Origin of the sequence: Aquipseudomonas ullengensis, from assembly GCF_014174475.1 — a bacterium.
Taxonomy (GTDB): Bacteria; Pseudomonadota; Gammaproteobacteria; order Pseudomonadales; family Pseudomonadaceae; genus Aquipseudomonas; species Aquipseudomonas ullengensis.
In genome coordinates this window covers 795,295-849,270 of record NZ_JACJUD010000001.1, presented here as the reverse complement: position 1 = coordinate 849,270, position 53,976 = coordinate 795,295, and the positions used below count along the sequence as shown (strand labels likewise).

The window sequence follows — 53,976 nt, the reverse complement described above, 5'->3', positions numbered from 1 at the left end:
CTCGCCGTGGGCGCCGCCGCTAGCGCCCAGGCTGGCAGCCTGACCATCGGCCACACCACCTGGGTCGGCTACGGCACCCTGTACCTGGCCCGCGACCTCGGCTACTTCAAGGAACAGGGCCTGGATGTCGACTTCACCGTGATCGAGGAGTCGGCCATGTACATGGCGGCGCAAGCCTCCGGCAAGCTGTCCGGCTCGGCGTCGACCATCGATGAAATCCTCAAGTACCGCTCCAAGGACTTCTGCTTCAAGGCCGTTGCCGCACTGGACGAAAGCCACGGTGGCGACGGCGTGCTGGTGGGCAAGGACGTCACCAGCCTGGAGCAGCTCAAGGGCCAGTCGGTCGCGGTCAACGAAGGCTCGGTGTCGCAGTTCTGGCTGTCCTACCTGCTCAAGCAGAAAGGCATGAGCATGAGCGACCTGGAAATCCAGAACATGACCGCCGACGACGCGGCCACCGCCTTCATCGCCGGCCGTGTACCGGCGGCCGTGACCTGGGAACCGCACCTGTCGCTGGTCAAGGCCAAGGGCCAGGGCAAGGTGCTGATCGACAGCAGCGAAACCCCCGGCGTGATCGTCGACGTGGTGGCGCTGTCCTGCGACGTGATCGACAAGCAGCCGGAGGATGTGAAGGCGCTGGTCAGCGGCCTGTACAAGGCAGTCGAGTACACCAAGACCCATCCGCAGGAGGCCTACGCGATCATGGCCAAGGGCGTCGGCGGCTACCTGTCCGACCCCAAGGATCTGGCCGAAGCGGCCAAGGGCGTGAAGTTCTACGACCAGGCCATGAGCGAGAAGCTGCTGGGCACGCCGGGTAAAGAGGGTGACATCGCCGGCATCATCAAGCTGGCCAACGACACCTGGACCAGCCTGCAGGGCAAGCCCTACAACGTCAGCTATGACGACCTGGTCGACACCCGTTTCGTTACGCCCAAGTGATTGGCGGCGCGGCCTTCGGGCCGGCTTCCGGCTGTTAGGAAAACGCTGAAAAACCGTCATTCCCGCGAAGGCGGGAATCCAGAAGGCCCGCGGCACCTGGGCTCCCGCCTGCGCGGGAGCGACGGTAGATGGAGAGTTCGGCGTTTCCCTGGTTCGCGAAATCACGAAATACCTGCGCCGCCGCACCCCCAGGGTGTGCGGCGGACATTCCTGCTGTTGATGTGGAGGTGGTCATGGCCACACAGAAATCCTGGCTGCAACGCTGCCTGACCCCCAAGGTCGAGCTGCCTGGCCAACTCATTCTGGGTGCCAGCACCCTGTGCTGGTTACTGGTGATCGGTCTGTGGGCCGGTCTGTCCTACGGCGGCGTGGTGCCGTCGATGTTCCTGCCGACGCCCGGTGATGTCGTCGCCGCCGCCGTGCGCCTGGGGGGCGATGGCACCCTGGGCAAGCATGTGTGGGCGAGCATCGAAGTGGTGATGATCGGCTTCATCGTCTCGTCCCTGGTGGCGGTGCCGCTGGGCCTGCTGATGGGCAGCTTCCGTATCGTCCAGGCGCTGATCGAGCCGCTGGTCAACTTCATCCGCTACCTGCCGGTGACCTCCTTCGTACCGCTGTTCATCCTGTGGATCGGCATCGGCCTGGAGCAGCGCGTGGCGGTGATCATCTTCGGCGTGTTCTTCCAGCAACTGGTGATGATCGCCGACGTGTCGAAAGGCGTGTCCAAGGACCTGATCAACGCCAGCTACACCCTCGGCGCCAACCGCCGCGACGTGATCTTCCATGTGCTTGGCCCAGCGGCGCTGCCCGGCGTGCTGGACACCCTGCGCGTGACCATGGGCTGGGCCTGGACCTACCTGGTGGTGGCCGAACTGGTCGCGGCCAGCAGCGGCCTCGGCTACATCAGCCTCAAGGCCATGCGTGGCTTCCAGGTCGACGTGATCTTCCTCGCCATCGCCATCATCGGCCTGCTCGGGCTGATCACCGACCAATTGTTCCGTCTGCTTCGACTGAGGATTGCCGCATGGGCGCACTAGCCGTGACCAAGCCATACACCATGCCCGCGCTGAGCGAATACGCTGACGTGCCGGCCCGTCTGCGGGTGGATAAAGTCAGCCTGCGCTACCAGTCGCCCAAAGGCGAGACCTTCACCGCCCTGGACCAGGTGTCCTTCGAGGTGCCGGACCAGCAGTTCGCGGTGATCGTCGGGCCTTCCGGCTGCGGCAAGTCGAGCCTGCTGTACCTCACCGCCGGCCTGGCCGAACCCAGCGAAGGCGAGATCTACGTGGGCGGGCAGAAGGTCGAAGGGCCGGGCGCCGACCGTGGCATGGTGTTCCAGAGCTACACCCTGTTCCCCTGGCTGACCGTACGCCAGAACGTCGAGTTCGGCCTCAAGCGCCGTGGCCTGCCGTCGAACGAGATCAACACCATCGTCGAGCACTACCTGGGCGAAGTCGGCCTGAAGAACTTCGCCGGGCATTTTCCCAAGCAGCTCTCCGGCGGCATGATGCAGCGCGTGGCGATTGCCCGCGCGCTGGCCAACGACCCGCAGATCCTGCTGATGGACGAACCCTTCGGCGCCCTCGACAGCCAGACTCGCCTGCAGATGCAGCAGCTCTTGCTGCGCGTGTGGGGCCACAGCAAGAAGACCGTGGTGTTCGTCACCCACGACATCGACGAAGCGGTGCTGCTCGGTGACCGCGTCTACGTGATGGGCGCGCGACCGGGGCGGATCAAGCAGATCCTCGATGTGCCGATCGCCCGTCCGCGCACCCTCGACGTGGTCATGGAGCCAGAATTCATCGACATGAAGCGGCAGATCCTCGGCCTGCTGCACGACGACCTGGCTGAAGTGCACTGAGGCTTTTGGTGATGGATCCCACGCGGAGCGTGGGAACGATCATTTTGAGTGAAGCTGCCCGGTAGCTGGCAGGGGGGGAAGGTCAGTTACCGGAACAGCGAGACAGTCAGGGCTTGACCACCTCGATAGGCGGGAATTTATAGCTGCCTTTCTGCACATCTTTGCTTGGGCCATACATGCGCAAGATGATGTAGGCGTCCTTTTCCGGGATCGGCAGGAAGTGAGGATTGCTGGCGTCGCCTTTAGCGGCCAGTTCGATGGTGTACATCCCGTCAGCGTCAGGCTTCAGTGTCCGGTCGCCGCGACTGTGGCGATTAAGATCGTTATGGGCCATGAGTCGGTTGTCGGACGCATACACAGTGAATGACCAGAACTGACTGACATCCGGCGCCTTGAGGTGGATGCGGTACTTCTTGCCGTTGGAACCATTCAGAGGTTTACCGTCGCTGCCGGTTTCTGCCTTGAGGTAGACACTTTCCTCTGGTGGCAGGCCCCACTGTCCGATGTAAGTCCCTTCCGCGAACAGTTCGCGAGCGCCATCGCCGAGTTGTTCACGGGTGCCCAGCAACTTTCCGGAGTCGTTCATCTTCGGCGCCAGTTCCTTGATGTGCGCCATACCCAGTTCTTCGCCTTTCTTCGCGGCGGCGAGCTGATCCTTGGTGAAGTCTTCCTTGCACGGTTTCAGCCCCACCGAAGTGAACTGATCCAGCCACTTTTTATCAGCCTTGCCCATGCTGCCGTCGCAGAGGACGAAGTTAACCCGTTGTAGCCAGTTGGTCTTTTCCGGGTCGGGGTAGGTGCGCTGCTTTTCTTTCGGCCCCGGCAAGCCCAGGTAGGCTGAGAGTGTGCGCACGTTCCACTCATCCATGTAGTTGAGCGCTGCTTTTTCATCTTCAGGCCCGGTAGCCATGATCCTGCCCATGAGCTTGATCAGGTTGGAGTCGACCCGAACCACTTCGTCAACACTCGCCGGTACATCTCCTTTCCAGTCGGTGGCCGCGAACATGAATTGGCCGCCTTTTGTACCGTGGGTGCGCGAGCCGATCATCGACGTTGTGTAGTGGCCCATGTCCATCGTGTGCAGAATCCAGTAACGCCCTTTGTCCATGTCTGGAACGCTGACAATCACTGGCTCGGCAGCCACATCCAGCCAGCCCATGAGGTGCAGGGTATCGTTGTTGATGGTCGGGTGATCACTGTAAGTGTCATCGGCCAGATGCCGGATGTTTTGGAAGCGGTTCAGGGGCGTGTCGGTCTTGACCGCCGTTTCATAGAAAAACTTGTAGGCCTCGTCGATCGAGTAGGCATAGATGTAGGCGTCTTCTGCGACTTTGTCCGGTATCTGGGCAAAAGCTGGAATCGCTAGTGAAAGCAGAGACGCGGCAAATATGGTTCTCCTCATGAGAACTCCCTCTACGTTTTTGAATGAAGTTGAAAGTGTAGTCAGGAATCTGAGGCATAAGGGAGAGGCGTTCCCGTCAGCAGCAACACCAACGCGCCGTGCATCATGATCGGTGAGAAGGCGCGGAGTTGATCCTGGCCGGTAAGGTCGCGCAGGCGGTGGCGGCGTAGGGGGCGGTCCGACGCCGGTTCGCGTTGGGCTTCGCCGCTGCGCTCCGCGCCCTAACCTATTTGAGGCTCCGGCTTCTGTGCTGACCCCACTGGGTCCCCGCCTGCGCGAGGACGACGGGCTGGGGAGTGAAGGGTGCAGGAATAGCCCTCTAGCGGCCTACATGCCCGCTACAACGCCATGGCAGAGCCAGCAAATCTCAAAGCCCCGTCGTCCTCGCGCAGGCGGGGACCCAGGGCCGGCAGCGCCAAGCTATCCCCCTGCGTCAGCCCAACCTACTGCGCCGACCAACCCGCCTGGCGCAGCCCTTCGAGCATCGCTTCAGCGGTCAGCGCCTTGACCTGATGGCCGTTGCCGCTGGTGTCACTGGCGGCCAGCAGGGCGTTGATGATGGCCTCTTCCACGGCCTCGGTGGCGGCCAGGAACAGTTCGCTGAGGTGGTCGTTGTTGACCATCTGCAGCGTCTGGGTGAAGGCGCCCTTGCGCGCATAGTCGGTCGGGGTCAGTGCATTGCCGGTGGCGAAGGCGATGAACAGGTCGCCGCTGCAATCCTCGTTGCCGCCGCCGGTGCGGGCGATGCCGAGGCTGGCGCGTTGGGCCAGGCGCGTGCACTGGTGCGGCAGCAACGGCGCATCGGTGGCCAGGCAGACCACGATCGAACCCATGCCTGGATGCGGCAGGGCGGCCTGGGCAAAGGGCGAAGGCGTCTCGGCCAGGTAGCGGCCCACCGGATAACCGTCGACCCGCAGCTCGCGGCGCTTGCCGTGGTTGGCCTGGACGATGGCGCCGACGGTCCAGCCGCCCTGTTCGGCGCTCAGGCGCCGCGAGGCGGTGCCGCTGCCGCCCTTGAGTTCATGGCAGATCATCCCGGTGCCGCCACCGATGGCCCCTTCTGTGACCGGCCCGCTTTTGGCGGCCTGCTGGGCGGCGGCGACGTGCTCGATCTGCACATGGAAGCCGTTGATGTCGTTGAGCAGGCCGTCGAAGGTTTCCAGCACCACCGGCATGTTCCAGTACAGGCGCTGCTCGTCGCTGTTTTCGGCGCGCTCCAGGGCGATCAGCGCGTCACGCACGGTGCCCACGCTGTGGGTGTTGGTGAAGGCCACCGGGCTGCTCAGCAGGCCGGCCTCGCGGATCCATTCCAGGCCACTGGCGTCGCCGTTGCCATTGAGCACGTGCACGCCGGCGAAACAGGGGTGCAGGTGAGCGGCCGCCGGGCGTGGCTCGATCAGGGTGACGCCGGTGTTGATGGTCTTGCCGTTGGCGGCCAGGCCTTGCACGGTGGCATGGCCGACGCGCACGCCGGGTACGTCGGTGATGGCATTGAACGGGCCGGGTTGCAGCTGGCCGATGGTGATTCCCAGATCGCGGGCACGTGGTTTCATACAAACAGTCTCTGGCAGTTGGGGCTTGAAAGCGCAGGCCGGATGGGCGCTGCGCGGGCATGACGGGCGATCTCAATGGCCGCTTTTGATGTTGCTCCAGGCGCGGGTACGCACTCGCTCGATGGCGTGGCTTTGCGGTTGCAGGATGAACAGCTTGGCCATCACCTCCGGCGGCGGGTAGATGCCCGGGTTGTCGCGCACGGCGGCGGTGACCAGCGCAGTGGCGTCGCGGTTGGCGTTGGCGGTCATGATCCAGTCGGTGGCCGGGGCGACCACTTCGGGGCGCAGCAGGTAGTTGATGAAGGCCAGGCCGTTGGCGGGACGTGGGCTGTCGTTGACCAGCACCAGGTTGTCGATCCACAGCGGCGCGCCCTCCACCGGGATGCTGTATTCCACCCGCACGCCCTTGCCGGCTTCCTCGGCGGCCTGCTTGGCGCTGTGCACCGTGCCGGACCAGGTCAGGGCCAGGCAGATGTCGCCGTTGCTCAGGTCGCTCTGGATCTTCGACGAGTCGAAATAGGTGATGTAGGGCCGCAGCTTGAGCAGTAGCGCCTGGGCCTTCTTGTAGTCCTCGGGGTTGCTGCTGTTGGGCGGCAGGCCGAGGTAGTGCAGGGCGATCGGCATGATCTCGGCGGGCGCATCGAGCAGCGCCACGCCGCACTGGCTGAGCTTGGCCAGGTTGTCTTCCTTGAACAGCAGGTCCCAGGAGTTCACCGGGGCGTCCTCGCCGAGGGCCGCCTTGATCTTGTCGACGTTGTAGCCGAGGCCGTCGGTGCCCCACAGGTAGGGCACGGCGTAGAGGTTGTCAGGGTCGTTGGCGCGCAGCTTTTCCAGCAGCACGGGGTTGAGGTGCGGCAGGTTGGGCAACTGGCTGCGGTCGAGCTTCTGGATGGCACCGGCCTTGATCAGCCCCGGCAGGATGAAGTTGCTGGCGACCACCACGTCATAACCGCTGTGCCCGGTGAGCATCTTGGCTTCCAGCACCTCGCCACTGTCGAACGTGTCGTAGACCGGCAGGATGCCGCTGTCGCGCTGGAAGTCCTTGAGGGTGGTCGGGCCTATGTAGTCGTACCAGTTGTAGACATGCACGCTGGGTACGTCGCTGGCGGCGCTGGCCAGGCCGCTGCACAGGCTGGTGACCAGGCCGAGGTTGAGCAAGGTGGAGCGGCGAAGCATGATGGAGTACTCCTGCGGTGGGACGCGAGTCGTCCGGGCAGGCTCAGACTAGGGCGCGGTGGCGCCGTCACCAATTCCCACCAAGGGTTACTCGAAAGGGGTAGGTCGTGCAGGCGTTGCTCAAGGAATTACCCATGCACCAGGGCCTGGCCGGGGTGTTCGCGGCCATCGGTAGTGAGGGTTTCTGGCGCAGCCTGGTGGATACCCTGCGGCTGTTGCTGCCGGCGGACAATGCGCTGGTGGTGCTGATGGCCCGCGAGCGGGTGCCGCAGGTGCTGGCCGATTTCGACTTCAGCGGTCCGGCCGATGGCGATGAGCTGCGCGACTACTGCAACGGCATGTACCTGCTCGATCCGTTCTACCAGGCGGCCTGCGCCGGCATCGCCGATGGCCTGCACTGGCTGGAGCACATCGCCCCGGACCAGTTCCGCCAGAGCGAGTACTACCAGAGCTATTTCCAGCGGGTGGTCGGGCGTGACGAGCTGCAGTTCATCCTCAACCACGAGGGCGTGGTGTTCGGCCTGTCCCTCGGCAGCCATCAGCCATTACGCGCGGAACAGTTGGGGGCGCTGCTGTGCGTGCGCGACTGGGTGCTGGCGGCGATGCGCCGGCATCTGCAGTTGCAGGGTGGTGCCGTGGCGCAGGCCCAGGCGCAGGAGACGCAACTTGCGGCGCGGGTGGAGCACTTCACGGCGGGGCTGTCGGAACGCGAGAGCGAGACGGCGCGGCTGATCCTGCAGGGCTTCTCGAGCAAGGCCATCGCCCAGCGCCTGGGCATCTCGCCGGAGACGGTGAAAGTGCACCGGCGCAACCTCTACCACAAGCTCAAGGTGGCCAGCCACGCCGAGCTGTTCGCCCTGTTTCTGCAGCAGGGCGCGGAGCGAGCGGGCTAGGGGGGAGAGGGGCTTGAGCGAGGTGGTATAGGGGCTCGGTGCTCTGCAGCACTTCGGACTGGCTCCCCCTCCCGTCGGGAGAGGGCTGGGGTGAGGGGAAGAAGCCAACCGCTGCTCAGTCCAGCTTGAGCACCTTGGCCAGCACGATCTTCGGTCCTTTCATCTTCTTCACGATGATGCGCAGGCCTTCGGTCTCCAGCACTTCTTCCTCTTCCGGCACGCGGTTGAGGCTCTCGTAGACCAGCCCGGCCAGGGTCTCGGCCTCGATGTGGTCAAGGTCGATGCCGAGCAGGCGTTCGATCTTGAACAGCGGCGTGTCGCCACGCACCAGCAGCTTGCCCGGCTGGTAGGCGAGGATGCCGCGCTCGGCCTTGTGGTGTTCGTCCTGAATGTCGCCCACCAGGGCTTCTAGCACGTCTTCCATGGTCAGGAAGCCGATCACCTTGGCATCGGCTTCTTCGACCAGGGCGAAGTGCGCGCCGCCTTGGCGGAACTGCTCCAGCAGCGAAGACAGCGGCATGTGCTTGGTCACGCGTTCCAGCGGGTGCAGCAGCTCGGTCAGTTTGAACTTGGACGGCAGCATTTCCAGCAGCGACAGCTGCAGCAGCAGGTCCTTGATGTGCAGCAGGCCGATGAAGCTGCCGGCTTCCTCGTCGTACACCGGGAAGCGGCTGTACTTGTGGCGGCGGAACAGGCTGAACACTTCGTCCAGCTTGGCGTCGCTGTTGAGGTAGACCAGGTCTTCGCGGGAGTTGGCCCAGTCGACCACTTCCAGCTCGCCCATTTCCACGGCCGAGGCCAGTACGCGCATGTCCTGGTCACTGGGGTCGCTGGCGCGGCTGGAGTGCAGGATCAGCTTGAGTTCGTCGCGGCTGTAGTGGTGCTCGTGGTGCGGCCCTGGCTCGCCCTGGCCGGCGAAGCGCAGGATGGCGTTGGCGCTGGCGTTGAGCAGGAAGATTGCCGGGTACATGGCCCAGTAGAACAGGTACAGCGGCGCGGCCGTCCACAGCGACAGCAGCTCGGGTTTGCGGATCGCCCAGGACTTGGGTGCCAGCTCGCCGACCACGATGTGCAGGTAGGAAATGATGAAGAAGGCGAAGAAGAAGGCGATGCCGTGGATCAGCTTCTCCGACTCCATGCCGATGGCGCTCAGCAGTGGTGTCAGCAACTCGGCGAAGGCTGGCTCGCCGACCCAGCCGAGGCCGAGGGAGGCCAGGGTGATACCCAGCTGGCAGGCCGAGAGGTAGGCGTCGAGCTGGCTGTGTACGGTACGCAGGATGTGTCCGCGCCAGCCGTTTTTCTCGGCAATGGCTTCAACCTTGGTCGAGCGCAGCTTGACCATGGCGAACTCGGCCGCCACGAAGAAACCGTTGAGCAGGACGAGGAACAGGGCGAACAGCATGAGGCCGATATCGGCGAAATAAGTAGCGGCGGTGTGACTAGAGGAAGGGTCCATTGGGGGGGAGGGGTGACCAAAGATGGCTAAAGGGTGGCGGCTGACGCCGGCGATTGCAAGTCGCAAAGGCCGGCGGGGTGTTTTCGCAGGTTAGAGCGGCTGGGCGCCGGCGATCTGCTGGGGCGGGAAGTGGCAGGTGAAGGTGCTGCCCTTGCCCGGCACGCTGGCGATATCCAGGCGGGCGCGGTGGCGCAGCAGCACGTGCTTGACGATGGCCAGGCCGAGGCCGGTGCCGCCGGTGTTGGCGGCGCGGCTGGAGTCGACCCGGTAGAAGCGTTCGGTCAGGCGCGGCAGGTGCTTGGCCTCGATGCCGATGCCGCTGTCGGAAACGCTGAAGTGCGCGCCCTGCTCGTCGCGCCACCAGCGGATGCGGATCTCGCCGTCGTCCGGCGAGTACTTCACCGCGTTGAACACCAGGTTGGAGAAGGCGCTGCGCAGCTCGGCCTCGCTGCCCTTGAGCTTGAGGCTGGCATCGGCCTCCAGGCTGATGCCGTGGTTGTGCGCGGCGGACAGCGCCTGGGCGTCGTTCTTGATGCTCAGCAACAGCAGGTCGACCGCCACCGGCAGGTTGTCGGAGGGATAGTCGGTGGCTTCCAGCTTGGCCAGCAGGAGCAGGTCATTCAGCAGGTTCTGCATGCGCGCGCCTTGCTGCTGCATCTGCTGCAGGGCACGTAGCCAGCGCGGATTGACGCTTTCGACGTTGTCCAGGAGGGTTTCCAGGTAGCCGCTGATCACCGTCAGCGGCGTGCGCAGCTCATGGGAGACGTTGGCGACGAAGTCTTTGCGCATCTGCTCCAGCTGGTGCAAGCGGGTGACGTCGCGCACCAGCATCAGGTGCTCGCGGTTGCCGTACTGGGTGATCTGGAACTGCAGGCGCTTGCGGTCGTTGATCGGCGAGGGCAGCTCCAGCGCATCGTGGAACTTGCCTTGGTCGAAGTATTCCTTGAAGCGCGGATGGCGCACCAAGTTGGCGATCGACTGGCCGCTGTCCTGCGGGGTTTTCAGGCCGAGCAGGGTTTCTGCGGCGAGGTTCCACCACTCCAGGTTGCCATCGCTGTCGAGCATGATCACCGCATCACGCAGGGCTGCGGTGGACTCCTGCACGCGGTCGATCACCGCCTGCAGGCGGCCGCGCACGCGCTGGTCGCGGCGTTGCAGGTGGTAGATGTTGTCGAATATCTCGCCCCACAGGCCGTAGCCTTCGGGCGGCGCTTCGTCCGGTTGGCGCTCGCGCAGCCAGCGGTGCAGGCGCAGCAACTGTTTGACGTGCCAGGCCAGGTACGCGCCGAGGCCGAGCACCAGGGCCCAGGCGTACTGGCCGCTGATCAGGCCCAGCAGCCCGCAGCCGGCGAGGAGCAACAACAGGTGGCGCACCACGGCACCACGCCAGTTTGGATTCACCTATCGCTTCCTTTCAGTCACTGCAGTGCAGCAGGCTCAGCTCTTGGTGGAGAAACGGTAGCCCGTACCACGCACGGTTTGCACGAGATTCTCGTAGACCTCGCCCAGTGCCTTGCGCAGGCGGCGGATGTGCACGTCGACCGTGCGTTCCTCGACATAGACGTTGCCGCCCCACACCTGATCGAGCAGCTGGCCACGGGTGTAGGCGCGCTCCTGGTGGGTCATGAAGAACTGCAGCAGGCGGTATTCGGTGGGGCCCATTTCGGCAGGCTTGCCGTCGATGGTCACGCGGTGGCTGATCGGGTCGAGCAGCAGGCCGCCGATCTCGATCGGCGACTCACCGTCATTCGGCGCGGCGCGGCGCAGCACGGCCTTGAGCCGGGCCACCAGTTCGCGCGGCGAGAACGGCTTGGTGATGTAGTCGTCGGCGCCGACTTCCAGGCCCTGGATCTTGTTGTCCTCTTCACCCTTGGCCGTGAGCATGATGATCGGGATGTCGTCGGTCAGCTCGTCGCGCTTGAGGCGGCGGGCCAGCTCGATGCCGCTGGTGCCCGGCAGCATCCAGTCGAGCAGGATCAGGTCGGGCTTGCGGTCGACGATCATCGCATGCGCCTGCTGGGTGTTCTCGGCTTCCATGCAGTCGTAGCCGGCCATTTCCAGCGCCACTGCGATCATTTCGCGGATCGGCGCTTCGTCGTCAACGATCAGGATGTTCTTGCCAACCATGGGGTCCTGCCTCGGTTTATCTGTCTTGCGCCGCATTAGATAACGGAATTATTGCAGCGATGTGACAGCGTGGCGGCATCTCTGTAGCCGCACTGCCATCGACCTAGCGCAGCGCGTAGTCGAGGGCGATGCCGGCGAGGATCGCCAACCCGGCCCAGTGGTTGTGCAGGAAGGCGGCGAAGCAGGCCTGGGGCTCACGGTTGCGCGTGCTCCAGAACTCCCAGGCGAAGCAGGCGGCGGCGCCGAACAGGCCGAGCAGGAACCAGATGCCCAGGCTGAAACGCGCGCCCGCCATGGCCAGGCACAGCAGTGCCAGGCCCTGCAGGCAGAGGATGATGATGCGGTCGGCATCGCCGAACAGGATGGCGGTGGATTTCAGGCCGATCTTCAGGTCGTCCTCGCGGTCGGTCATCGCGTAGTAGGTGTCGTAGGCCACGGTCCACAGCAGGTTGGCCAGGTACAGCAGCCAGGCTTCGGGCGGCGGCAGCTCGCCGGTTACCGCGCTGAACGCCATCGGCATGCCCCAGGAAAACGCCGCGCCGAGCACCACCTGCGGGTAGAAGGTGTAGCGTTTCATGAACGGGTAGCTGGCGGCCAGGGCCAGGCCGCCGAACGACAGGAGGATGGTGGTCAGGTTGGTGAACAGCACCAGGATGAAGCTCAGGGCGATCAGCACGGCGAACAGGATTAGCGCCTCGCGCACACTGATCTTGCCGCTGGCCAGCGGGCGGGCCTGGGTGCGGGCGACATGGCCGTCGAAGTGGCGGTCGGCGTAGTCGTTGATCACGCAGCCGGCGGCACGCATCAGCAGTACGCCGGCAACGAAGATGAACAGCAGCTTGGCGTCCGGCACACCCTTGCTCGCCACCCACAGCGCCCACAGGGTCGGCCACAGCAGCAGGTAGATACCGATCGGCTTGTCCAGGCGCATCAGCTGGATGAAGTCCCAGGTGCGCGGGTGCAGGCGATTCAGCGATTGCAGCAGGGTGGTGTACATCGACGGTTCTCCGGGCGAGGTGCGGCGATTATACGGGGCCGGGCGCCGCAGACTATCGAACGCTACGTTGGCTCGATCACGCTTTGCTGTTCGGGAGCTGCGGCCTGCTCCCAGAACGCCGGCAGGAACACCTCGGCCACCAGCACACCGAGCCCGTCGCGCCAGAAGCACGAACGCCGGCCCCACAGGCGCTCTTCGCGCGCCTCGGCTGGCAGCCAGGCCGCGGGGTAGCGGCAGGTTTGCAGCTCGCCGCGGGCGAAGGCCCGGTCGCTGAACAGCAACTCGCCCAGCGAGCGACTGCCCAGCTTGCCCAGGTCGAAACCCGAGCCTTCCAGGGCGCTACGCGCCGCCACGCTGCGGGCGAACACCCAGGCCTCGCCGGCGCCGCGCAGGAACACTTCACGCACCCAGCCCTGGCTGCCATTCGGCACCTGCAGCGCCGCGCATTCATCGCTGCGCAGCACCTGCCAGCCCTGCTGCAGCGGCAGTACACTGAACTGCTGGCGGCTGAGGGCCGAGAGGCGGCGGGTCAGCGAGCCCTGATCGAATAGCCAGTCGCGCAGCAGCGGCGCGGGCGCCGGGTGCAGTTGCGCGCAAGTGAGCCAGCGGGGCGGGTGGGGGAGTGCGGCGGGAGGCAAGGCAACGGCTTCGACAATGACGGGAAGGCGCGAGCTTAACATGTCGATTTGGCAGCGTAGAGCGTCGACTGGGGCTTGCGCCGCGGCGCGCAGGCCAGTACAAAGCCTGCTGATTTTTTGACCAGGCCGCTGCCCGCAGAGGCAGATCCTGTAGCCCGAACGACGAGGTAGCTGTGATGAAGAAGTGGCAATGTGTGGTGTGCGGTCTGATCTACGACGAAAGCCAGGGCTGGCCGGATGACGGCATCGCCGCCGGCACCCGCTGGGAAGACGTGCCGGCCGACTGGCTGTGCCCGGATTGCGGCGTGGGCAAGGCCGACTTCGAGATGATCGAAATCGGTTGATCATCAGCCCTGCTGGGGCGTGATGGACTCGAAACGGCGGCCTGCGGGCCGCCGTTTTCGTTGGCGGTGGCCTCTACCGCTGGTCAGGTTTCAGTGCGCCTGTACGCGCGACACGCGGAGCCGAAGCGGGGGATTTGTCGGGCTTCTGGCGCAAATGGCAGTCGTTCTGTCGTAAACGCCTTGTGATTGCTCGGGCAAACCGTCCGGGCGGCACTGGCGCAGTGCCGGATGGCGTGCCATTCTCCCCCGGTCTGCCGCAGCGCAGAGCTGTTGCGGCGCCTTGGGCGCTGTTCCGGACGGACAGCACGGACACAAAAACAACAAACCGTCAAAGAGGCAACTCATGCGTAAACCCGAACTCGCCGCGGCTATCGCCGAAAAGGCAGATCTGACCAAAGACCAGGCCAACCGCGTTCTCAACGCCGTTCTCGAAGAAATCACCAGCGCCCTGAACCGCAAGGACAGCGTCACCCTGGTAGGTTTCGGCACCTTCCTGCAGCGTCATCGCGGCGCCCGCACCGGGAAAAACCCGCAAACCGGCCAGCCGGTGAAGATCAAGGCCAGCAACACTGTTGCGTTCAAGCCTGGCAAATCGCTGAAAGACGCCGTCAACTAAGCGTCTCGCATCCGGGGCCGCCAGGCCCCGGGCTGCTTTCCCGCTCCCCTCCGCTCTGCCTGCACAAGATGTAGTCTTCGCTGCAAATCGCTACAATGCGCCGCCGATCCCACCCAATTCGAGGCTGCGCCATGAAATTCCGCTTTCTTCTCTGGATGCTGGGCCGCCTGATGGCCAAGGCCAGCCGCACCAATTCCGACTTCCAGCAGCAGCTGGCCGGCAAGGACCTGGTGTTCCAGTTGCACACCCTGGACGGCAAGGTCTCCCGCCAGTTCATCATCAAGGATCAGCGCGTCACCAGCCGCTCCGGTAGCGCCGCCGAGCCGGCCTTCGCCATCGGCTTCAAGGATGCGGCCTACGGCTTCGCCACCATGCAGGCGAAGAACAAGCAGCTGGCCTTCATGCAGGGCATCCAGAACAAGGACATCCAGATCCAGGGCAACCCGGCACTGGTGATCTGGTTCCAGGGCCTGCTCAAGTACGTCGTGCCGAAAAAGAAAACCAAGAACGACCTCAAGAAAGCGGCCTAAGCCCCCGTTCCAGAGCTGGTCAGTGCCTTGGGCATTGGCTAGGCTGAAAGTCTTTTCCATGGAAACCGTGGCATGCGTCTGCTGACTCTCATTCCCCTACTGTTTACCCTCAGTACTGCCCAGGCGGCCGAAGTCGATCCGGCGCTGAATCAGGTGCTGGAACTGGCCGGTGTGCAATTGCTTTGCGCCCAGACGGCGCCCTTGCTGCAACGCGGCATGCCAGCCAAGCAGCAGAAGCAGCTGGGTACGCTGTTCGCAGCCGGCCCGTTGTGTGCCGATCTGGCGCGCCAGTTGAGTGGCCAGTTGTCCAAGGCGCAAGTGGATGAGGCGCTGAAGTTGCTTAACACCCCGCTGGCCCGGCACTTCACCGAGGCCGAGCGCGCGGTCGGTGTGGAAGGTGGCCTGGGCGCCTACCGTGCGCAACTGAGCGAGCGCCCGCCGCGCCAGGATCGTCTGGCCCTGGTGCAGCGCCTGGACAAGGCGGCGCACACCACCGAGATGGCCACGTTGCTGCGTTATGAAGTGGGCAAGACGCAGGCGCTGATGACCCTGCGCAGCCGCGGCAAGAACCTCGATGAGAAAGCCCTGACCGAGCAGACCACGGCCCAGGTCGCCCCGTTGCGCGCCTCAAGCGCCAGCGGCGTGGAAGCCTTCATGCTCTACGCCTACCGCCGCACACCCAGCTCGCAGCTTGGCGAATACGCGGCGCTCTACGAGCAGGCGCCGTTGCGTGCCGTGCTCGAGGCCAGCGCCAAGGCCTTGCCCACGCTGTTCGCGGCACGTCGGGCGAAGCTCAAGTAGGCATTCGCCAGGCATGAAAAAAGGGGCCCTTGGGCCCCTTTTTGCTGCGCGCGTTTCTCAGTGCGGATGGTTGAACTGCGAGGCCAGCTCGCGCAGGGCCACTTCCGCCTGCAGCACCTTGTTCAGCGCGTCGTCGGCCTTGTCACGGCTGATGCCCAGGCGTTCGAACAGGCTGTCGGGGATCTCGCTCTGCGGGCCGCTGCCGATGCCGCGGTTGCGCAGCAGGCTGACGGCCAGGCACACCAGGTTCGGGTAGGCACTGTGGGCGCCGTCGTAGTCCGGGTCGTGCTGGAAGCGCAGGGCGGTGGCGAGCTCTTCCGGCATGTCCCAGAAACGCATCAGCCAGGCACCGATCTGCTCGCGGGAGATACCCAGCAGGTGCTGCTCGATGTAGCTGGCCGGCAGGTGCGGGTTGACCTCCAGGTGCCGGCAGATCAGCGAGAAGTGCGGCGGGAACACGTGGGCGAGGACCAGGTAGCCGAAGTTGTGCAGCAACCCGGCGAGGTAGGTCAGGCCGGCTTCCGGGCGCTGGGCGCGCGGCATGGCGCGAGTCAGGCCTTCGATCACGGCGGCGCTGTAGATCGCCTGTTGCCAGTACGGTGTGGCCTGTTGCGGCTGGTCTTTGGGCAGGCTCAGGGTCTTGCCCAGGGCCAGGCCGAGGGCCAGGTTGATCACCAGGTCGAAGCCCAGCACGCGGACGATGGCGTCTTCCACCGAGCGGATCTTGCCCGGCGCGGCGTAGTAGGGCGAAGCGGCCCAGCTGACCACCTGGGCGGCCAGCGCCGGGTCGGTCTCGACCACGCCGGTGATGTCATCCACGGTGGCGTCCGGGTCGACACGCAGTTTGATGATCTTCTGCGCGGTTTCCGGCAGCGGCGGAATCTCGATGGTTTCTTCCAGGCGTTGCTGGATGCGGCGGGCGGTGAAGGCCTGCACGGCCTGGGTGATTTCCGCGCGGTCGTCGTCCGGGCGGTCCAGGTTGGGCTTGATCGCCACCACCGGCTCGCCGAAGCGGGCGGCACTGGCCTTGCTCAGGAGGATGCTCTTGAACGCTTCGCTGCTGATTTCCAGCAGCACGCCGGGCGTGCCGGATTCCACCAGCAGGCTGTCTTCCTGCAGCATGCGTTCGTCATACAGGCAGGGCGAGCTGGTCAGCGGCGGCAGGCCCGGCAGGATGCCCAGGCTGTGCTTGGCCAGCATGCGCTCCAGGCGCTCGGGCTTGACCGCGGCGAGCTTGCGCCCGGTCAGCTCGGCCAGGCGGTTGAGGTCGAGCAGCAGGCTCTGCGGAAACAGCACCAGCAGCGCGCCGACGGCGTCGTCGAGCAAGGCCACCTGGACCCGGCGCGAGGCCGGCAGGGCGTGATGATCGTGGCGGATGTGGCAGGCCACGCCGAGTTTTTCCAGCAACTGCAGAATCACCGCCGGTGGGTGCGGGGCGGAGTCGGGAGCGAGTGCAACTTCGGTCATGGGTGACATCCAACTGAGGAACTACTGCGGCTGAGTATAACCAGCGCCCCGAGAACGCTGCTCGGCCGTCGGACAGGTGACCAACGGCGCGCTGTCGATTTGATCACACTTGGCCGTATTGCTGGCCATGGCGCAGCCAGCGTTCGAGCAGCGGGCTGACGTGTTGCGGCCAGGATGCCAGCAGCGCCTGCGCGGCGTCACGCACGGCCGGCAGCAGGTCGGCGTCGCGCATCAGGTCGGCGACCTTGAATTGCAGCAGGCCGGTCTGGCGGGTGCCAAGCATTTCGCCGGGGCCGCGCAGCTCCAGGTCCTTCTCGGCGATGACGAAGCCGTCGCAGGTCTCGCGCATGATCGCCAGGCGCTCGCGGCCCATTTGCGACAGCGGCGCGTGATAGAGCAGCACGCAGTGGCTGGCGGCGCTGCCCCGGCCGACCCGGCCGCGCAGCTGGTGCAGTTGCGCCAGGCCGAGGCGCTCGGGGTTCTCGATGATCATCAGGCTGGCGTTGGGCACGTCGACGCCGACCTCGATCACCGTGGTGGCGACCAGCAGTTGCAGTTCGCCACGCTTGAACTGGTCCATCACCGCGGCCTTCTCGGCCGGCTTCATGCGCCCGTGGATCAGGCCCACGCGCAGCTCGCCGAGGGCGGCGGTGAGTTCTTCGAAACTGGTTTCGGCGGCCTGGCAGGTGAGCTCTTCGGATTCCTCGATCAGCGTGCACACCCAATAGGCCTGGCGCCCCTCGCGGCAGGCGATGCGCACGCGCTCGACCACTTCGATGCGGCGGCTGTCGGCGATCACCAGGGTATTCACCGGCGTGCGTCCGGGCGGCAGCTCGTCGAGGATCGAGGTGTCGAGGTCGGCGTAGGCGCTCATCGCCAGGGTCCGCGGAATCGGTGTGGCGGTCATGATCAACTGGTGCGGGCACAGGCGGCCATTGATGCCTTTCTGGCGCAGGGCCAGGCGCTGCTGCACACCGAAACGGTGCTGCTCGTCGATGATCGCCAGGGCCAGGCGCTTGAACTGCACTTCTTCCTGGAACAGCGCGTGGGTGCCGACCACCATCGGCGTGCCGCTGGCGATTTGCTCCAGCGCGGCGGCGCGGGCCTTGCCCTTGAGCTTGCCGGCCAGCCAGGCGACCTCGATGCCCAGCGGCTCAAGCCAGCGGGTGAAGTTGATGAAGTGCTGCTCGGCGAGGATCTCGGTGGGCGCCATCAGCGCCACTTGGTAACCGGCCTCCAGGGCCTGCAGGGCGGCGAGGGCGGCGACCACGGTTTTGCCGGCCCCCACGTCGCCTTGCACCAGGCGCAGCATGGGTTCGTCCTGGGACAGGTCGTAGGCGATTTCCGCGCCGACCCGCTGCTGCGCGCCGGTGGGCTGGAAGCCGAGGTTCTGCAGGAACAATTGCGGCAGGCGTTTGGCCACCGGCAGGCGTGGCGCCTGCTGGGCGCGCACCTGTTCGCGCAGGCGCTGGAGTGACAGCTGGTGGGTCAGCAGCTCCTCGAAGGCCAGGCGGTGCTGGGCCCAGTGGCGGCCCTCGGCGAGCTCTTCCAGGTCGGCATCCGGCGGTGGCCGGTGCAGGTAGCGAATGGCTTCATCCAGCGCGCCGAGGCGATAGTCGCGCGCCAGTTCGGCGGGCAGCCAGTCGGGCAGGCTGTGCGGGCCAAGGCGCGCCAGGGCCAGTTGGCTGAGGCTGCGCAGGCGTTGCTGGGTGAGGCCTTCGGTGGTCGGGTAAATCGGCGTCAGGGTCTGTTCCACCGGCGCCACTTCGTCGTTGCCGAGGGTGCGGTATTCCGGGTGGTAGATCTCCAGGCCGGAAGCACCGGGGCGCGCCTCGCCGTAGCAGCGCACATGGGTGCCACGTTTGAGGCCGTCACGCTGGGCCTGGCTGAAGTGGTAGAAGCGCAGGCTGAGGGTGCCGGTGCCATCCTGCAGGCGCACCAGCAGGCTGCGGCGCTTGCCCATAGCGACATCGGCGCCGGCCACCACACCCTCGATCACCGCGTCCTGGCCGGGGCGCAAGGCGCCGATCGGCACCACGCGGGTGCGATCCTGGTAGCGCAGGGGCAAGTGGAAAAGCACGTCCTGCAGGGTTTCCAGGCCGACCTTGGCGAGTTTTTCCGCCAGTGCCGCGCCCACTCCCTTGAGCGCGGTGACCGGTACCTGAGCCAGTTCGGTCATGCCGGCAGGGTTTGGCCTTGCGGGCGGGCGGCGACCGAGCAGAGGCGGATCGAGTCGGCGAGGATTTCGATGGCTTTCGGTCGTGGGAAGCTGGCGCGCCAGGCGATGGCCACGGTGCGGTAGGGCACCGGTGGGGTCAGCGGGCGTACTTCGATCACGCCGGGGGCGTAGTGATGGCTGTCCACTGCGGAGAACGGCAGGATCGAGATGCCCAGGCCGGAGGCGACCATGTGGCGAATGGTTTCCAGCGAGCTGGACTCGATGGTGGTGTGCTTGTTCTCTTCGGTCTTGCGCGTGGCCGGGCAGGCTTCCAGCACCTGGTCGCGGAAGCAGTGGCCTTCGCCGAGCAGCAGCAGGCTCTTGTCGTTGAGCAGGCTGGCGTCGATGTGCTCCTTGGCGGTCCACGGGTGATTGGCCGGCAGCAGCACGTAGAACGGCTCGTCATACAGCGGTTTGGTCAGCACATCGGCTTCCTGGAACGGCAGGGCGATGATGATCGCGTCCAGCTCACCGGTGCGCAGCTTGTCGCGCAGGATGTGGGTGAAGTTTTCCTCGATATACAGCGGCATGTCCGGGGCGACCCGGTGCAGCTGCGGGATCAGGTGCGGGAACAGGTACGGACCGACGGTGTAGATGGCGCCGATCTTCAGCGGCGCGGTCAGCTGGTTCTTGCCGGCCTGGGCCAGTTCGCGGATGCCCTGGGCCTGCTCCAGCACCTTCTGCGCCTGGGTGACGATGCCTTCACCGACCGGGGTCAGGCGCACCGCGCTCTTGCTGCGCTCGAAGATCAGCACGCCGAGCTCGTCCTCGAGCTTCTTCACCCCCACCGAGAGGGTCGGCTGGCTGACATGGCAACGCTCGGCGGCCCGCCCGAAATGCTGCTCCTGGGCGAGGGTGACGATGTAGCGCAGTTCGGTGAGGGTCATAGTCTTTATCCATTGAGATGCGCCCAAGCATAGCGGCTGTCTTCAATGGAACCAACTGCTCTAGAGCTGCTGGCGGATGGAAAATGACAACGGGCCCTGTCCATGAAAACCCGGGGCAGGGTATTCGCGAAAAGGGCCCGTTGCAGGAGGCGTGATCAGCGACGGTTTCACCGTAGGGTGGATGACGCTTTTCTCATCCACCTTGGCGCCGCTCGGCGGATCGATGGCGCGCGATCCACCCTACAGGGGGCGTGAGCGGGTGCTTAGCGGCGATCCAGCGAGTAGACGAAGGGCGCCACGATCTCCAGTTCGCCGTTCTGCAGCATGTCCGCCGGCGGTGCCGGCAGTGGCTGGGCGCGGCGGATCATTTCCAGGGTGGCGCGGTCCAGCGAGGCGCTGCCGGAGCGGCCGACCAGGGAGAACGACAGCACCTTGCCGTTGGCATCGAGCACGAAGCGCAGGCGGTTGACCCCTTCGAGGCCGCGGCGGCGGGCGTCTTCCGGGTAGCGCTTGTACTTGGCCAGGTGACCGAGCAGCTTGCTCTGCCAGCTGACCTGAGCCTGGGTCGGCGCACTGACGGGTGCCTGTTGCGGGGCCGCAGCCTTTTCGTCTTTGGCGACGGTCGGCACGTCCTGTGGCGGTGTCGGCTCGGGCTTGACCTCAGGCTTGGGCTCCTGCGGTTTCGGCTTGGGGCGCGGCTTGGGCTTGGCGATGACGATCTTCGGCTTGGGCGCTTCGATGATCTTCGGTTGCGGCTCGGGCTCGACCGGCTTGACCACTGGGGTTGGCGGCGGAACCGGCTTGGGCAGCGCAGCGAGCGGCTCCAGTTCGATCATCATGGCCGCCGGCGGCAGTTCCAGGGGAACGGCCTTGGCGTGCCAGAACAATGCCCAGAAGAACAGCGCGGCATGCAGGCCGATGACGACGAGCAGGCTCACGCCCCAGAAAGGCAGGCGAGCGGTTGAATTCATTGTGCGCCGACCGTTTCCAGGCCAACCAGGCCGATCTTCAGGTAACCGGCACCGCGCAGGTTATCCATGACTTCCATCAGGTCGCCGTAGTCCACGCCCTTGTCGCCACGGACGAAGATGGTCTTGTCCTTGTCGGCCTTGGTCAGCTTGTCCAGGGTCGCGCCGAGCAGGGCCGGATCGACCTCCTCGTTGTCGAGGAACAGGCTGTTGTCTTCCTTGATGCTCAGGTAGATCGGCTTGTCCGGGCGTGGCGCGGGCTTGGCGGTAGACGCCGGCAGATCGATCTTCACATCGACGGTGGCCAGTGGGGCGGCGACCATGAAGATGATCAGCAGCACCAGCATCACGTCGATGAAAGGGGTGACGTTGATCTCGTGGTTTTCCTGGAGATCGTCGCCACCTTCGTTCAGATGCAGACCCATGTCTCAGACCGCCTTGACCATGTGCGGCTGCGCGGCGCGCTCGCTGCTGGCGACCGGCAGGTCGAGATCACGGCTGACCAGCAGCAGGACCTGGGCCGAGGCGTCGGCCACCTGGGCCTTGTAGCTGGCGATGGAGCGGGCGAAGACGTTGTAGATAACCACGGCCGGAATCGCAGCGACCAGGCCCAGGGCGGTGGCCAGCAGGGCTTCGGCGATACCCGGGGCGACCACGGCGAGGTTGGTGGTCTGCGATTTGGCGATGCCGATGAAGCTGTTCATGATGCCCCAGACGGTACCGAACAGACCGACGAAGGGTGCGACGGAGCCGATGGTGGCGAGTACGCCGGTGCCGTGGCTCATGTCGCGGCCGCAAGCGGCGACCAGGCGCTCGAGGCGGAAGCTGACGCGTTCCTTGATGCCGTCCTTTTCCTTGCTGCCGGCGGAGAGCTTGAGCTCCTCGCGCGCATCGTCGATCAGCAGGGCGCTGAAGCTGTGCTTGGCGCGGGCCTGTTCGGCGGCCTGGTTGAGGTTGCGCGCGCCTTTCAGATCGCCCAGTTCGCGGCGCAGGCGGCGGCGGCTGGTGATCAGCTCGATGCTCTTGGCGATCCAGATGGTCCAGGTCAGGACCGAGGCCAGCATCAGGCCGATCATCACGGCTTTCACCACCACGTCGGCGTTCTGGTACATGCCCCAGGGCGTCAGGTCGTGCATCAGGCCTTCTTCTTCGGCCAGGACTGCTTCTTCGCCTTCCAGGGCGACATCACCCGGTGCGGCGGGCGCAGCGTTGGCATCGACGGCCGGGATTGCGCCGGCATCGGCTGCAGCAGGGGCTTCGGCAGTGACGGCTGGCGGCGTTTGCACGGCGTCGGCGGGCGTCGGCTCGTCGGCATAAGCGCTGGGAACCAGCAGCAGGCTGCAAAGCAGAGCTGCGGCGCAGTGGGCACGGAAGGCGATGGATTTCATGCTGGCCTGACCTGGAAAACGTGTAGGGAAGCTGGCAACTGTGGTGGGCTGCCGGGCGAGAGATGTGAATTATTGCAAGGTTTGCCTGCTAATGAAAGTATTTCTCATTGAGGTTGCGCTTATGCCCTGGCGCTTTTCCTGCCTGGCTGCGGGCGCTACCCTGCGCCTTTCCCCGCGGAGTAGAGCTGATGCCCATTTCCCTGATCGCTGGTTGCGGCGATGTCGGCAGCCGTCTGGCCGAGCAACTGGCAGCGGCCGGCTGGCAGGTGCACGGCCTGCGTCGCGATGTCAGTCAGTTGCCATCCTGCGTGCTGCCGGTGGCCGGTGATCTGCATGAAGCGGCCTGCCCGGCGAGCTGGCCCACCGGCGAACTGGACTACCTGGTGTACTGCGCCGCCGCTACCCAGCACGACGAGGCCGGCTATCAACTGGCCTATGTCGAGGGCCTGCGCCATGTGCTGGCCTGGCTGGCCGAGCATGGCCAGCGTCCGCGCCGGGTGCTGTTCGTCTCCAGCAGCAGCGTGTATGGCCAGCAGGGCGGCGAGTGGATCGACGAAACCGCGCCGGCCGAGGCGCAGGGCTATTCCGGGAGGATCATGCGCGAGGCCGAACAACTGGCGCTGCAGAGCGGCCTGGCGGCCAGCGTGGTGCGCCTGACTGGCATCTACGGCCCGGGCCGCGAGTGGCTGCTCACGCAGGTGCGCGAGGGCTATCGGGTGGCCAGCGAGCCGCCGCTGTACGGCAACCGCATCCATGCCGACGATGCGGCAGCCCTGCTGGCCTTCCTGCTGCAGGCCGACGCGCGCGGTGTGACGCTGGACGACATCTACATTGGCGTGGATAACGAGCCGGCGGCGTTGCACGAGGTGGTTGGCTGGCTGCGCGGGCAGCTCGGTGTCAGTCACTGGAGCGAGCAGCAGACGGTGCGCCGTTCCGGCAGCAAGCGCTGCAGCAATGCCCGCGCGCGCGCGCTGGGCTGGGCGCCGCAGTACCCCAGCTACCGCGAAGGCTACGCGGCGCTCCTGGCGGACATGTGAGCGCAGACGCCAACCGGCTGTTGGCCAATGCGCGGTTGCCGGGCGTCGAGCTGTTCCATGCGGATTTTTCCGGCCAGCCCTTCGGCCGCCACAGCCATGATGCCTTTGCCATTGGCGCCATTCTCTCCGGCGTCGGTGGCTATCAGTGCCGGGGCGCGCGGCATGCCATTCCGGCCGGGCATCTGTCGCTGATGAACCCGCAGGAGCCGCATACCGGGCACGCCGAGTCGTCGCGTCTGGTCTACCGCATGCTCTATATCGAGGAAGCGCGCCTGCCGGCGCTGCTTGGTCGCAAACGCCTGCCGCGTGGCTTTGCCGAGCTCAATCCGAGCGACGATGGTGCGGTGGCGGCTGGCCTGGCCCGCGTGGCTGTCGAGTTCGAGCGGCAGGATTGCCTGGCGCTGGAAACCGAACTGCTGAGCCTGCTCGAGCAGGTGTTCGTGCGCCACGGCGGCTTGCGCGCCCTGGCACCTGCACCGCGCGATGGCGGGGTAACGGCACGCCTGCGCGACTACCTGGAGGCGCACTACCGCGAAGCGCTCAGCCTGGAGCAACTCGGCGTCTTGCTGCAGCGCCATCCGCGGCACCTGATCGAAGCCTTCCGTCGCTGCTACGGCGTGCCGCCGCACACCTATCTGCTGCAGCGCCGGGTGCGTGAGGCCAAGCGCCGTCTGTTGGCCGATGAGCCCTTGGTGGAGGTGGCGCTGAGCCTGGGCTTCTACGACCAGGCGCATTTTTCGACGACGTTCCGGCGCTTCACCGGCGTGACACCGGGGCGCTTCCAGCGCGGCCTGCACGCCTGAGTTTCTTCCAATACATGGCGCCTGTGGGGCGTTGAGACTGCTGGCCAGTTCGCTGGAGGTGTCTCGATGCTCGCCCTGTTCCTGTTGGTTGCCGGTACCCATTTCGCTGCCCTGCTGTCGCCCGGGCCGGATTTCGTCCTGTTGCTGCGCAATGCCCTGCTCAAGGGCCGGGCCCAGGCCGACGGCTGCGCGGCCGGTATCGCCCTGGCCAACCTGCTGAGCATGCTGCTGGTGCTGGCCGCGCTGCAGCTGCTGGCGGGCCGGCAGAGCGGGCTCTGGCAGGTGCTGCAGTGGCTGGGCGGTGGCTATTTCATCTGGCTGGGCGTTGCAGCGCTGCTGGCGCGGCGCCAACTGGTGCTGCCCGATGCAGCAGCACAGGCGCCAGGAGGCGTGTGGTGGACTGGCTTGTGGCAGGGGGTGCTGGCCAGCAGCCTGAATCCCAAGCTGCCGATCTTCTACGCCGGGCTGTTCGGTCTGCTGCGTGACGCGGCTATGCCGGGCTGGGCGTTGGCCCTGTGTGTGCTGTGGATGACGCTGGTGGTGCTGGGTTGGGATCTGCTGCTGATCCGCCTGCTGGGCCAGGCGCGCTGGCGCAACTGGCTGCGCCGTCATGTTGCCTGGCTGGATCGCCTGTGTGGCGGTTGCTTGCTGGTGCTGGGCGTCTGCCTGCTGCTGGGCTAGCGGTTAATCGCGTTCCAGCAACCAGGTTTGTGGGCCCGGTTGGAAGTCCGGCACTTCGTCCGCCTGGGCGCGATTGAGGGCCTGGAGGATGCGCAGCTGGTCGCCATCGCGCTGGAAGATCCACACATTGCCCTGCTGGCCGAGTTGCAGCCACAGGCTGTCGTGGTCGCCACTCATCGACGCGCAGTCGCCGGCCAGGCACAGGGCGTAGCGCTCGGCGCCGGGAAAGCCTTCGAGGCTGCCGTCCGGATGGAACAGCACCAGGCCGCCTTCGCCGACACCTTCGCGGATCTTCCAGGTGCCGCCCAGATAAGCGTCGTACAGCGCCCATTCGAAGCTGCTGCCCGGCGGTGCGCCCTCGCTGGCCGCTTGCTGCGGTTTGCTGAAGCGCTGCTCGGGGCTGTTGTCGCTGGCCTGCTGCAACAGGTGACCATCCTGCAGGCTGAGCTGCTCGTGATAGTCGCCTGGGTAGTCGACCCGCCAGTGCCCCGGTTCCTGGGCCACCAGTCGACCTTCGCCGAGCTCAAAGCCATTGCTGTAGGTGGCCAGGCCGCGCGTGCTGTCGACCTGCCATTCCAGGTTCGGGCCGTAGGCCAGCAGGGCCTCGCGCAACGAGCCGCCCTCGCGGGCAGCGTCGATCACCGGCTGGTTGATCCACACCCCGTCCGGGCTGCCGGGTTGGCTGGCGCAGCCGGTGAGCAAGGCAGTGGCGAACAGGAGGCAGGCAAGCTGGCGCATGGCGGGCTCTCTGGTGGGATCAGTCGAGCACCAGGATGCCGTCCATTTCCACCAGCGAACCGCGCGGCAGCGAGGCGACACCGATGGCGGCGCGGGCCGGGTAGGGCTGTTCGAAGTAGCGGCCCATGACTTCATTGACCTTGGCGAAGTGAGCCAGGTCGGTGAGGAAGATGTTCAGCTTGACCACGTCCTTGAACGAGCCGCCGGCAGCCTCGATCACCGCCTTGAGGTTCTCGAACACCTGTACGGTCTGCTCTTCGAAGCCCTGCACCAGCTCCATGGTTTTCGGGTCCAGCGGGATCTGCCCGGACAGGTAGACGGTGTTGCCGGCCTTGATGGCCTGGGAGTAGGTGCCAATGGCGGCTGGGGCTTTGTCGCTGCTGATGACGCTCTTGCTCATGGTGAGCTCCTTGTTATTGAGAGGGTTGCGCGGCCGGGTTGCCGCGACACAAAGGGGTCAGGCGCGCATGCGGGTGATGCGGATCACCCCGGTCAGCGCGCGCAGTTTCTTGATCACGCGGGCCAGGTGCACGCGGTCGTGCACGCTGACGACCAGCTGGACCACGCTGATGCGGCCGTCGCGCTCGTCCATGCTGATCTTCTCGATGTTGCCGTCGGCGGCGTTGACGCTGCTGGCCAGCAGGGCGATCAGGCCGCGCTGGTGTTCCAGCTCGACGCGCAGTTCGACGTTGAATTCGCCGGCGACATCCTTGGCCCAGTTGAGCTGGATGCATTTTTCCGGGTTGTGGCGGATCTCGCTGATGTTCCGGCAGCTGTCCAGGTGCACCACCATGCCCTTGCCGGCGGACAGGTGACCGACGATCGGGTCGCCGGGGATCGGCGTGCAGCACTTGGCGTAGCTCAGCACCAGACCCTCGGTGCCGCGAATCGCCAGCGGGCCTTGGGCACTTGGAGGCTCCTCGCCTTCGCTGGCGAGCATGCGCCGGGCGACCACGTAGGCCATGCGGTTGCCCAGGCCGATGTCTTCCAGCAGGTCCTCGGTCAGCTCCAGGCGGTATTCGTCGAGCACGGCCTGGATGCGCTCCACCGGCAGCGAGTCGAGGTGGCGGCCAAAGCCGGCCAGCACCTTGTTCAGCAGGCGCTCGCCGAGGTTGATCGACTCGGAGCGGCGCTGCAGCTTGAGCGCATGGCGGATATGCGTGCGCGCCTTGCCGGTGACCACGAAGTTGAGCCACGCCGGGTTCGGCCGGGCGCCGGGCGCGGTGACGATTTCCACGGTCGAACCGCTTTCCAGGGCCTGCGACAGCGGCGCCAGGCGGCGGTTGATGCGGCAGGCGATGCAGCTGTTGCCGACGTCGGTATGCACCGCATAGGCGAAGTCGACCGCAGTGGAGCCCTTCGGCAGCTCCATGATGCGGCCCTTGGGCGTGAACACGTAGACCTCGTCCGGAAACAGGTCGATCTTCACGCTCTCGATGAATTCCAGCGAGTTGCCGGCGCGCTGCTGCAGTTCGAGGATGCCTTTGACCCACTGGCGGGCGCGGGCGTGGCTGCCCTTGGGCTGCTCGTCTTCATTGGACTTGTACAGCCAGTGCGCGGCGATGCCGTTGTTGGCCAGCTCTTCCATCTCGCGGGTACGGATCTGGATCTCGATCGGTACGCCGTGCATGCCGAACAACGTGGTATGCAGCGACTGGTAACCGTTGGCCTTGGGGATCGCGATGTAGTCCTTAAAGCGGCCGGGCAGGGGCTTGTACAGGTTGTGCACGGCGCCGAGCACGCGGTAGCAGGTGTCGACCTTGTCGACCACGATGCGGAAGGCGTAGACGTCCATGATCTCGTTGAACGCCCGACGCTTGCCGCGCATCTTCTGGTAGATGCTGTAGAGGTGCTTCTCGCGGCCGATCACCACGCCTTCCATGCCTTCACGCTGCAGGCAGGCGGTGAGCGATTCCTCGATCTTGTTGACGATTTCCTTGCGGTTGCCGCGCGCGCGCTTGACCGCGGTGCGGATGCGCTCGGAACGCATCGGGTGCATGGCCTTGAAGCCCAGGTCCTCGAATTCCACGCGCATGCTGTGCATGCCCAGGCGGTTGGCGATGGGGGCGTAGATTTCCAGGGTTTCCTTGGCGATACGCCGGCGCTTCTCGCCGGACAGCACTTCCAGGGTACGCATGTTGTGCAGGCGGTCGGCCAGCTTGACCAGGATCACGCGGATGTCGCGGGCCATGGCCATGGCCATCTTCTGGAAGTTCTCGGCCTGCGCCTCGGCCTTGGACTGGAAGTCCATCTGGGTCAGTTTGCTGACCCCATCGACCAGCTCGGCCACGGTTTCGCCAAACTGCGCGTGCAGGGCTTCCTTGGCGATGCCGGTGTCCTCGATCACGTCGTGCAGCATCGCGGCCATCAGGCTCTGATGGTCCATGTGCATGTCGGCGAGGATGTTGGCAACTGCCAGGGGATGGGTGACGTAGGCTTCGCCGCTGCGGCGGCGTTGGCCGTCGTGGGCTTGTTCGGCGTAGAAGTAGGCGCGGCGAACCAGGTTCACCTGATCCGCGGCCAAGTAGGTCGAAAGTCTATCGGCGAGGCTGTCTATGCTCGGCAAGGTGTTACCCCCTGCCGTGCAGGCATGTGACCCGGCGCCGCGTGACTTCGACCAGGCATAGGCTTACAGAGGCTCGTTAGCCTCGTCCTCGAGGGCAGCGAAGAAGGGTTCTTCTTCGACCAGGTCATCTTGCGCGATGACGTCGTAATCGACCAGGCCGGCAGCGATTTCACGCAGGGCAACTACGGTCGGCTTGTCATTTTCCCAAGCTACCTTGGGCTCTTTGCCGCCGGTGGCCAGTTGACGGGAACGCTTGGTGGCCAGCATGACCAGCTCAAAACGGTTATCTACGTTGTCCAGGCAGTCTTCAACGGTAACGCGGGCCATGGTGTACCTCGTGGCAAATAGCAAAAAAGCTGGGCCCATATGGGCAAGCGGACTGGATAGTCTAAAAAATCACCAGCACTAAGGGAAGCCCTATCGGCCTGTCCTCAGACCAACAGCTCGCTGAGCAGGCCGGCGTGGCGTTGCTGCTGGGGCTCCTGGCGCAGCTTGTTGGCGCGGAAAATCGCCTTCAAGTCGCTTAGGGCATGGGCGAAATCGTCGTTGATCACCAGGTAGTCGTACTCGACATAGTGGCTCATCTCGCTGACCGCGTCGTGCATGCGCCGCTCGATGATCTCGCTGCTGTCCTGGCCGCGGTTGGTCAGGCGATGGCGCAAGGCCTCCTGGGTCGGCGGCAGGATGAAGATGGATTTGGCCTGGGGCATCAGCTTGCGTACCTGCTGGGCGCCTTGCCAGTCGATCTCGAGGATCAGGTCGAAGCCCTCGGCGAGGGTCTTCTCGACCCATTGCTGCGAGGTGCCGTAGAGGTTGTCGAACACCTGGGCGTGCTCGAGGAAGTCATTGTGGTCGAGCATCGCGGTGAACTGCTCGCGGCTGACGAAGTGGTAGTTGACCCCGTTGGTTTCGCCCGGGCGCATGGCGCGGGTGGTGTGCGAGACCGAGACGCGGATATGCGGCTCGCTGTCGAGCAGGGCCTTGACCAGGCTGGTCTTGCCGGCGCCGGAGGGCGCGGAAACGATGTAGAGGGTGCCGGTGGTAACGGTCATGTCTTGTACCCGAGTGACCAATTGGACTAATGCGTAAAGCGTAGCGAGCGACGGACAGGCAAGGCGAAATCAGGTGAGAAAGCGGAGTTTACGAGTGTAAATGAGCTTTTGAGCCTGATTTCAACGCGGCATGTCCTAGCGCAGCAGCTTTTACTCGATGTTCTGTACTTGCTCGCGCATCTGCTCGATTAGCACCTTGAGGTTGACCGCGGCCTGGGTGCTGCGGGTGTCGAAGGCCTTGGAGCCGAGCGTGTTGGCTTCGCGGTTGAGTTCCTGCATGAGGAAGTCCAGGCGTCGGCCGGCAGCGCCGCCGGCCTTGAGCACGCGGCGCACTTCGCCGACATGGGTGCTCAGGCGGTCGAGCTCTTCGGCCACGTCGCTCTTCTGCGCGAGCACCACCAGTTCCTGCTCCAGGCGCTGCGGATCCAGTTCGGCCTGCATCTCGGCGCAACGATCGAGGATCTTCTGCCGCTGGTTGGCCAGCATCAGCGGGACCAGCTCGCGCAGGGCGGCGACTTCCGCGGTGATGTTGTCCAGGCGCTCGCTGAGCAGCTTGGCCAGTTCGGTGCCTTCGCGGCCGCGGCCGTTCTTCAGCTCGCTCAGGGCCTGGTTGAACAGGGCCAGTGCGGCGGCATTCAGGGCTTGCGGATCGGCCGCGTCGGCCACCAGCACGCCGGGCCAGGCCAGCACTTCCAGCGGATTGAGCGGCGCCGGTTGTTGGATCAGGGCGGCGACGCTTTCGGCGGCGCTGATCAGTTGACGGGCGCGCTCGCTATCGACCTGCAGGCTCTTGCCGGTGTTTTCCTCGGCGAAACGCAGGGTGCATTCCACCTTGCCGCGCGACAGGCCCTGGCGCAGGGCTTCGCGCACCGCGCCTTCGAGGTCGCGGAAGGCGTCCGGCAGGCGCAGGTGCGGCTCCAGGTAGCGATGGTTGACCGAGCGCAGTTCCCAGCTCAGGGTGCCGTGGGCACCGGCCCCTTCGACGCGGGCGAAGGCGGTCATGCTATGCACCATGGGGAGACCTCTTGGAATGAACGATAAGGCGGCGGATTGTAGCGCAGTGTGTCGGGCGGCCCAATCTGGCATGTCGCGGGCGGGGTGGCGGCCCTATAATGCCGGCAGATATCCCGCTCTCAACAGGTAATAGCAGATGAAACGTCCCAGTGGCCGTGCCTCCACCCAGTTGCGCTCCGTGCGCATCACCCGCAACTACACCAAGCATGCCGAGGGTTCGGTGCTGGTCGAGTTCGGCGATACCAAGGTGATCTGCACCGCCAGTGTGGAGTCCGGCGTGCCGCGTTTCCTCAAGGGCCAGGGCCAGGGCTGGCTGACTGCCGAATACGGCATGCTGCCGCGCGCCACCGGCGACCGTAACCAGCGCGAAGCCAGTCGTGGCAAGCAGGGCGGTCGTACCCTGGAGATCCAGCGCCTGATCGGCCGCTCGCTGCGCGCCGCGCTGGACATGAGCAAGCTGGGCGAGAACACCATCTATATCGACTGCGACGTAATTCAGGCTGACGGTGGTACCCGTACCGCGTCCATCACCGGCGCCATGGTGGCCCTGGCCGATGCACTGAAAGTGCTGAAGAAACGTGGCTCCCTGAAAGGCGAGCCGCTCAAGCAGATGGTTGCCGCGGTGTCCGTGGGCATCTATCAGGGTGAGCCGGTGCTGGACCTGGATTACCTGGAAGACTCCGCTGCCGAAACCGACCTCAACGTGGTGATGACCGACGCCGGTGGTTTCATCGAAGTGCAGGGCACCGCCGAAGGCGCCCCCTTCCAGCCGGAAGAACTGACTGCCATGCTGGCACTGGCCCAGCAGGGCATGCGCGAACTGTTCGAACTGCAGCGTGCAGCGCTGGCTGACTGACCTTTCCCTTGATGGAGCGCGACCATGGATGAGCAGAGCCCTTCCCCAACCCCGAGCCAGGAAGCCCGCCAGTGGGCGATGTTCTGCCACTTCGCGGCGTTCATCGGCCTGCTGATTCCCTTTGGCAACATATTGGGGCCGCTGATCGTCTGGCAGCTCAAGCGCGATCTCGATCCCTTCGTCGATGATCAGGGCAAGGAGGCGCTGAACTTCCATATCACCGTGTCCATCGCAGCACTGGTGTGCATGCTGCTGGCGGTGGTGGTGATCGGTTTCCTGCTCCTGCCGCTGCTCGGCCTGGCCGCACTGGTGCTGACCATCATTGCCGGGATTAAGGCCAATGAAGGCAAGCTCTATCGCTATCCCCTGTGCTGGCGCCTGGTCAAATAGGCGTTGCGCCATGCCGGCCCCGCTCGGGGCCGGCCGTTCCATCCCCTCTGTTAAGTAAGGAAACCTGACGTGGCCGGAGCCAATCTATTAGCCCTGCTCGATGACATCGCCAGCGTGCTGGACGACGTCTCGGTGATGACCAAGGTGGCGGCGAAGAAAACCGCCGGTGTGCTGGGCGACGACCTGGCGCTGAACGCGCAGCAGGTCAGCGGGGTCAAGGCCGACCGCGAGTTGCCGGTGGTCTGGGCGGTGGCCAAGGGGTCGATGATCAACAAGTTGATCCTGGTGCCGGCGGCGTTGCTGATCAGTGCCTTTGCGCCCTGGCTGGTGACGCCCCTGCTGATGCTGGGTGGCGCCTTCCTGTGCTTCGAGGGCTTCGAGAAGCTGGCGCACAAGTATCTGCACAGCCAGGACGCGGGTGCGGAGCAGCATGCCGAGCACATCCAGGCCTTGGCCGATCCGGCCGTGGACATGCAGGTTTTCGAGAAGGACAAGATCAAGGGCGCGGTGCGCACCGACTTCGTACTGTCTGCGGAAATTATCGCCATCACCCTGGGTGTGGTGGCGGCGCAGCCCTTCATTCAGCAGGTAACGGTGCTGTCCGGCATCGCGCTGCTGATGACGGTTGGTGTGTACGGTCTGGTTGCCGGCATCGTCAAGCTGGACGACGCCGGGCTCTACCTCAGTCAGCGTGCCAGTGCGCTGGTGCAGGCACTGGGGCGCGGCATCCTGTGGTTGGCGCCGTGGCTGATGAAGCTGCTGTCGGTGGTGGGTACTGCGGCCATGTTCATGGTCGGGGGCGGCATCCTCACCCACGGCATCCCCGGTGCCCATGAGCTGATTCATCACTGGGTCGAAGCGATTGGCGGTCTGGTGGCTGTCGGCGGGGTTCTGGCGCTGCTGGCGCCCACCCTGATCGATGCGCTGTTCGGCATCGTGGTCGGTGCGCTGGTGCTGGGGCTGGTCAGCGTGGTTGGCAAGGCTTGGCGTGCACTGCGCGGCAAAACGGCCAACTGAGGTTGGCCGTTATTTGGCTTAAACGCTGAGCAGCCAGTCGTAGTCGACGATCAGCGGCGCGTGCTGGGAGAAGCGCGGCTGGCGCGGCAGCTTGGCGTTGCGCACCGAGCGGCGCATGCCGGGAGTGAGCAACTGGTAGTCCATGCGCCAACCGAGGTTGAGCATTTCTGCCTGCTCGTTGTCCGGCCACCAGCTGTACTGCTCGCCTTCGCGACTGACTTCGCGCAGGGCGTCGACATAGCCCATGGTGCCGATCACTTCATCCATCCAGGCACGCTCGGGCGCGAGGAAGCCGGGCAACTGCTGGCAGTCGCGCCAATTCTTCACGTCCAGTTTCTGGTGGGCAACGTACAGCGAGCCGCAGTAGATGTACTCGCGGCGCTTGCGACGTTGCTTGTCCAGGTAACCGGTGAAGTCGTCGATGAACTTGAATTTCTGGTTGAGGCTCTCGTCCCCGCCCTGCCCGGATGGCAGCAGCAGGGTAGCGATACTGACTTTGTCGAAGTCTGCCTGTAGATAACGCCCGTAACGATCAGCCGATTCGAACCCCAGGCCCTGGATCACCGCCTTGGGTTGCAGCCGAGAGTACAGCGCCACGCCGCCCTGATCGGGCACCTCGGCGTCGACGGCATAGAGGAAATAGCCATCCAGCTGGAAGGCCGGGTCATCGAGTTCGAAGGAAGAGGCGCGAGTATCTTGCAGGCAGATCACGTCGGCATTCTGGGCTTGCAGCCAACTGAGCAATCCACGCTCGGCTGCGCCCTGAATACCATTCACGTTCACACTGATGATCCGCATAAATGGCCCCCAAAAACACCTCGGTGTATGATACCCGAGCTCTTTCCCATTAGCGAAATTCATGGGGTCTGTTGACGTTTTTTCGCAGTCGCGACGGAGCTGGTTTTTACGCGGAGCTAGGCGCGAGACACGAAATTTGGTCGTCCAAATGAGTCGTCGAGGAACGACGCGCCGCGTAAAAACCAGCCCGTCCCTGCGGGTTGCGCGGCAAATGGCGCCATGCGGCGTTGCGGGACTTGGCAAGGGATCACCATTCCCTGCGTCCCGTGCCTAGCCTGGCGCTATTTGCCGCAGCAACGCGGTTTGCGAAAAAGCGTCAACAGACCCCAGTAAATCTGTGCCGTTCGGGGCTTTTCATGCAGGCGTATCAACGCGAATTCATTCGTTTCGCCATCGAGCGCGGAGTTCTGCGCTTCGGTGAGTTCACTCTCAAGTCTGGGCGTACCAGCCCATACTTCTTCAATGCCGGTCTGTTCAGCAGCGGTTTGGCCCTGGCACAGCTTGGGCGCTTCTATGCGGCTGCGCTGATGGAAGGCGGCATCGACTTCGATGTGCTGTTCGGGCCTGCCTACAAGGGCATTCCGCTGGCAGCTGCGACTGCCGTGGCCCTGGCCGAGCAGCATCAGCGCGACCTGCCTTGGTGCTTCAACCGCAAGGAAGCCAAGGATCATGGCGAAGGCGGCACCCTGGTCGGTGCACCGCTGGCGGGTCGGGTGATGATCGTCGACGACGTGATCACCGCCGGTACGGCGATCCGCGAGGTGATGCAGATCATCCAGGCGCAGGGTGCCCAGGCTGCTGGCGTGCTGATCGCGCTGAATCGCCAAGAGCGTGGCCAGGGCGAGTTGTCGGCGATCCAGGAAGTGGAGCGCGACTACGGCATGCCGGTGGTCAGTATTGTTTCCCTGGAGCAGGTACTGGATTATCTGGCGGGAGACGCCGAGCTGAAGCAGCACCTGCCGGCGGTAGAGGCCTACCGCGCGCAGTACGGCATCTAAAAACATAATAAGGAAAACCCTATGCTCAGACCGGTAGTGCTCTGTTTGTTCCTGGTGTCGGGGCTGGGTCCTGTGATCGCGGCCGAGAAGCCTGCGGCAGGTACGCAAGCCCAGGCAACCGAGTACTACCGGTATGTCAACGACAAGGGTGTGACGGTGATCGACCGTCTGGGCGTGCCGCCGGAGTTCATCTCCAAAGGCTATTCGGTCCTCAACGACCAGGGGCGAGTAGTGCGTGTGGTGCCACCCGCACCGAGCGCGGAAGAGCGCAAGCGTCAGGTCGAAGAGCAGGCCAAGGCGAGTTCCGATGCGCAGTTGCTGCGTATCTACACCGAGGTAGCAGACGTCGACCGCGCTCGTGATCGCAAGCTGGCCGAGCTGGATGGGGTGATCAGTGTGGCGCAGAGCAACCTGGGTTCGCTGCGTACCCAGCAAGCCAACCTGCAAGCCACGGCCGCTGAGAACGAGCGTGCCGGCCGCGCGGTGCCGGAGCATCTGCTGGTGCAGATCGACAACATCAAGGCCGAGCAGGTTGGCCTGCAGAAAGACATCGAGCGCTACCAGAAGAACCGCGATGAGGCCGAAGCCAGCTTCGCGGCTGATCGCGCACGTCTGGAGACGTTGGTCGGCCACTGATCCTGACCGGCGCAAGGCCGGTCAGGCAATACGACTCAGTGGTGACGCTTGCGGTTGGTGATCAGGGTGCCCACGCCGCTGTCGGTGAAAATTTCCAGCAACACCGCATTGGGCACGCGACCATCGATGATGTGCGCGCTGTTCACCCCGCCCTGTACCGCATCCAGTGCACAGCGGATTTTCGGCAGCATGCCGCCGTAGATGGTGCCGTCGGCGATCAGCCCATCCACCTGCTCGGTGGTCAGCCCGGTTAGGACCTCACCCTGCTTGTCCATCAGCCCGGCGATATTGGTCAGCAGCATCAGCTTCTCAGCTTTCAGCGCTTCCGCCACCTTGCCGGCCACCAGATCGGCGTTGATGTTGTACGACTCACCTTCGGCGCCCACGCCAATCGGCGCGATCACCGGGATGAAGTCGCCTTTCACCAGCATGTTGAGCAGGTCGGTGTTGACCCCGACCACTTCGCCAACATGGCCGATGTCGATGATTTCCGGCTGGGTCATCTCGGGGGTCTTGCGGCTGACGGTGAGCTTCTTCGCGCGAATCAGCTCGGCGTCCTTGCCGGTCAGGCCGATGGCGCTGCCGCCGTGGCGGTTGATCAGGTTGACGATGTCCTTGTTGACCTGGCCGCCGAGGACCATCTCCACCACGTCCATGGTCTGCGCGTCGGTGACGCGCATGCCATCGATGAAGTGGCTTTCGATCGACAGGCGCTTGAGTAGATCGCCGATCTGCGGGCCACCGCCATGCACCACCACCGGGTTGATGCCCACCGCCTTCATCAGCACGATGTCGCGGGCGAAGCCTTCCTTCAGCTCGTCGCTTTCCATGGCGTTGCCGCCGTACTTGATCACCAGGGTCTTGCCGACGAAGCGACGAATGTAGGGCAGCGCTTCGGACAGTACCTTGGCGACGTTGGTGGCGGCATCACGTTCAAGAGTCATTACGAACAGGGCTCCAGAGCAAGTCAGAACGGCAGGTTGAGGTCAGGGGCGACGTTGTAGAGCTGGGCGCGGAAGACTTCCTGGATGCGCACTAGCTCCGCCTGGGTTTCCGCTTCGAAGCGCAGCACCAGCACCGGCGTGGTGTTGGAGGCGCGCACCAGGCCCCAGCCTTTCGGGTAGTCGACGCGCACGCCGTCGAGGGTGGTCAGGTTGGCTTCGCCCCACACGCCATCGCGCTGCAGGCGGTCGATCAGGCCGAACTTGTTCTCGTCGGTGACGGTGATGTTGATTTCCGGGGTGGAGATATCCGCCGGGAAGGCCGAGAACACATGTTCGGCGTCACGCTTGTCCTGGCTGAGGATTTCCAGCAGGCGCGCGGCGCTGTAGATGCCGTCGTCGAAGCCGAACCAGCGCTCCTTGAAGAAGATATGCCCGCTCATCTCGCCGGCCAGCAGGGCGCCGGTTTCCTTCATCTTCTTCTTGATCAGCGAGTGGCCGGTCTTCCACATCACCGGGCGGCCGCCGTAGCCGCTGATCAGCGCGCCCAGGCGGCGGGTGCATTTGACGTCATAGATGATGTCGGCGCCCGGGTTGCGCGATACCACGTCCTTGGAAAACAGCATCATCAGGCGGTCCGGGAAGACCATGTTGCCGTTGTTGGTCACCACGCCGACGCGGTCACCGTCACCGTCGAAGGCCAGGCCCAAGTCGGCGCCTTCAGCTTTGACGCGAGCGATCAGGTCGACCAGGTTTTCCGGCTTGCCCGGGTCCGGGTGGTGGTTGGGGAAGTTGCCGTCAACATCACAGAACAGCGGGATCACGCTGCAACCGAGGGCCTCGATCAGGCGCGGGGCGATCACCCCGGCCACGCCGTTGCCGCAATCGACCACTACTTTCATCGGCTTGGCGATGGCGATGTCGCCAACGATCTGCTTGAAGTACGGCTCGAGGATGTCGACTTGTTCGACCGTGCCGACGCCGCTGGCCAGGTCGTTGCGGTCGATGCGGGTCTTCAGGGCCTGGATCTGTTCGTTGGCTTGAGTGTCGCCGGCGATGACGATCTTGAAGCCGTTGTAGTCCGGCGGGTTGTGGCTGCCGGTGAGCATCACCCCGGACTTGCCCTTGAGCACGTGGGTGGCGAAGTACAGGGCCGGAGTCGGCACCATGCCAACGTCGGTGACGTTGCAGCCGCAATCGAGCAGGCCCTGGATCAGTTGCTGGACCAGCTGTGGGCCGGACAGGCGGCCGTCGCGGCCGACAGCCACGTTCGGCTCGCCCTGGGCGAGGCTTTCCGAGCCGATGGCGCGGCCAATCCAGTACGCGGCATCAACGGTTAGGGTGTCGCCGACCACGCCACGGATATCGTAGGCGCGGAAAATGCTGGCAGGGAGATTCGGTGGCGTTTGTGGGGCGCTGGCCATGGATGTTTGCTCCAGTCCCAGGAGATCCTGGTCTTCGTCGAGGATGTCGATATCGAGAATATCGGTGTCTTGGAACAGCGGATCGGCCAACGGTGCGGGCTTGGTCGCTGCTGTTGATTTGGCAGTGGTACCTGGACTGCCGGCCTCGTTGCCCGAGGCTTCTTGTTTGCGGCGCGGCATGCGCGCCAGTATCTGGCCGAGGCTGTCGAGGGCGACAAAGCTCAGGCTGAAGGCTTTGACCGACTTTCCGTTGGAAAGCTCCTGAATCATGCCGGTAAGTTGTTTGACGTCGGCCTGCAGGCGCGCCAGCAGCTGTTTCTGCGTCAGGAACAGGCCGAGCAGTGCGCCGCCCAGCGCCAGCAATGCAGCCAGGCCGACAGTGGCGGGCGACAGGGGCGAAACCATCAGGCTGTGGCCGGGGGCGAAGCTGAGTTTCCAGTTCGGGTTGCCGGTTTCGAACGACTGCGCCGCTGCGACAGCGCCATCGCCGTAAATAGCCAGGGGCTGGGCATTGCTGGTGCCGAATTGTTGGCTGAGCTGGACCTGGCCGATCCCGGCGGGCAATGCCGGCAGGGTGTTGAGCAGCCGTTGCAGGTCGACCACCAGCAGCAGGGTGCCTTGTACCTGCGGGTCATCGCCGCGGTGCAGGGCAGCCGCGCTGTAGACCAGCCAGCGTTCGCCGACTTTGTAGGCCTCGGGTGCCGGTACCTGGCCGTTTTCCAGGCGACGCAGCAGATCGAGCGCGGCGAAGTTCATCGGTCCCGAACGACCCACATTCAAAGAGGCGCGGCCGGCCGCGTTGAGGTGCGCGTCGATTACGCCCTGCCAGTGCTGCTGGCTACGCTCTGCTGCGCTGATCAGCTCGAGATCACCGCTCTGCAGCGCATCGAGCAGGCCTGGGTTGGCCGCTGCGGCCTGGGTATCGGCCTGCAGTTGCAGCAAGGTCTGCTGCAGGGCGCTGGCCTGGCTGCCGCCCCAGGCCTGGATCAGCTGCTGCTGTTGCTGCTGGCTGCTGCCGGACAGGCTGAAACCCAGCACCAGAGCGGCTGCCAGCAGCCCGGCGAGCGCCGCCAGGGCGCCCGGAAGCAGGGCTTGATGGTCGCTGTTGGCCTGGCGCGCCGGCGCTTCGCCTGGGCTGACCAGGGCGGCGGCGGGGTTTTCCTTGGCACTGCGCTTGAAGAGTTTCACCGAACGTCTCCCGGGCAATTCATCCTGATAAGGGCTTAGTGGCTGCCGGAGTGGCCGAAGCCGCCGGCGCCGCGTTGGCTTTCGTCGAACTGTTCGACCAGTTCGAAATGCGCCTGGACCACAGGTACCAGCACCAGCTGCGCGATGCGTTCGCCCACGGCGATGGTGAAAGGCGTCTGGCCGCGGTTCCAGCACGACACCATCAGCTCGCCTTGGTAGTCCGAGTCGATCAGTCCGACCAGGTTGCCGAGTACGATGCCGTGCTTATGGCCGAGGCCCGAGCGCGGCAGGATCAGTGCCGCCAGGCCTGGATCGCCGACGTAGATTGCCAGGCCAGTGGGGATCAGCAGCGTCTGCCCGGGCTCCAGTACGGTGTCCTGCTGCAGCATGGCGCGCAGGTCGAGGCCAGCGGAGCCGGGGGTGGCGTAATGCGGCAGCGGAAATTCGTTGCCCAGGCGTGGATCGAGAATCTTGGCTTGCAAAGCGTGCATGGCGGGCCCTGTGAGCGGTGAAGGGGGTCAGGCGCGGGTCAGGCGCTCGGCGATAAAGGCCACCAGCTGGCGGGCGATCTTGCCCTTGCTGGTCTGGGCAAAGCTGCTCGCCTGCAGATCGCGGTCGATGATGGTGATGGCGTTTTCTTCGCTGTTGAAGCCGATGGTGGGGTTGGCCACGTCATTGGCAACGATCAGGTCGAGGTTTTTGTCTTTCAGCTTGCGAGCAGCATAGCCGAGCAGGTTCTCGGTTTCTGCGGCGAAGCCCACGCTGAAGGGGCGATCCTCGCGAGCGGCGAGGGTGGCGAGGATGTCCGGGTTGCGCACCAGTTGCAGGAGCAGGCCATCGCCGGTGCTGGGGTCTTTCTTCAGTTTGTGCGCGGCGATCACTTCCGGACGGTAGTCGGCGACGGCGGCAGAGGCGATCAGCAGGTCGCAGGGCATGGCGGCTTCGCAGGCGGCGAGCATGTCGCGGGCGCTGACCACGTCGATGCGGTTGACCCGATCCGGGGTTGGCAGGTGTACCGGGCCGGTGATCAGGGTCACCTTGGCGCCGGCTTCCACGGCTGCCTCGGCGAGGGCGAAACCCATCTTTCCGGAGCTGTGGTTGGTGATGTAACGCACCGGGTCGATGTTTTCCTGGGTCGGCCCGGCTGTAATCAGCACGTGCTTGCCGGTCAGGCTCTGGCGCTGGAAGCAATCGGCAGCGCGCTGCGCCAGGTCGTCGGCTTCGAGCATGCGGCCGGGGCCGACGTCGCCGCAGGCCTGGCTGCCGGTGGCCGGGCCAAACAGGCGCAGACCGCGCTGTTCCAGGAGCTGGGCGTTGGCCTGGGTGGCCGCATCGCGCCACATGGCTTGGTTCATCGCCGGGGCCAGGGCCACGGTGGCGTCGGTGGCCAGCACCAGGGTGGTCAGCAGGTCGTTGGCAATGCCTTGGGCCAGGCGCGCCATAAGATCGGCGGTGGCAGGGGCGATCAGGATCAGGTCGGCCCATTTGGCCAGTTCGATATGGCCCATGGCAGCTTCGGCGGCGGGGTCGAGCAGATCCATATGCACCGGGTGGCCGGACAATGCCTGCAAGGTCAGTGGGGTAATGAACTCACGTCCACCCTGGGTCATGACCACGCGGACTTCAGCGCCCTGATCGCGCAGGCGACGAACCAGCTCTGCGCTCTTGTAAGCGGCAATGCCGCCGCCGACGCCCAGGACGATGCGTTTCCGATACAGCCGCTGCATAGGCCTGCCTTAATAATGTGGTGTGGATAGCAACGCGATGAGAGACGCCTCCCCAGGCCAGTCACCGCGCCAAAAAGCCGGGCTAAGATAGCACCCGGGCCCGCGCCGGAACAGCGGGCCGACTCGACAGGGAGATGTCATGAGCATACGCGATTGGCCTGCGGCGGAGCGCCCGCGGGAGAAGCTGTTGGAAATGGGCGCGGCGGCCCTGAGTGACGCCGAATTGCTGGCGATTTTCCTGCGTACCGGGGTGGCCGGGCAGAGCGCGGTGGACCTGGCTCGCCACCTGCTCGGCGACTTCGGCAGCCTGCGTGCGCTGCTGGAGGCCGATCTGCCGTCGTTCAGCCAGCGTCTGGGCCTCGGTCCGGCCAAGTTTGCGCAGTTGCAGGCGGTGCTGGAGATGGGTCGCCGCCACCTGGCCGAGCGACTCAAGCGCGAGTCCGCCCTGGAGAGCCCGCAGGCGGTGCGCGATTACCTCAAGGCGCGCCTGCGCCACGAGCCGCACGAGGTGTTCGGCTGCCTGTTTCTCGATGCCAAGCACCGGGTCATCGAGTTTGAGGCGCTGTTCCACGGCAGCATCGACGGTGCCAGCGTCTACCCGCGCCAGGTGGTCAAGCGCGCCCTGGCGCACAACGCTGCTGCGGCGATCCTGGTGCACAACCACCCCTCTGGCGTGGCCGAGCCGAGTCAGGCGGACCGGGTGCTGACCGAGCGCCTCAAGGAGGCGCTGGGGATGATCGAAGTGCGCGTGCTCGACCACTTCATCGTCGGCGACGGCGAGCCGCTGTCGATGGCCGAGCTGGGCTGGCTGTGACCGCGGCTTATGGCTGTACGCGGGAGAAGTCCTGGCGCCCGAACGGGCTGACCTGGTAGCCCTTCACGTCCTTGCGCAGCAAGGCATAGGCCGTCGGGTGCGCCAACGGTAGCCACAGTGCCTGCTGCTGGATGAGCGCCTGTGCCTTGAGGTACAGCGCGCTGCGCGCATCCTGGCTGGCCGTGCGCTTGCCGTCGCTGATCAGTTGGTCCAGCTGCGGGTCGCAGTAGCGGGCGAAGTTGAGCCCGGATTGCACCGAGGCGCAGGAAAACTGCGGGGTGAGGAAGTTGTCCGGGTCGCCGTTGTCGCCGGCCCAGCCCATGAACAGCAGGTCGTGCTCGCCGGCCTTGGCCCGACGAATCAGCTCGCCCCACTCGATCACGCGGATTTCCGCCTGGATGCCGATCTTGGCCAGGTCGGCCTGCAGCAGCTGGGCGCCGAGGGCGGGGTTGGGATTGAGCTGGCTGCCTGAGGGGCGGGTCCAGATGCTGGTCTTGAAGCCGTCAGGCAGACCGGCCTCGGCCAGCAGGGCCTTGGCTTTCGCCGGGTCATGGGCGTAACCGGGCAGCTCCTTGGCGTAGCTCCAGGTGTTTGGCGGGTAGGGGCCGCTGGCGGCTGTGGCGCTGCCTTCGAACACCGCCTTGAGGTAGCTGGCCTTGTCGAAGGCCAGGTTGATCGCCTGGCGCACTTGCGGTTTGTCCAGGGGCGCATGCTGGCTGTTGATGCCGATGAAGGCGGTCATGAAGGCCGGCGTCTCGCTGATCTGCAGGGTCGGGTCCTGGCGCGCTGCCTGCACGTCCAGCGGCTTGGGCGACAGGGCGATCTGGCATTCGCCACGGCGCAGCTTCTGCAGGCGCACGTTGGCATCCGTCGTAATGGCGAAGATCAGGTTGTCCACCGCCGGTTTGCCGGCGAAGTACGTCGGGTTGGCGGTGTAGCGCACCGCGGCGTCTTTCTGGAAGCGCTTGAGGATGAACGGGCCGGTGCCGATGGGGGCGCTGTTGAGCTTCTCCGGCGTGCCGGCCTTGAGCAGTTGCTCGGCATACTCGGCGGAATAGATAGAAGCGAAGCCCATGCTCAGGGTGGCGAGGAACGTCGCGTCCGGGTGGTTCAGGGTGAAGCGCAGGTGCTGCTCGTCGGTCTTGCTGATGCTTTTGATCAGCCCCGGCAGCTGCATCGACTGGGCGTGCGGGTAGCCGCTTGGCGCCACCTTGTGCCAGGGGTGGGTCGGATCGAGCATGCGCTGGAAGCTGAACAGCACGTCATCGGCGTTCAGCGGGCGGCTCGGCGTGAAGTAGACGGTGTGATGGAACTGTACGTCCGGGCGCAGGGTGAAGTCGTACGCCAGGCCGTCGGCCGACACCTGCCACTCCTGCGCCAGGCCGGGGACCAGCTTGCCAGCGCTGGCATCGAACTCCACCAGGCGGTTCATCAGCACATCGGCCGAGGCGTTGGTGGTGGTCAGCGAGTTGTACTGCACCACGTCGAAACCGTCCGGGCTGGCCTCCGTGCAAACGCTAAGGGTAGCGGCCTGGCTCAGGAGCGGGGCGAACAGCAAAGGCAGGGCGGCAAGGCGCATGGGGGCATCTCCAGGGTCGCGGCAGGCGGCAAGGGGCTAACCCTAGACCAAGGGGGCGGGCGGAACAATCGGTTCCTTACGACGAGTGGTCAATCGCCCTGCACCCCAGCAGCACGGCGCAACAGCGCGGTAGAGGGCTTTTGTTGGAGTGGTTAAAGTACAGCTCGCCTTGCGACTGCCTAGGTGTTCTGGTATAAAGCAGCGCTCTTTTCTAGGGGCCCGCCTCCTGCGCAAGCAGCAAGCGCGGTAAGACCCCCCGAGAAACGTGGCGCTGAGCGCCAAATGACTATTAAGTTCAAGCGGCCAACCCATGCCGGGTTGGGCATGTGGTTTTAGAGGGCTGAGGCATGTCGAGAGTCTGTCAAGTTACTGGTAAGGGTCCAGTAACCGGGAACAAGGTTTCCCACGCAAACAACAAAACCCGTCGTCGTTTCCTGCCGAACCTGCAGCATCACCGCTTCTGGGTCGAGTCCGAAAAGCGTTTCGTGCGTCTGCGCGTTTCTGCCAAAGGCATGCGTATCATCGACAAGCGCGGCATTGACGTAGTTCTGTCTGAACTGCGCACTCGCGGCGAAAAGGTTTAAGGAGCAAATCATGCGTGAACTGATCCGTTTGGTGTCCAGCGCCGGTACCGGCCACTTCTACACCACCGACAAGAACAAGCGCACCACCCCGGATAAGATCGAAATCAAAAAATTCGATCCGACCATCCGTAAGCACGTGATGTACAAGGAAGCCAAGATCAAGTAATTGATCCGGCTACTGCGAAAAGAACCCGCCTACTCGGCGGGTTTTTTTTGCCCGCTAGAAACTGCAGGCGAAAAAAAGCCCGCGGGACGCGGGCGAGAAGTGACGCAGGATAAAACTTGGGGTCAGCCGCCTGGGCGGCTGGTGAGCAGCATCAGGCCTTCTGCTCGAACATTACGTAGACCTTGCGGCAGGGCTCCAGCACTTCCCAGGTGCCCTTGTAGCCGGCCGGGATGACGAAGCGGTCGCCGGTGCGCACGGTCTTGGCGGTGCCGTTCAGGTCGCGCAGCACCGAGACGCCCTGGAGAATCTCGCAGTACTCGTGTTCGGTGTAGTTGACCGTCCAGTGGCCGATCGCGCCTTCCCAGATACCCGCATGGAACTGGCTGCACGGGCTGCTGTAGTGGTTGCGCACGCTTTGCTCGGGGTCGCCTTGCAGCACCTTCTCGGCGGCGGGGCGGTAGTGCTCGGGCGCGGTGGTGGCGTTGGCGAAATCGACGATCTGCTCGGTATTCATGGGCGTGTCCATCTGGGTGGGCGTTGGAATGAGCGATTGAGCGGCAGTCTATGTTTGATAAAACGAACATTGCAAGGCGATAAAGCACGGCCTGTCAAAAATATTGAAAAGCCTAGGGGCTCTGGTTTAGTGTTACGGGCACAAAGGCCGGCAATCGGCCTGGCAGAATAATTGACAGTGCGTGTTGTCGATTTGCGACACGCTTCACCGAGGATTCACTCCATGACTACCCTGACCCGAGCCGACTGGGAACAGCGCGCCAAGAGCCTGCAGATCGAGGGCCGTGCCTTCATCCATGGCGAATACACCCAGGCTACTTCCGGCGCCACCTTCGAGTGCATCAGTCCGGTCGATGGCCGTCTGCTGGGCCTGGTAGCCAGCTGTGACCTCGCTGACGCCGAACTGGCGGTCAAGGATGCCCGCGCCACCTTCGAGTCCGGTGTGTGGTCGCGCATGAGCCCGGTCGAGCGCAAGGAAGTGATGATCCGTTTCGCCGACCTGATCGACGCTCACGCCGAAGAGCTGGCCCTGCTGGAAACCCTGGACATGGGCAAGCCGATCAGCGACGCGCTGAGCATCGACGTGCCGGCCGCCTCGCGCGCCATCCGCTGGAGCGGTGAAGCGATCGACAAGATCTACGACGAAGTGGCCGCTACTCCGCACAACGAGCTGGGCCTGGTTACCCGTGAGCCGATCGGCGTGGTCGCCGCCATCGTGCCGTGGAACTTCCCACTGCTGATGACCTGCTGGAAGCTCGGCCCGGCGCTGTCCACCGGTAACTCGGTGATCCTCAAGCCGTCCGAGAAGTCGCCGCTGACCGGTATCCGTATCGCCCAGCTGGCCATCGAGGCCGGTATTCCTGCCGGTGTGTTCAACGTCCTGCCGGGCTTCGGCCACACCGTGGGCAAGGCCCTGGCCCTGCACATGGACGTCGACACCCTGGTGTTCACCGGTTCGACCAAGATCGCCAAGCAACTGATGGTCTACGCCGGCGAATCGAACATGAAGCGCGTCTGGCTGGAAGCCGGCGGCAAGAGCCCGAACATCGTCTTCGCCGACGCGCCTGACCTGCAGGCCGCTGCCGAGGGTGCTGCCGGCGCCATCGCCTTCAACCAGGGCGAAGTCTGCACCGCGGGCTCGCGCCTGCTGGTGGAAAACTCGATCAAGGACAAGTTCGTGCCGCTGGTGGTCGAGGCGATCAAGGCCTGGAAGCCGGGCAACCCGCTGGACCCGGAAACCAACGTCGGTGCCCTGGTCGATACCACCCAGCTGAACAACGTGCTGGCCTACATCCAGGCCGGCCACGACGACGGCGCCAAGCTGGTCGCTGGCGGTCAGCGCGTGCTGGAAGAGACCGGCGGCACCTACGTGCAACCGACCATCTTCGACGGCGTGAACAACGCCATGCGCATCGCCAAGGAAGAGATCTTCGGCCCAGTGCTGTCGGTGATCGGTTTCGACAGCACCGAAGAAGCCGTGGCCATCGCCAACGACACCATCTACGGCCTGGCCGCCGGCATCTGGACCAGCAACCTGTCCAAGGCGCACCTGGTGGCCAAGGCCCTGCGTGCCGGTAGCGTGTGGATCAACCAGTACGACATGGGTGACATGACCGCGCCGTTCGGTGGCTTCAAGCAGTCCGGCAACGGCCGCGACAAGTCGCTGCACGCCTTCGACAAGTACACCGAGCTCAAATCCACCTGGATCAAGCTGTAAGTACGCAGGGCGATCTCCTGGTCGTCGGCCATACGGCGTTGCGTCCTCGCTTTTAATGCTCACGTACTGCAGTACGCTGCGCTTAAAAGCTGCGGGGCGCCTGACTCGCTGGCGCTCGCCCTTCGGGCCAGCCTAGCGGCTGTTACTCCCGTTGGTCGTTGCGTCTGGCCTTAGCCCAGGAAATCTTTGGCGGTGCTGGATTCGGTCGGTGTTCGACCAGATATTCTTTTGAGGGGAACGTTTTAGTTCTCCTGTGAGGTCCGCCCTTCGGGGCCGGCTCTAACGAGCCACACCTGCGGCCGGGTTTCCTTGGAAACCCGGCCGTTTTGCATTCTGTAACTCGGCTGGCCAGCACAGGGAGCAATCATGGCTATGCGTTGGGGTACCTATTTCGCGGTGTGTGCCGCGGTGATCAGCATCGGCCTGGCCCTCGGGGTGACCATGCCGCTGGTTTCGCTGCGCCTGGAGGGCTGGGGCTATGGCTCCTTCGCCATCGGCGTGATGGCCGCTACGCCGGCGATCGGCGTGTTGCTCGGCGCTTCGCTGGCCGGGCGGCTGGCGGCGCGTCTGGGGACCACGCGGCTGATGCAGTTGTGCCTGCTGATCGGTGCGCTGTCGGTGGCCACCCTGGCGCTGGTGCAGCACTACGCCGTGTGGCTGGGCCTGCGCCTGTTCATCGGCGTGGCGCTGACCGTGGTGTTCATTCTCGGCGAGAGCTGGATCAACCAGCTGGCGGTGGAGAAGTGGCGCGGCCGCCTGGTGGCGTTGTACGGCACCGGTTATGCGCTGAGCCAGCTGGCCGGGCCGTTGCTACTGAGCCTGCTCGGCACCACCAGCGACCTGGGTTTCTGGACTGGCACCGGCCTGCTGGTATTCGGCTCGCTGGTGCTGCTCGGGCGTACCGGCGCGCCGACAGTGGATGCGCACAGCGCTTCGGGCCGGGGCTTGTGGCTGTTCTGTCAGCGCATGCCGACCATCGCCTGGGCGGTGATGCTGTTCGCCGCCTTCGAGGCAATGATGCTGACCCTGCTGCCGGTCTACGGCCTGCGCCAGGGTTTCACCACGGAAGTGGCGCTGCTGATGGCCAGCGTGGTGGTGGTTGGCGACGCGGCCCTGCAACTGCCGATCGGCTGGCTGGCCGACCGCATGTCGCGGCGCACCCTGTTTCGCGGCTGCGGCGTGGTGTTGCTGGTGTCCAGCCTGAGCATTCCGCTGGTGCTGCATACGCCGCTGATCTGGCCGGTGTGGGTGCTGTTCGGCGCCAGCGCAGGCGGCTTGTTCACCCTCTCGCTGATTCTCATCGGCGAGCGTTACCGTGACGATGAGCTGGTCCGCGCCAATGCCCACATTGCCCAGCTCTGGGGCCTGGGCTGCCTGATCGGGCCGCTGAGCACCGGCGCGGTCAGCCAGTGGATCAGTGGCCATGCGCTGCCGATGCTGATGGCGCTGGGCGCCGCCGGGTTCGTCTGGCTGGCCTGGCGCAGCGACGACGAGATCCTGCGCGCCCGCTAAGCGTCGCTACTGGCCGTTGGCGGGCGCTATCCGGCCTGCTCGGCGAGGAGCTGTGCAGCCAGCTCGCCGACGGTGCGCACCGCCTGTTCGACCGTAGCAGTGGGCTTGGCCGCGTAGTTCATGCGCAGGCAATTGCGGAACTTGCCCGAGGCGGAAAAGATGCTGCCGGTGGCGATCTGTACGCCATGGGCGCGCAGCTCGCGGTTGAGTCGGTGGCTGTCGAAGCCTTCGGGCAGTTCGACCCAGATCATGAAGCTGCCCTGCGGCTGGCTGATCTTCACCGAGGCCGGAAAGTAACGGCTGATCCATTCGATCATCAGATCGCGGCTGCGCTGGTACTGGGCGCGCATACGGCGCAGGTGCGGTTCGTAATGGCCGCCGGCGATGAACTCGGCCAGGGCCATCTGCGGCAGTTGTGCGGTGGAGCCGGTGCCCATGTATTTCATGTGCAGCACGCGGTCGCGGTAGCGCCCCGGCGCGATCCAGCCGATGCGCAGGCCTGGCGCCAGGGTCTTGGAGAAGGAGCTGCAGAGCAGCACGCGGCCGTCTTCGTCGAACGACTTGATGGTCGGTGGGCGTGGGTAGCGGTAGGCCAGGTCGCCGTACACGTCGTCCTCGATGATCGCCACGTCGTAGCGCTGGGCGAGGGTCAGCAGGGCGCGCTTGTTGGCCTCGGGCATGATGTAGCCGAGCGGGTTGTTGCAGGTCGGCGTCAGCTGGATGGCCTTGATCGGCCATTGTTCGAGGGCCAGTTCGAGGGCTTCCAGGCTGATCCCGGTGAGCGGGTCGGTGGGCAGCTCCAGGGCCTTCATGCCGAAGCCCTTGAGGGCCTGCATCACGCCATGGAAACTCGGCGAGTCGACCGCGACGATGTCGCCCGGCTCGCAGATGGCGCGGATCGCCGCCGACAGCGCTTCGTGGCAGCCGGTGGTGATGATGATTTCGTCGGCGGCAATCTGGCAGCCGGAATCCAGCAGCAGGCGCGAGACCTGTTCGCGCAGGCTGCGGTCGCCGTAGATGCTGCCGTAGGTCAGGCCGCTGAGGTCCTGGCGCCGGCTCAGGCGCGACAGCGAACGCAGCAGCGGCTTGAGGGTCGGCACGCTGATGTCCGGGCGGCCGCGACCGAGCTGGATGGTGCGTTCGTCCGGGGCGCTGCTGACCTGTTCCAGCACCTGATCCCACTGCGAGACTTCCACCGGGCGCTGCGCCGTGCGGCTGATCTCGGGCAGGGCCGGCACCTGGCGCGAGGCGGGCACGAAGTAGCCGGATTTCGGCCGGGGCGTGGCCAGACCCTGGTCTTCCAGGTGCCGATAGGCCTGCTGCACGGTACTCAGGCTGACCCCGTGCTCCTGGCTGAGGGCGCGCACCGAGGGCAGGCGGTCACCGGGACGGTACAGGCCCTGTTCGATGCGGTCGCCGAGCAATTCGGCCAGGTTCAGGTAGAGGGTCATGACAGTCTCCAGCTCGGATATGCAGAAAGCAATACAGATGCACGCAAAATAGCCCATTCAGAGCGGTTTCTGCGCAATCTGTATGGAGATAATTCTAATACGTTGAGTCTGTATTGCTCTGCCGTCGGTCCGCATCATGGTCTCCCAGGGGTGAACCGGCGGAGGCTGCGGCCATGCGCGAATTGAGCGATCTATCTGTCACATTGCGTGAGCACGAGGTACTGCCTGCGCGGCTGCCTTTGCGGAAACTGGCTGCTCGCTGGCAGCGGCTGTGCCAGCGCCTGGCGACGCGGCGGGCACTGTTGCAGCTGGATAGCCATTTGCTCGACGACATTGGCCTGACTGCCGAGCAGGCGCGCCAGGAAGCGACGCGGCCGTTCTGGCAACTGCTGCGCTGAGAGCCTGCCGCTCTCTTGTCTGCAGGCCTTGCCGCGTTAAGGGCGGCTCCTACAGGTGGCGGATTCGTTAGCGAAGCAGGGTCAGACCAGGCCGACCGCTTCCTTCAGCCGGTACCAGGCCATACCCAGCGCCAGCAGCGGCGAGCGCAGGTGCTGGCCGCCGGGGAAGGTCATGTGCGGCACTTGGTTGAACAGCTCGAAGCCGCCACCCTGCTGGCCGCTGATGGCCTCGGCCAGCAGCTTGCCGGCCAGGTGGGTGGCATTCACGCCGTGGCCGGAATAGGCCTGGGCGTAGAACACGTTGGCCTGGTCCTTGAGCCGGCCGATCTGTGGCAGGCGGTTGGCGCCGATGCCGATCATGCCGCCCCACTGGTAGTCGATCTTCACGTCTTTCAGGTGCGGGAACACCTGCAGCATCTTCGGCCGCATGTAGGCGGCGATATCCACCGGGTCGCGGCCCGAGTAGTGGCAGGCGCCGCCGAACAGCAGGCGGTTATCGGCGGACAGGCGGAAGTAATCCACCGTTACCCGCTGGTCGCACAGCGCCATGTTCTGCGGGATCAGGTTGCGTGCCTGGGCCGGGGACAGCGGCTCGGTGGCGATCACGTAGCTACCCGCGGGCAGCACCTTGCCGCCGAGCTTGCCGTTGAGGTCGTTGAGGTAGGCGTTACAGCCCAGCACCAGGGTCTTGGCGCGCACATGGCCCGTGGCGGTATGCACCTTCACCTCCGGGCCGTAGTCGATGCGGGTGACCGCCGACTGTTCGAACAGGCGCACGCCCAGGCTGGCGGCCGCGGCGGCTTCGCCGAGCGCCAGGTTGAGCGGGTGCAGGTGGCCGGAGCCCATGTCGATCAGGCCGCCGGCATAGCGGTCGGAGCCGACCACCTGGTGCATCTGCTCCGGTTGCAGCAGGCGTAGCTCGTGGCGGTAGCCGAGGCTTTCCAGCTCGGCCTTGTCTTCGGCGAAGCCGTCCAGGTGCGCCGGCTTGTTGGCCAGGTCGCAGTAGCCCCAGGTCAGGTCGCAGTTGATGTTGAATTGCTCGACGCGTCGGCGAACGATCTCCACCGCTTCCAGGCCCATCAGCTTGAGCGACCGCACACCGTCCTGGCCGATCACCGAGGCGAACTGCTCGACGCCGTGGCCGACGCCGCGGATCAGCTGCCCGCCATTGCGCCCGCTGGCGCCCCAGCCGATCTGGTGTGCCTCCAGTAGCACCACCGAGAAGCCCTTCTGGGCCAGCTCGATAGCGGTATTCAGGCCGGAGAACCCGCCACCGACAATGCACACATCAGCCAGCTCCTCACCCGCCAGCGGCGGATAGGCCAGCTGCTGGTTGGCAGTGGCGGCGTAGTAGGAGGGAGCGTGCCGATCACTGTGCACGGCTGGCTGTTGCGGCTGGTGAACGCGGGCGTTCATGTGCGAAATCCTGTAGTGGGTGTTGTTAAAATTTGACGCAGGATAAGCACGGGATCCGCTACTCGCCAAGAGGGGGAATGGTAAAAACTGTTTTTCCTGGCAGCCGGCTATCGCTCGAGCGGGTTTGCTGGTCGGTGCCGGGTAAACTGCGCAGATTCATTGCCGAGCGTGCCCATGAGTTGTACCAACCGCAAGATCGACCACCTGCGCCGGCAGATCCCCGGGTTCGCCTGTGTGCCCGGCTGCCACGATTGCTGCGGCCCGGTGACGGCCTCGTCCGAAGAGCTGGCACGCCTGCCGGTGAAGAGCGACGCCGAACATGACGCCGCACTGGCCGAATTCAACTGCGTGCACCTCGGCCCGCAGGGCTGCACGGTGTACGACCAGCGCCCGCTGATCTGCCGCCTGTTCGGCACCACACCGAGCCTGCCATGCCCGCGCGGGCAGGGCCCGGAAACGCCGATCGAGCCGCAGGTCGAGCGGCAGGTGCATCAACTGATCGCCAGCACCCGGCAGCGCCTGGTCTGAGAATTTGTGGTGGAAAACGCTGAGCAGTTTTCCACCCTGTGCACTGTGTAGGCTGGCGTAGAGCGTAGCGAAACCCAGCGCCGGTAAGCCTGCGACTACGCTGCTGGGTTTCACCGCTGCGCGTCTCTACCCAGCCTACGGCGGCGAGTGGCGCGTAGGACTCACTCCGGCACCGGCAGACTCAGGCTCTCCTTGACCTCTTCCATGACGATGTACGACTTCGATTCGCGCACATGCGGCAGCTTGAGCAGGATGTCGCCGAGCAGCTTGCGGTAGCTGGCCATCTCGTTGATCCGCGCCTTCACCAGGTAGTCGAAGTCGCCGCTGACCAGGTGGCATTCCAGCACGTGCGGCAGCTTGAGCACCGCGCGGCGGAAGTCCTCGAAGGTGTCGCCGGACTTGTAGTCCAGGCTGATCTCGACGAACACCAGCAGGCTGGCCTTGAGCTGCTGCGGGTTGAGCCGCGCGTGGTAGCCCATGATGATCCCCTCGCGCTCCAGGCGGCGTACGCGCTCGGTGCAGGGGGTGGTCGACAGGCCGACCCGCTCGCCCAGTTCGGTAAAGCTGATGCGCCCGTCTTCCTGCAGGATGCGCAGGATATTGCGGTCGATCTTGTCCAGCTCGCGCCGGCTCTGGTGTTGGGTTCTCATGGGGGATATCTCTGTGAAAGCCGCGAAGGTTCCAGTATTCGTCGGTCAATATAGCGACGAAACCAGCGGAAAACACTGGCCAGGCGAAACGCCTTGATCTTGCCGGGAGCGGCCGCCACCCTGACCACCAAGGGCTGTCGCCGAGGACGTTGTGCCATGCCGTTGCGCCATACGGGAACCCGCCTGCTGGGCAAGCTGCTGCTGGCACTGTTGCTGCTGGTGGCGCTGCTGTGGCTGGCCTGGCGCGGCTTGCTGGCGGCGCAGGGCGTCAGCCAGCTGCACTGGCAGGGCCTGCAGCTGTCGCGCGCGGGGCTGCAGGTGGAGCACCTGACGCTGCTGCGCGACGGCGCCGATGGCAGTCGCCTGCAGGTGAGCGCGAGCGCGTTGCAACTGGCCTGGCCGCAGTGGGCACAGCAGCGCCTGTATCTGCCGGCAGTGCGCAGCCAGGCGTTGCAGCTGAGCTGGCAGGCGGGGCAGGGCGAGGGTGCGCCAGCCAGTGATCCGCAAGCGCTGCTCGACAGCCTGGCCTGGTTGCCACGGCAACTGGCGGTCGACCAGCTCAGCCTGGAGTTGCCCTGTGCCACGGGCCGCTGTGCGCTGCTCGGCAGCCTGCACCTGCAGCATGCCGGCGAATTGCAGCAGCCCGCCGAGTTGCGCCTGCAACTGCAAACGGGGCTGCGCAGTCTCGACGTGCAGGCAAACCTGGTGCAGCGCGACGGCCGCTGGCAATTGCTGGCCGACGCGCAACTCGACCGGCAACCCCTGCTCACAGTGCGCAGCGAGCTGCGCGAAGAGGCGGGCGTCAGCCACTGGCAAGGTGAGCTGGAGCTGGTGCAGCTGGCCGATAGCCGCGGCCTGTTCGTCTGGCTGCAGCAATGGCAGACCACCGACCAGCGCCTGCTCGACACCCAGGCGTCCCTGCGCCTGCAGGCCAGTTGGCAGATGGCGCTGGCGCCTGGGGTGAGCTTGCTGGATGGGCAACGCCTGCGTGACGGCAGCGGCACCTTCAGCGCCACGTTGCAGCTCAACAGCCCGCAGTTGCAGTACCAAAGCCTGAGTGCCGAAGGCCTGGCGGTCGACCTCAAGGCGAACGCAACGCTCGCCGCGCAGCAGTGGCAGATCAGCCTGCAGCCTTCGTCCAGCCTGCAGGCCAAGCGCCTGCAGCTCACGGACGCGCTGCGCGTGCAGCAACTGCAGGCCAAGCTGGCCGGGATGTCCCTGCAACTGGGCGCCAGCCCGAGCCTGAGCGGCCCGTTGCAGCTGAGCGTGGCCAAGCTGGAACAGGCCGAGCTGCTGCCTCAGGCCTGGCAGTTCAGCGGCCAGCTGCAGGCCGATGCCCAGCAGCAGCGCCTGCAGGGTGCCGTGAGCAACGCGGCAGGGCTCAGCCTGAATGTCGACGGGGTACGCGATGCCCAGGGCGCGCTGCAGTTGTCCGGCAAACTGGCCGAGGTGTTCTTCCGCGCCGGCAATCCGCTGAGCCAGACCGCCCGCGCCTGGCCGGCGCTGTTGCAGGTCAGCAACGGGCGTCTGCTCGGCCAGGCCAGCCTGCAGCTGCCAGCCTGGGCGCCGCTGCGGCTGGATCTGGGCCTGCAGTTCAAGGGCCTGGCCGGGATCTACGACCGTAGCGAGCTCAGCGGCCTGGATGGCCAGCTGAACCTGCAGCTGCGCGGCGACCAACTGAGCCTGGAGCTGCCGCAGCTGAGCCTGCAGCAGCTCAATCCGGGGTTGCCAATCGGCCCGCTGCAGCTGCAGGGGCGCTATGTCGCCCGGCTCGGGCAGCCCCTGCAGGGCTTGCTGTCCTGGCAGAGCGCAGAGACCGGCGTGTTCAACGGCCAGGCCTGGCTGCCGGCCGGGCAACTGGACCTGGCCCAGCCCAGCCAGCGCCTGCCGCTGCAGTTCAAGGACGTGCAACTGGAGGAGATCTTCCGGGTCTACCCTGCAGAAGGGTTGGCCGGTCGTGGCAGTTTGCGCGGTGAGCTGCCGCTGTTGCTGGACGCCGCCGGCCTGCGCATCGAACAGGGCCAGATGGCGGCCCAGGCGCCGGGTTACCTGCAGTTCCGCTCGGAGAAGATCCGCGCCCTGGGCCGCAGTAATCCCGGCATGCAGCTGGTGGTGGATGCCCTCGACGACTTCCACTTCGACCTGCTCGACAGTGCGGTTAGCTATGCTGCCGACGGCAAGCTGCAACTGGCCCTGCGCCTGCAAGGGCGCAACCCGGATGTGGAGAAGGGCCGGCCGATCAACCTCAACGTCAACCTGCAAGAGGACATCCCGGCCTTGCTGACCAGCCTGCAACTCACCGACCGGGTGAGCGAAACCATCCGCCAGCGTGTGCAGCAACGCCTGCGGCAACGCAATGATCCGCAGAAGGAGAACTGACCATGCGCCTGCGCGCCCTGCTGGTCGTCCTGTGGCTCGGCGGCCTGAGCGCCGCCTGTACCCCCACGGTGCAGCTGGCCATGCCCAGCGAGCCGATCAACATCAACCTCAACGTGAAGATCGAGCACGAAATCTACATCAA

General features: G+C 65.1%; 55 protein-coding genes (2 of these 55 cut by a window edge). 25 read left to right on the top strand and 30 right to left on the bottom strand.

Annotation, left to right across the window (positions count from 1 at the left end; translation table 11 throughout):
- The 3 genes from H3H51_RS03785 to H3H51_RS03775 all read left to right on the top strand — a co-directional run.
- A protein-coding gene (locus tag H3H51_RS03785; RefSeq protein WP_183087674.1) for an ABC transporter substrate-binding protein crosses the window boundary here: on the top strand, positions 1–939 show its 3' portion. It extends 51 nt beyond the left edge of the window; 939 of the gene's 990 nt are visible here — the last part of the coding sequence; its start codon lies off the left edge, out of view; it ends in the stop codon at positions 937–939.
- Between the two features lie 233 nt (positions 940–1,172).
- Positions 1,173–1,976, top strand: a complete 804-nt coding sequence (locus tag H3H51_RS03780) for an ABC transporter permease (protein WP_183087673.1) — start codon at positions 1,173–1,175, stop codon at positions 1,974–1,976.
- Positions 1,977–1,996: 20 nt separating this feature from the next.
- The gene (locus H3H51_RS03775; RefSeq protein WP_235981293.1) at positions 1,997–2,800 is read left to right on the top strand and encodes an ABC transporter ATP-binding protein; all 804 of its coding nucleotides are present in this window, start codon (positions 1,997–1,999) and stop codon (positions 2,798–2,800) included.
- Between the two features lie 106 nt (positions 2,801–2,906).
- Here H3H51_RS03775 and H3H51_RS03770 read toward each other — a convergent pair whose 3' ends face one another.
- The 3 genes from H3H51_RS03770 to H3H51_RS03760 form a co-directional block, all read right to left on the bottom strand.
- Positions 2,907–4,202 carry a DUF1254 domain-containing protein gene (locus H3H51_RS03770; protein ID WP_183087671.1) on the bottom strand — a complete coding sequence of 432 codons (1,296 nt, stop codon included), beginning with the start codon at positions 4,200–4,202 and terminating at the stop codon, positions 2,907–2,909.
- A gap of 443 nt (positions 4,203–4,645) precedes the next feature.
- The gene (locus H3H51_RS03765; protein WP_183087670.1) at positions 4,646–5,755 is read right to left on the bottom strand and encodes a DmpA family aminopeptidase; all 1,110 of its coding nucleotides are present in this window, start codon (positions 5,753–5,755) and stop codon (positions 4,646–4,648) included.
- Positions 5,756–5,827: 72 nt separating this feature from the next.
- Positions 5,828–6,931 (bottom strand): polyamine ABC transporter substrate-binding protein, encoded by a 1,104-nt coding sequence (locus H3H51_RS03760; RefSeq protein ID WP_183087669.1) that lies wholly within the window; start codon positions 6,929–6,931, stop codon positions 5,828–5,830.
- A gap of 107 nt (positions 6,932–7,038) precedes the next feature.
- Between H3H51_RS03760 and H3H51_RS03755 the strand changes: the two genes are divergently transcribed.
- Positions 7,039–7,824 (top strand): helix-turn-helix transcriptional regulator, encoded by a 786-nt coding sequence (locus H3H51_RS03755; RefSeq protein WP_183087668.1) that lies wholly within the window; start codon positions 7,039–7,041, stop codon positions 7,822–7,824.
- A 115-nt stretch (positions 7,825–7,939) separates the two neighbouring features.
- On the opposite strand, the gene H3H51_RS03750 is transcribed toward H3H51_RS03755, so the two are convergent.
- The 5 genes from H3H51_RS03750 to H3H51_RS03730 all read right to left on the bottom strand — a co-directional run bounded on the left by H3H51_RS03750 (position 7,940) and on the right by H3H51_RS03730 (position 13,042).
- Entirely contained in the window at positions 7,940–9,280 is a 1,341-nt protein-coding gene (locus H3H51_RS03750; RefSeq protein WP_183087667.1) for a hemolysin family protein, read from the bottom strand.
- Between the two features lie 90 nt (positions 9,281–9,370).
- Positions 9,371–10,681, bottom strand: a complete 1,311-nt coding sequence (gene phoR, locus H3H51_RS03745) for a phosphate regulon sensor histidine kinase PhoR (RefSeq protein WP_183087666.1) — start codon at positions 10,679–10,681, stop codon at positions 9,371–9,373.
- Positions 10,682–10,717: 36 nt separating this feature from the next.
- A complete protein-coding gene (gene phoB / locus H3H51_RS03740) occupies positions 10,718–11,407 on the bottom strand; it encodes a phosphate regulon transcriptional regulator PhoB (protein WP_183087665.1) in 690 nt (229 codons plus the stop codon).
- A 103-nt stretch (positions 11,408–11,510) separates the two neighbouring features.
- Positions 11,511–12,404, bottom strand: coding sequence for a 4-hydroxybenzoate octaprenyltransferase (ubiA, locus tag H3H51_RS03735; protein ID WP_183087664.1), 894 nt, complete (start codon positions 12,402–12,404; stop codon positions 11,511–11,513).
- A 62-nt stretch (positions 12,405–12,466) separates the two neighbouring features.
- A complete protein-coding gene (locus H3H51_RS03730; protein WP_183087663.1) occupies positions 12,467–13,042 on the bottom strand; it encodes a chorismate--pyruvate lyase family protein in 576 nt (191 codons plus the stop codon).
- Between the two features lie 176 nt (positions 13,043–13,218).
- On the opposite strand from H3H51_RS03730, the gene H3H51_RS03725 reads away from it, so the two are divergent.
- The 4 genes from H3H51_RS03725 to H3H51_RS03710 all read left to right on the top strand — a co-directional run bounded on the left by H3H51_RS03725 (position 13,219) and on the right by H3H51_RS03710 (position 15,333).
- On the top strand, positions 13,219–13,386 hold the full coding sequence (locus H3H51_RS03725) for a rubredoxin (protein WP_068827612.1): 168 nt from the start codon (positions 13,219–13,221) through the stop codon (positions 13,384–13,386).
- A 343-nt stretch (positions 13,387–13,729) separates the two neighbouring features.
- Positions 13,730–14,002, top strand: coding sequence for an HU family DNA-binding protein (locus H3H51_RS03720; RefSeq protein ID WP_021218870.1), 273 nt, complete (start codon positions 13,730–13,732; stop codon positions 14,000–14,002).
- A gap of 131 nt (positions 14,003–14,133) precedes the next feature.
- On the top strand, positions 14,134–14,532 hold the full coding sequence (locus H3H51_RS03715; protein WP_183087662.1) for an SCP2 sterol-binding domain-containing protein: 399 nt from the start codon (positions 14,134–14,136) through the stop codon (positions 14,530–14,532).
- A gap of 72 nt (positions 14,533–14,604) precedes the next feature.
- Positions 14,605–15,333 (top strand): hypothetical protein, encoded by a 729-nt coding sequence (locus H3H51_RS03710; protein WP_183087661.1) that lies wholly within the window; start codon positions 14,605–14,607, stop codon positions 15,331–15,333.
- Positions 15,334–15,390: 57 nt separating this feature from the next.
- On the opposite strand, the gene H3H51_RS03705 is transcribed toward H3H51_RS03710, so the two are convergent.
- The 6 genes from H3H51_RS03705 to exbB form a co-directional block, all read right to left on the bottom strand.
- Positions 15,391–16,800 (bottom strand): aminoacyl-tRNA deacylase and HDOD domain-containing protein, encoded by a 1,410-nt coding sequence (locus H3H51_RS03705; protein WP_183087660.1) that lies wholly within the window; start codon positions 16,798–16,800, stop codon positions 15,391–15,393.
- A gap of 103 nt (positions 16,801–16,903) precedes the next feature.
- Positions 16,904–18,979: an ATP-dependent DNA helicase RecG gene (gene recG, locus H3H51_RS03700; RefSeq protein WP_183087659.1), complete on the bottom strand. Its 2,076-nt coding sequence runs from the start codon at positions 18,977–18,979 to the stop codon at positions 16,904–16,906.
- Entirely contained in the window at positions 18,976–19,905 is a 930-nt protein-coding gene (locus H3H51_RS03695; protein WP_183087658.1) for a hydrogen peroxide-inducible genes activator, read from the bottom strand. The genes recG and H3H51_RS03695 overlap by 4 nt, the downstream gene beginning before the upstream one ends.
- Positions 19,906–20,168: 263 nt before the next feature.
- Positions 20,169–20,876 (bottom strand): energy transducer TonB, encoded by a 708-nt coding sequence (locus H3H51_RS03690; protein ID WP_183087657.1) that lies wholly within the window; start codon positions 20,874–20,876, stop codon positions 20,169–20,171.
- A complete protein-coding gene (gene exbD, locus H3H51_RS03685; protein ID WP_183087656.1) occupies positions 20,873–21,298 on the bottom strand; it encodes a TonB system transport protein ExbD in 426 nt (141 codons plus the stop codon). The genes H3H51_RS03690 and exbD overlap by 4 nt, the downstream gene beginning before the upstream one ends.
- 3 nt (positions 21,299–21,301) lie before the next feature.
- Positions 21,302–22,261: a tonB-system energizer ExbB gene (exbB, locus tag H3H51_RS03680; protein ID WP_183087655.1), complete on the bottom strand. Its 960-nt coding sequence runs from the start codon at positions 22,259–22,261 to the stop codon at positions 21,302–21,304.
- A gap of 188 nt (positions 22,262–22,449) precedes the next feature.
- Here exbB and H3H51_RS03675 point away from each other — a divergent pair, with 188 nt between their 5' ends.
- The 3 genes from H3H51_RS03675 (at position 22,450) to H3H51_RS03665 (ending at position 24,782) form a co-directional block, all read left to right on the top strand.
- Complete coding sequence (locus tag H3H51_RS03675) at positions 22,450–23,298, top strand: NAD-dependent epimerase/dehydratase family protein (RefSeq protein WP_183087654.1); 849 nt, start codon at positions 22,450–22,452, stop codon at positions 23,296–23,298.
- Entirely contained in the window at positions 23,295–24,101 is an 807-nt protein-coding gene (locus H3H51_RS03670; protein ID WP_183087653.1) for an AraC family transcriptional regulator, read from the top strand. Before H3H51_RS03675 ends, H3H51_RS03670 begins: the two co-directional genes overlap by 4 nt.
- A 66-nt stretch (positions 24,102–24,167) precedes the next feature.
- Complete coding sequence (locus H3H51_RS03665) at positions 24,168–24,782, top strand: LysE family translocator (RefSeq protein ID WP_183087652.1); 615 nt, start codon at positions 24,168–24,170, stop codon at positions 24,780–24,782.
- Positions 24,783–24,785: 3 nt separating this feature from the next.
- On the opposite strand, the gene H3H51_RS03660 is transcribed toward H3H51_RS03665, so the two are convergent.
- The 6 genes from H3H51_RS03660 to H3H51_RS03635 all read right to left on the bottom strand — a co-directional run bounded on the left by H3H51_RS03660 (position 24,786) and on the right by H3H51_RS03635 (position 30,152).
- Positions 24,786–25,520 (bottom strand): putative periplasmic lipoprotein, encoded by a 735-nt coding sequence (locus tag H3H51_RS03660; protein ID WP_183087651.1) that lies wholly within the window; start codon positions 25,518–25,520, stop codon positions 24,786–24,788.
- Between the two features lie 19 nt (positions 25,521–25,539).
- Complete coding sequence (locus H3H51_RS03655) at positions 25,540–25,920, bottom strand: RidA family protein (RefSeq protein ID WP_183087650.1); 381 nt, start codon at positions 25,918–25,920, stop codon at positions 25,540–25,542.
- A 57-nt stretch (positions 25,921–25,977) separates the two neighbouring features.
- Positions 25,978–28,086 (bottom strand): bifunctional GTP diphosphokinase/guanosine-3',5'-bis pyrophosphate 3'-pyrophosphohydrolase, encoded by a 2,109-nt coding sequence (spoT, locus tag H3H51_RS03650; RefSeq protein WP_183087649.1) that lies wholly within the window; start codon positions 28,084–28,086, stop codon positions 25,978–25,980.
- Between the two features lie 63 nt (positions 28,087–28,149).
- On the bottom strand, positions 28,150–28,413 hold the full coding sequence (gene rpoZ / locus H3H51_RS03645) for a DNA-directed RNA polymerase subunit omega (RefSeq protein WP_173211071.1): 264 nt from the start codon (positions 28,411–28,413) through the stop codon (positions 28,150–28,152).
- A 104-nt stretch (positions 28,414–28,517) separates the two neighbouring features.
- A complete protein-coding gene (gmk, locus tag H3H51_RS03640; protein ID WP_183087648.1) occupies positions 28,518–29,138 on the bottom strand; it encodes a guanylate kinase in 621 nt (206 codons plus the stop codon).
- Positions 29,139–29,288: 150 nt separating this feature from the next.
- The gene (locus H3H51_RS03635) at positions 29,289–30,152 is read right to left on the bottom strand and encodes a YicC/YloC family endoribonuclease (protein WP_183087647.1); all 864 of its coding nucleotides are present in this window, start codon (positions 30,150–30,152) and stop codon (positions 29,289–29,291) included.
- 136 nt (positions 30,153–30,288) lie between these two features.
- On the opposite strand from H3H51_RS03635, the gene rph reads away from it, so the two are divergent.
- The 3 genes from rph (at position 30,289) to H3H51_RS03620 (ending at position 32,415) form a co-directional block, all read left to right on the top strand.
- Positions 30,289–31,008, top strand: coding sequence for a ribonuclease PH (gene rph, locus H3H51_RS03630; protein ID WP_183087646.1), 720 nt, complete (start codon positions 30,289–30,291; stop codon positions 31,006–31,008).
- A 24-nt stretch (positions 31,009–31,032) separates the two neighbouring features.
- Entirely contained in the window at positions 31,033–31,398 is a 366-nt protein-coding gene (locus H3H51_RS03625; RefSeq protein ID WP_183087645.1) for a DUF4870 domain-containing protein, read from the top strand.
- Positions 31,399–31,467: 69 nt separating this feature from the next.
- Positions 31,468–32,415 (top strand): DUF808 domain-containing protein, encoded by a 948-nt coding sequence (locus H3H51_RS03620; RefSeq protein ID WP_183087644.1) that lies wholly within the window; start codon positions 31,468–31,470, stop codon positions 32,413–32,415.
- An 18-nt stretch (positions 32,416–32,433) separates the two neighbouring features.
- Here the strand turns inward: H3H51_RS03620 and H3H51_RS03615 are convergent, their stop codons facing one another.
- Positions 32,434–33,213, bottom strand: a complete 780-nt coding sequence (locus tag H3H51_RS03615) for an exodeoxyribonuclease III (protein WP_183087643.1) — start codon at positions 33,211–33,213, stop codon at positions 32,434–32,436.
- Between the two features lie 356 nt (positions 33,214–33,569).
- Here H3H51_RS03615 and pyrE point away from each other — a divergent pair, with 356 nt between their 5' ends.
- Positions 33,570–34,211, top strand: coding sequence for an orotate phosphoribosyltransferase (pyrE, locus tag H3H51_RS03610; RefSeq protein WP_183087642.1), 642 nt, complete (start codon positions 33,570–33,572; stop codon positions 34,209–34,211).
- Between the two features lie 21 nt (positions 34,212–34,232).
- Positions 34,233–34,847 carry a DUF4124 domain-containing protein gene (locus tag H3H51_RS03605; RefSeq protein WP_183087641.1) on the top strand — a complete coding sequence of 205 codons (615 nt, stop codon included), beginning with the start codon at positions 34,233–34,235 and terminating at the stop codon, positions 34,845–34,847.
- Positions 34,848–34,882: 35 nt separating this feature from the next.
- Here H3H51_RS03605 and argB read toward each other — a convergent pair whose 3' ends face one another.
- From argB to coaBC, 4 genes are all read right to left on the bottom strand, one after another.
- Positions 34,883–35,791, bottom strand: coding sequence for an acetylglutamate kinase (gene argB, locus H3H51_RS03600; RefSeq protein ID WP_183087640.1), 909 nt, complete (start codon positions 35,789–35,791; stop codon positions 34,883–34,885).
- Between the two features lie 23 nt (positions 35,792–35,814).
- Complete coding sequence (algC, locus tag H3H51_RS21105; RefSeq protein WP_220790859.1) at positions 35,815–37,212, bottom strand: phosphomannomutase/phosphoglucomutase; 1,398 nt, start codon at positions 37,210–37,212, stop codon at positions 35,815–35,817.
- A gap of 1,223 nt (positions 37,213–38,435) precedes the next feature.
- The gene (gene dut, locus H3H51_RS03590) at positions 38,436–38,891 is read right to left on the bottom strand and encodes a dUTP diphosphatase (RefSeq protein WP_183087638.1); all 456 of its coding nucleotides are present in this window, start codon (positions 38,889–38,891) and stop codon (positions 38,436–38,438) included.
- A gap of 27 nt (positions 38,892–38,918) precedes the next feature.
- Complete coding sequence (coaBC, locus tag H3H51_RS03585) at positions 38,919–40,127, bottom strand: bifunctional phosphopantothenoylcysteine decarboxylase/phosphopantothenate--cysteine ligase CoaBC (RefSeq protein ID WP_183087637.1); 1,209 nt, start codon at positions 40,125–40,127, stop codon at positions 38,919–38,921.
- Positions 40,128–40,266: 139 nt separating this feature from the next.
- Between coaBC and radC the strand changes: the two genes are divergently transcribed.
- On the top strand, positions 40,267–40,941 hold the full coding sequence (gene radC, locus H3H51_RS03580) for a RadC family protein (RefSeq protein ID WP_183087636.1): 675 nt from the start codon (positions 40,267–40,269) through the stop codon (positions 40,939–40,941).
- A gap of 7 nt (positions 40,942–40,948) precedes the next feature.
- Here radC and H3H51_RS03575 read toward each other — a convergent pair whose 3' ends face one another.
- A complete protein-coding gene (locus tag H3H51_RS03575) occupies positions 40,949–42,520 on the bottom strand; it encodes an ABC transporter substrate-binding protein (RefSeq protein WP_183087635.1) in 1,572 nt (523 codons plus the stop codon).
- Positions 42,521–42,867: 347 nt separating this feature from the next.
- Here H3H51_RS03575 and rpmB point away from each other — a divergent pair, with 347 nt between their 5' ends.
- The gene (gene rpmB / locus H3H51_RS03570; protein ID WP_183087634.1) at positions 42,868–43,104 is read left to right on the top strand and encodes a 50S ribosomal protein L28; all 237 of its coding nucleotides are present in this window, start codon (positions 42,868–42,870) and stop codon (positions 43,102–43,104) included.
- Positions 43,105–43,114: 10 nt separating this feature from the next.
- On the top strand, positions 43,115–43,270 hold the full coding sequence (gene rpmG, locus H3H51_RS03565) for a 50S ribosomal protein L33 (RefSeq protein ID WP_108108871.1): 156 nt from the start codon (positions 43,115–43,117) through the stop codon (positions 43,268–43,270).
- 151 nt (positions 43,271–43,421) lie between these two features.
- Here rpmG and H3H51_RS03560 read toward each other — a convergent pair whose 3' ends face one another.
- A complete protein-coding gene (locus tag H3H51_RS03560; protein WP_183087633.1) occupies positions 43,422–43,784 on the bottom strand; it encodes a cupin domain-containing protein in 363 nt (120 codons plus the stop codon).
- A 222-nt stretch (positions 43,785–44,006) separates the two neighbouring features.
- Between H3H51_RS03560 and H3H51_RS03555 the strand changes: the two genes are divergently transcribed.
- Both H3H51_RS03555 and H3H51_RS03550 read left to right on the top strand, forming a co-directional pair.
- On the top strand, positions 44,007–45,500 hold the full coding sequence (locus H3H51_RS03555; protein WP_183087632.1) for an aldehyde dehydrogenase: 1,494 nt from the start codon (positions 44,007–44,009) through the stop codon (positions 45,498–45,500).
- 372 nt (positions 45,501–45,872) lie between these two features.
- Positions 45,873–47,012, top strand: a complete 1,140-nt coding sequence (locus H3H51_RS03550) for an MFS transporter (RefSeq protein WP_183088026.1) — start codon at positions 45,873–45,875, stop codon at positions 47,010–47,012.
- A gap of 26 nt (positions 47,013–47,038) precedes the next feature.
- Here H3H51_RS03550 and H3H51_RS03545 read toward each other — a convergent pair whose 3' ends face one another.
- Positions 47,039–48,463 (bottom strand): aminotransferase-like domain-containing protein, encoded by a 1,425-nt coding sequence (locus H3H51_RS03545; protein ID WP_183087631.1) that lies wholly within the window; start codon positions 48,461–48,463, stop codon positions 47,039–47,041.
- Positions 48,464–48,636: 173 nt separating this feature from the next.
- On the opposite strand from H3H51_RS03545, the gene H3H51_RS03540 reads away from it, so the two are divergent.
- Positions 48,637–48,861, top strand: a complete 225-nt coding sequence (locus tag H3H51_RS03540) for a DUF1127 domain-containing protein (RefSeq protein ID WP_183087630.1) — start codon at positions 48,637–48,639, stop codon at positions 48,859–48,861.
- A gap of 81 nt (positions 48,862–48,942) precedes the next feature.
- Here H3H51_RS03540 and H3H51_RS03535 read toward each other — a convergent pair whose 3' ends face one another.
- Positions 48,943–50,277, bottom strand: coding sequence for an NAD(P)/FAD-dependent oxidoreductase (locus H3H51_RS03535; protein ID WP_183087629.1), 1,335 nt, complete (start codon positions 50,275–50,277; stop codon positions 48,943–48,945).
- Between the two features lie 174 nt (positions 50,278–50,451).
- Between H3H51_RS03535 and H3H51_RS03530 the strand changes: the two genes are divergently transcribed.
- Positions 50,452–50,805: a YkgJ family cysteine cluster protein gene (locus H3H51_RS03530; RefSeq protein WP_183087628.1), complete on the top strand. Its 354-nt coding sequence runs from the start codon at positions 50,452–50,454 to the stop codon at positions 50,803–50,805.
- Positions 50,806–50,966: 161 nt separating this feature from the next.
- On the opposite strand, the gene dadR is transcribed toward H3H51_RS03530, so the two are convergent.
- Positions 50,967–51,455 (bottom strand): transcriptional regulator DadR, encoded by a 489-nt coding sequence (dadR, locus tag H3H51_RS03525; RefSeq protein WP_173211121.1) that lies wholly within the window; start codon positions 51,453–51,455, stop codon positions 50,967–50,969.
- Between the two features lie 156 nt (positions 51,456–51,611).
- Here dadR and H3H51_RS03520 point away from each other — a divergent pair, with 156 nt between their 5' ends.
- On the top strand, positions 51,612–53,834 hold the full coding sequence (locus H3H51_RS03520; RefSeq protein ID WP_183087627.1) for an intermembrane phospholipid transport protein YdbH family protein: 2,223 nt from the start codon (positions 51,612–51,614) through the stop codon (positions 53,832–53,834).
- A 2-nt stretch (positions 53,835–53,836) separates the two neighbouring features.
- Positions 53,837–53,976: the 5' portion of a YnbE family lipoprotein gene (locus tag H3H51_RS03515; protein ID WP_183087626.1), read on the top strand. The gene runs 52 nt beyond the window's last position; the window shows 140 of its 192 coding nt (coding positions 1–140); it begins with the start codon at positions 53,837–53,839; its stop codon lies beyond the right edge, outside the window.

Excerpts from the sequence above, each read along its gene's own strand:
- H3H51_RS03705 (WP_183087660.1), bottom strand. The coding sequence starts at position 16,800 with ATGACCGAAGTTGCACTCGCTCCCGACTCCGCCCCGCACCCACCGGCG.
- H3H51_RS03770 (WP_183087671.1), bottom strand. The coding sequence starts at position 4,202 with ATGAGGAGAACCATATTTGCCGCGTCTCTGCTTTCACTAGCGATTCCA.
- recG (WP_183087659.1), bottom strand. The coding sequence starts at position 18,979 with ATGACCGAACTGGCTCAGGTACCGGTCACCGCGCTCAAGGGAGTGGGC.
- H3H51_RS03765 (WP_183087670.1), bottom strand. The coding sequence starts at position 5,755 with ATGAAACCACGTGCCCGCGATCTGGGAATCACCATCGGCCAGCTGCAA.
- H3H51_RS03560 (WP_183087633.1), bottom strand. The coding sequence starts at position 43,784 with ATGAATACCGAGCAGATCGTCGATTTCGCCAACGCCACCACCGCGCCC.
- H3H51_RS03530 (WP_183087628.1), top strand. The coding sequence starts at position 50,452 with ATGAGTTGTACCAACCGCAAGATCGACCACCTGCGCCGGCAGATCCCC.
- H3H51_RS03750 (WP_183087667.1), bottom strand. The coding sequence starts at position 9,280 with ATGGACCCTTCCTCTAGTCACACCGCCGCTACTTATTTCGCCGATATC.
- H3H51_RS03695 (WP_183087658.1), bottom strand. The coding sequence starts at position 19,905 with ATGACCCTCACCGAACTGCGCTACATCGTCACCCTCGCCCAGGAGCAG.
- H3H51_RS03760 (WP_183087669.1), bottom strand. The coding sequence starts at position 6,931 with ATGCTTCGCCGCTCCACCTTGCTCAACCTCGGCCTGGTCACCAGCCTG.
- radC (WP_183087636.1), top strand. The coding sequence starts at position 40,267 with ATGAGCATACGCGATTGGCCTGCGGCGGAGCGCCCGCGGGAGAAGCTG.
- rph (WP_183087646.1), top strand. The coding sequence starts at position 30,289 with ATGAAACGTCCCAGTGGCCGTGCCTCCACCCAGTTGCGCTCCGTGCGC.
- H3H51_RS03720 (WP_021218870.1), top strand. The coding sequence starts at position 13,730 with ATGCGTAAACCCGAACTCGCCGCGGCTATCGCCGAAAAGGCAGATCTG.
- H3H51_RS03550 (WP_183088026.1), top strand. The coding sequence starts at position 45,873 with ATGCGTTGGGGTACCTATTTCGCGGTGTGTGCCGCGGTGATCAGCATC.
- rpmB (WP_183087634.1), top strand. The coding sequence starts at position 42,868 with ATGTCGAGAGTCTGTCAAGTTACTGGTAAGGGTCCAGTAACCGGGAAC.
- H3H51_RS03690 (WP_183087657.1), bottom strand. The coding sequence starts at position 20,876 with ATGAATTCAACCGCTCGCCTGCCTTTCTGGGGCGTGAGCCTGCTCGTC.
- H3H51_RS03725 (WP_068827612.1), top strand. The coding sequence starts at position 13,219 with ATGAAGAAGTGGCAATGTGTGGTGTGCGGTCTGATCTACGACGAAAGC.
- H3H51_RS03775 (WP_235981293.1), top strand. The coding sequence starts at position 1,997 with ATGCCCGCGCTGAGCGAATACGCTGACGTGCCGGCCCGTCTGCGGGTG.
- H3H51_RS03545 (WP_183087631.1), bottom strand. The coding sequence starts at position 48,463 with ATGACCCTCTACCTGAACCTGGCCGAATTGCTCGGCGACCGCATCGAA.
- exbD (WP_183087656.1), bottom strand. The coding sequence starts at position 21,298 with ATGGGTCTGCATCTGAACGAAGGTGGCGACGATCTCCAGGAAAACCAC.
- H3H51_RS03575 (WP_183087635.1), bottom strand. The coding sequence starts at position 42,520 with ATGCGCCTTGCCGCCCTGCCTTTGCTGTTCGCCCCGCTCCTGAGCCAG.
- H3H51_RS03710 (WP_183087661.1), top strand. The coding sequence starts at position 14,605 with ATGCGTCTGCTGACTCTCATTCCCCTACTGTTTACCCTCAGTACTGCC.
- H3H51_RS03780 (WP_183087673.1), top strand. The coding sequence starts at position 1,173 with ATGGCCACACAGAAATCCTGGCTGCAACGCTGCCTGACCCCCAAGGTC.
- H3H51_RS03535 (WP_183087629.1), bottom strand. The coding sequence starts at position 50,277 with ATGAACGCCCGCGTTCACCAGCCGCAACAGCCAGCCGTGCACAGTGAT.
- algC (WP_220790859.1), bottom strand. The coding sequence starts at position 37,212 with ATGGCCAGCGCCCCACAAACGCCACCGAATCTCCCTGCCAGCATTTTC.
- coaBC (WP_183087637.1), bottom strand. The coding sequence starts at position 40,127 with ATGCAGCGGCTGTATCGGAAACGCATCGTCCTGGGCGTCGGCGGCGGC.
- H3H51_RS03605 (WP_183087641.1), top strand. The coding sequence starts at position 34,233 with ATGCTCAGACCGGTAGTGCTCTGTTTGTTCCTGGTGTCGGGGCTGGGT.
- H3H51_RS03665 (WP_183087652.1), top strand. The coding sequence starts at position 24,168 with ATGCTCGCCCTGTTCCTGTTGGTTGCCGGTACCCATTTCGCTGCCCTG.
- H3H51_RS03625 (WP_183087645.1), top strand. The coding sequence starts at position 31,033 with ATGGATGAGCAGAGCCCTTCCCCAACCCCGAGCCAGGAAGCCCGCCAG.
- dut (WP_183087638.1), bottom strand. The coding sequence starts at position 38,891 with ATGCACGCTTTGCAAGCCAAGATTCTCGATCCACGCCTGGGCAACGAA.
- dadR (WP_173211121.1), bottom strand. The coding sequence starts at position 51,455 with ATGAGAACCCAACACCAGAGCCGGCGCGAGCTGGACAAGATCGACCGC.
- gmk (WP_183087648.1), bottom strand. The coding sequence starts at position 29,138 with ATGACCGTTACCACCGGCACCCTCTACATCGTTTCCGCGCCCTCCGGC.
- H3H51_RS03540 (WP_183087630.1), top strand. The coding sequence starts at position 48,637 with ATGCGCGAATTGAGCGATCTATCTGTCACATTGCGTGAGCACGAGGTA.
- H3H51_RS03555 (WP_183087632.1), top strand. The coding sequence starts at position 44,007 with ATGACTACCCTGACCCGAGCCGACTGGGAACAGCGCGCCAAGAGCCTG.
- phoB (WP_183087665.1), bottom strand. The coding sequence starts at position 11,407 with ATGGTTGGCAAGAACATCCTGATCGTTGACGACGAAGCGCCGATCCGC.
- H3H51_RS03675 (WP_183087654.1), top strand. The coding sequence starts at position 22,450 with ATGCCCATTTCCCTGATCGCTGGTTGCGGCGATGTCGGCAGCCGTCTG.
- argB (WP_183087640.1), bottom strand. The coding sequence starts at position 35,791 with ATGACTCTTGAACGTGATGCCGCCACCAACGTCGCCAAGGTACTGTCC.
- H3H51_RS03635 (WP_183087647.1), bottom strand. The coding sequence starts at position 30,152 with ATGGTGCATAGCATGACCGCCTTCGCCCGCGTCGAAGGGGCCGGTGCC.
- ubiA (WP_183087664.1), bottom strand. The coding sequence starts at position 12,404 with ATGTACACCACCCTGCTGCAATCGCTGAATCGCCTGCACCCGCGCACC.
- rpmG (WP_108108871.1), top strand. The coding sequence starts at position 43,115 with ATGCGTGAACTGATCCGTTTGGTGTCCAGCGCCGGTACCGGCCACTTC.
- pyrE (WP_183087642.1), top strand. The coding sequence starts at position 33,570 with ATGCAGGCGTATCAACGCGAATTCATTCGTTTCGCCATCGAGCGCGGA.
- exbB (WP_183087655.1), bottom strand. The coding sequence starts at position 22,261 with ATGAAATCCATCGCCTTCCGTGCCCACTGCGCCGCAGCTCTGCTTTGC.
- H3H51_RS03660 (WP_183087651.1), bottom strand. The coding sequence starts at position 25,520 with ATGCGCCAGCTTGCCTGCCTCCTGTTCGCCACTGCCTTGCTCACCGGC.
- H3H51_RS03520 (WP_183087627.1), top strand. The coding sequence starts at position 51,612 with ATGCCGTTGCGCCATACGGGAACCCGCCTGCTGGGCAAGCTGCTGCTG.
- H3H51_RS03615 (WP_183087643.1), bottom strand. The coding sequence starts at position 33,213 with ATGCGGATCATCAGTGTGAACGTGAATGGTATTCAGGGCGCAGCCGAG.
- H3H51_RS03655 (WP_183087650.1), bottom strand. The coding sequence starts at position 25,920 with ATGAGCAAGAGCGTCATCAGCAGCGACAAAGCCCCAGCCGCCATTGGC.
- H3H51_RS03715 (WP_183087662.1), top strand. The coding sequence starts at position 14,134 with ATGAAATTCCGCTTTCTTCTCTGGATGCTGGGCCGCCTGATGGCCAAG.
- rpoZ (WP_173211071.1), bottom strand. The coding sequence starts at position 28,413 with ATGGCCCGCGTTACCGTTGAAGACTGCCTGGACAACGTAGATAACCGT.